Raw genomic sequence first — 57671 nt, forward strand, 5'->3', positions numbered from 1 at the left:
GGGAGCCGCCTAAGGCGGGACAGATGACTGGGGTGAAGTCGTAACAAGGTAGCCGTAGGAGAACCTGCGGCTGGATCACCTCCTTTCTAAGGAATAAAACGGAACCTGCACATTGTCGAAACTTTGTTTAGTTTTGAGGGGTTTACCCTCAGAGCTTGTACTTTGAAAACTAAATAATATCTAATTTCTTTATTTATTAAAAACAATAAACCGAGAACACCGCGTTATTTGAGTTTTATTAACGAAATAATCGCTAACTCAATTAATTGAGATAACCACGGAGTGGTTATCAAGGTTAAGTTATGAAGGGCGCATGGTGAATGCCTTGGTACTAGGAGCCGATGAAGGACGGGACAAACACCGATATGCTTCGGGGAGCGGTAAGTACGCTTTGATCCGGAGATTTCCGAATGGGGAAACCCAAGCACCTTAGTCGGTGCTTGCTTGACCAGTGAATCTATAGCTGGCAAGCGGTAGACGCAGTGAACTGAAACATCTCAGTAGCTGCAGGAAGAGAAAGAAAATTCGATTCCCTGAGTAGCGGCGAGCGAAAAGGGAGGAGCCCAAACCAGTGAGCTTGCTCACTGGGGTTGTAGGACTGAACATTTGAGTTACCAAAGTGCGACGTAGTCGAAACAGTTGGGAAACTGTGCCAGAGAAGGTGAGAGCCCCGTAGACGAAACGTCACACCCTCAGTTCAGGATCCTGAGTACGGCGGGACACGTGAAACCCCGTCGGAAGTAGCGAGGACCATCTCGCAAGGCTAAATACTACCTAGTGACCGATAGTGAACCAGTACCGTGAGGGAAAGGTGAAAAGCACCCCGGAAGGGGAGTGAAATAGTTCCTGAAACCATGTGCCTACAAGCTGTCGGAGCCCGTTAATGGGTGACGGCGTGCCTCTTGCAGAATGAACCGGCGAGTTATGATTGCATGCAAGGTTAAGGTGGAAAAACCGGAGCCGTAGCGAAAGCGAGTCTTAAATGGGCGTAAGAAGTATGTAGTTATAGACCCGAAACCAGGTGACCTACCCATGTCCAGGTTGAAGGTGCGGTAAAGCGCACTGGAGGACCGAACCCGTGTCAGTTGAAAATGGCTGGGATGAGGTGTGGGTAGCGGTGAAATTCCAAACGAACTTGGAGATAGCTGGTTCTCTCCGAAATCTCTTTAGGGGGAGCCTTGAGGTAAGAATCGTGGAGGTAGAGCTACTGTTTGGACAAGGGGCCCGTCATGGGTTACCAACTTCAGATAAACTCCGAATGCCATNGATTTATCCTCAGGAGTCAGACGATGAGTGATAAGATCCACCGTCGAAAGGGGAACAGCCCAGATCACCAGTTAAGGTCCCTAAATATATGCTAAGTGGAAAAGGATGTGGAGTTGCATAGACAACTAGGATGTTGGCTCAGAAGCAGCCACCATTTAAAGAGTGCGTAATAGCTCACTAGTCGAGTGATCCTGCGCCGAAAATGTACCGGGGCTAAGCATATTACCGAAACTGTGGATGTGCACTTCGTGCACGTGATAGGAGAGCGTTCTAAGGGCGGCGAAGTCAGACCGTGAGGACTGGTGGAGCGCTTAGAAGTGAGAATGCCGGTATGAGTAGCGAAAGACAGGTGAGAATCCTGTCCACCGAATGACTAAGGTTTCCTGGGGAAGGCTCGTCCTCCCAGGGTAAGTCGGGACCTAAGCTGAGGCCGAAAGGCGTAGGCGATGGATAACAGGTTGAGATTCCTGTACCAGTTAACTGCGTTTGAATGATGGAGGGACGCAGGAGGCTAAGCGATCCGCACGATTGGAAGAGTGCGGTCAAGCAGCGAGTCAGGAGTTGAGTCAAATGCTTAACTTCGGGTTGACAAGCTGTGATGAGGAGTGAACTTAAAGTAACGAAGTCGCTGATGTCACACTGCCGAGAAAAGCTTCTAGTGAGTAGTTAACTGCCCGTACCGCAAACCGACACAGGTAGTCGAGGAGAGAATCCTAAGGTGAGCGAGAGAACTCTCGTTAAGGAACTCGGCAAAATGACCCCGTAACTTCGGAAGAAGGGGTGCTGGCCGCAAGGCCAGCCGCAGTGAAAAGGCCCAGGCGACTGTTTATCAAAAACACAGGTTTCTGCAAAATCGTAAGATGAAGTATAGGGGCTGACGCCTGCCCGGTGCTGGAAGGTTAAAAGGATGGGTTAGCTTCGGCGAAGCTCAGAATTGAAGCCCCAGTAAACGGCGGCCGTAACTATAACGGTCCTAAGGTAGCGAAATTCCTTGTCGGGTAAGTTCCGACCCGCACGAAAGGCGTAACGATCTGGGCACTGTCTCAACGAGAGACTCGGTGAAATTGAAATCCCTGTGAAGATGCAGGGTACCCGCGACAGGACGGAAAGACCCCATGGAGCTTTACTGTAGCTTGATATTGAGTGTTTGTACTGCTTGTACAGGATAGGTAGGAGCCGTAGAAAGCGGAACGCTAGTTTCGCTGGAGGCGCTGGTGGGATACTACCCTTGCATTATGACCACTCTAACCCGCAGCACTAAGCGTGCTGGGAGACAGTGTCAGGTGGGCAGTTTGACTGGGGCGGTCGCCTCCCAAAAGGTAACGGAGGCGCCCAAAGGTTCGCTCAGAATGGTTGGAAATCATTCGCAGAGTGTAAAGGCACAAGCGAGCTTGACTGCGAGACAGACAGGTCGAGCAGGGACGAAAGTCGGGCTTAGTGATCCGGTGGTTCCGCATGGAAGGGCCATCGCTCAACGGATAAAAGCTACCCTGGGGATAACAGGCTTATCTCCCCCAAGAGTCCACATCGACGGGGAGGTTTGGCACCTCGATGTCGGCTCATCGCATCCTGGGGCTGTAGTCGGTCCCAAGGGTTGGGCTGTTCGCCCATTAAAGCGGTACGCGAGCTGGGTTCAGAACGTCGTGAGACAGTTCGGTCCCTATCCGTCGCGGGCGTAGGAAATTTGAGAGGACCTGTCCTTAGTACGAGAGGACCGGGATGGACATACCGCTGGTGTACCAGTTGTTCCGCCAGGAGCATCGCTGGGTAGCTATGTATGGACGAGATAAACGCTGAAAGCATCTAAGTGTGAAACTCGCCTCGAGATGAGATTTCCCATTCCAATATGGAAGTAAGACCCCACAGAGATGATGTGGTAGATAGGATGGAAGTGGAAGTGCAGTGATGCATGGAGCGGACCATTACTAATCGGTCGAGGACTTAACCAAGCAGAAGCGGTTAGGTTTGTTGGTGAGATTGGATATTGTTTAGTTTTGAGAGCACAAGCTCTCACCCGAAGAGGGTAGTGTGGTGATGATGGCTTGAAGGATACACCTGTTCCCATGCCGAACACAGTAGTTAAGCTTCAACACGCCGAAAGTAGTTGGGGGATCGCTCCCTGCGAGGATAGGACGTTGCCACGCAATGATAAAGGAGTGATGATCACGTCGATCATCACTCCTTTTTTGTACTTATATTATCAGCCCCTTGATAATAAGTTCCGTTGAACACTTTTGAGGTTGGATAGTTGCCTCGATTCACCTTATGGTAATTGATAGTCAGAATCAGGAATTGATAATAATGAGAGACGTAGTTTAAATCATTATCGAAAAATAGAAAGAGATGGAGTGTTTTAATTAAGTTGGAATTAAAACTATATTGTGACCAGTAGTGATCGTATTTAGACAGCCTAGCCAGTGTATGGACTAATTTTCATAAGTACTTGAAGACACATTACCGATGAGAGGCCCCTAGCTCCTATTTATGGCCTAATACGTATTTGATTAAACGTGCTGGGCAGGCTTATACGGAAGAGGGATAAATTTTTATGGTATCGTCATTCAAATGAATGGCGTAAACTAGAGGAAAAGGGGGCGGAGAAAATGGAAAAAGCCATAGCGTTTGATTACTCACCAGCTAAGGATAGTCTGCTGGGAATCACCTCAGTAGGGCGGTCAGATACAATGGCTGGGCACTGTTTTGGTCCTGCTGTCCGCCCGTACTACCTGATTCACTATATTCTGGCTGGTTCTGGAACCTTCCGAGTGAACGGAATCGACTATCACCTGCATTCGGGGCAGGGGTTCTTCATTGAGCCAAACTACCAAACCTATTATTTTGCTGACGAACTGACACCCTGGTCATATGTCTGGCTGGGGTTCGTTGGAGACTATGCGACCGCTTTGATTAAGCAGCTGGCGATCTCGGAGCAGTCCCCCATCTTTAATAATGATCATTATTATGAGCTAGCTGACTGCGTCAATCAGATTATCCAGCACCCGTTGACGAGCCCGGCCGCGGAATTAAGAGCCAATAGCAATCTTCTTCGCTTCTTGAGCCTGATTGCTGACTCAACGGTAGTCAGTGATTATCAGTCGGCACAACAGAACCCTTATGTCGACCGAGCGATTTCTTACCTAGCCCAGCATGTTGCAACGGCTTCGGCCGACCAATTGGCTCAGGTAGTGAATCTAGACCGAAGTTATCTCAGTACTCTTTTTAAGCGGGCTACTGACCTGACTCCGGGGCAGTACATTCGGAATTTTCGGATTACCAAGGCCCGACACCTTCTTGAATCTTCATCGTTACCGATTGAGGAAGTGGCACAACAGTGCGGTTATGATCATGCTAACTCCTTTACCAGGATCTTTAAGCGGATCTATGGAATAACGCCCCGGGAATACCGGAAGCAGGTACGAAACCAAAATTCAAAATAAGCGACTGATTACTGGTCAGTCGCTTATTTTTATATCACGGCGCGTTGCCCGCGGGACAATAGGGGTTCAGCCAGATGCGTACGGAACCATTGGGTGAGTGGCCCCATGAACAGGGCGGTAATGATCGTTCCCACACCGAGGGTGACGTTGAAAAGAAAACCGACCAGGACACAGAGACCGTCAGTGATCATCCGACAGTACTTGAAAGGTAGGAGCCGGTATTGGTAAGCGGCAATCAAGGCGATGGCGTCGTAAGCTGAGACCCCCAGATCGGCGGTGAAGTAGAGAGCCGCGGCCAGGCAGGTAAATACAATTGCCATTGCCATCAGACCACTGCGCACGATTAAACTTGGGTGGGGTAGCATGAGGTCGAGCAGGTGGTGCATTGCGTCTGCTGCCACTCCGGTGAAGAAGAGGTTGATCACGGTGGCTATTCCGATGTAGTGTTTCTTTAGGATGAAGACCATGAGGAGAAGGGCCCCTGTTAGGATCAGATAAAAGGTCGAGTAGGTCGAACTAAATATGTTGGCAATTCCGGTCACAAAGCAAGTGAAGGGATCAACGCCGAGGTTTGCCTTCTGCAGCATACCGACGCAGAAGCCGCAGAGTACCACGCCACAGAAGGCCATGATGATTCGTCTTAATTGATACATAGTTTCACCTTAATCTTTCTTTACCTCAAAGATGAACAGCCGGCTGTAGAAATCAGGGACATCACGAGTGGCTGCCGATTGTTCCGACTCGGCATCCGAGGTAACCAGGCCGATATTAGCTAGTTCACTACCAGTGTAAGTTCCGCAGTCGTGACCGCCTTCTTCGTGAACCCGGTATTTCTGGTCCGCCAGCAAGCCGGGGACCCGCTGGAGCCGGTATGGGGCGTTAACATCGTTGAGGACCTTGAAATAGCCCATTGCTGCCTGTTGCTGGTCGGGGCTCACTACCAACCAGGCAGTGATATTGCTAGTAAATGGACTCTTCAGCCGATAAAAGCGGCCAAATTGGAAGAGCACCCGATAGTGTTTCATCAGCTTGACCTGATTCTTGATCTGGGCCAACTCGTCCGGCCGTAGTTTAGTCAGGTCGAGCTCATAACCAAGGTCACCGAAGAAGGCTACGTCGCCGCGGGTCTTCAGTGGGGTGTAGCGGTTGACCTGTTCGTTAGGGCAAACAGAAACGTGAGCACCCATCGAGCTAATCGGGTAACAGTACGAAGTTCCCGCCTGGATCTTGAGCCGTTCGATAGCGTCAGAGTCGTCACTCGTCCAAGCTTGTGGCGCGTAATACAACATTCCGGCGTCAAAGCGTCCTCCGCCTGAGGCACAGGACTCAAAGAGGATCTTTGGAAACTCCTGAATCAGCTGCTCGTACAGGCGGTAGGCCCCGAGAATGTAGCGGTGGAAGATCTCTCCCTGTTGATCCGCAGGAAAGGCCGCCGAGAAACATTCAGTGATGTTACGGTTCATATCCCATTTAACGTAATCGACATGACCGTCGCGCAGGACTTTGGCGATCAGATTATAGACGTAATCAACGACTTCCGGCCGGGAGAAGTCGAGGACATATTGGTGTCGTCCCTGAGACGGGTGCCGATCGGGAGTCTGGATGATGTAGTCTGGGTGGTGACGATAGAGTTCACTGTCCCGGTTGGTCATCTCGGGTTCAAACCAGAGGCCAAACATCATCCCCAGCCGGTGGATTCGATCAGCCAAGCCGCTGATCCCGTTGGGGAGCCGGTCACGGTTAACCCACCAATCACCGAGTCCGGCTGTCTCGGTAGTCCGCTTGCCGAACCAGCCGTCATCAAGGACGAATAGTTCAATGCCAAGCTCATGGGCTTGCTTAGCTAGCTGGACTAGCTTACCTTCTGTAAAGTCGAAGTAGGTGGCCTCCCAGTTATTGATCAGGATCGGTCGCGGCCGATCTCGCCAGTAGCCGCGGGCTAGACGTCGCTGGTAGAGTCGGTGATAGGTCTGGCTAAGCTGGTTAAGGCCGTTGCTGGTGTAGACCATTACTGCCTCGGGGGTCTGAAATTTCTGGCCGGGCGCTAGTTTCCAGGAAAAGTGGAAGGGGTTGATTCCCATTTGAACGCGGGTAACTTGATAGGCGTCGACCTGGGCCTGAGCGAGGAAGTTCCCGCTGTAGACGAGGGAGAAACCATATGCCTCACCCTGAAATTCATCGGTATGAGGCCGCTTCAGAATCACAAACGGGTTCTGCATGTGGCTGGATGCGCCCCTGGTGCTACCGACAGATTGGATGCCGGGCCGCAGGTGGGTGCATTTCAGTTGCCGTTCCCGTCCCCAGGCACCGGAGAACTGTAACCAGTCGTAGTTATCATCGGGAAGGTCAAGATTCATGCTCATTGCGGTAGTTAGCTGGTAGTCCTGATCGCTGTGGTTGGCAAAACGGACACTGCGGGTGATCGCATCGTAGTCGGCAAAAATTGTGTAGGTGAGGGTCAGGTCGACGTTGATTACATCATCGTGAAGGATAATCTCCAGGGTGGTAGCCTCGTCGTTATTTTCGACATAGGTGGCGGGGAGGTCGGCTAGTTTAGGCTTTCCGGCGTAAATCCGGTGGGATCGGTAGCGGAAGTTGGTTACCGTGCTACCGTTGGGCTGCTTAACCTCGACGGCTGGCATTCGATAGTCTGTCGTTCCGTAAGCCGGGTACTCTTGCTTGACGTTGCCGAGAGAAAAGTCATAGTCATCATCGTAAACGTAGCTCATCACTGGCCGATAGCCGTTTTCGACCAGGTAGGAATGGTCGGCACGGTCGGGAACCCGCCGGCCAAAGTAGAGCTGACCGAGTTGGTCGTTGCGCAGAACCTTAATGATATAGCTGATCCGGTCGTTAAACAGGTGAAATTCCTGACTGTTTTGATGAAACTTGATTGGCATATCGATGACACTCCTTTTCCTTAATTCAGCTCGATTGTAGCGCTTTCATTTGTGAGCGAGAACAAGTGAATGTGGGAAGAAGTGCACATTTTGTGGGATTACAGAATTAGAAAAGTTGAGGAACAACGCTAATTTTCTTATTCTTAAATATGAAAATCCGAACCACGATTTTGGCTTTTTCAAAAATCATGGTTCGGATTTTTTCTTGTTTAGATAAGGCAGCCCGAGGGCCTAGATACAATCACTGATTAACTTTTAGTCGCTGGGCAACAATAACAACAAGAAAAAGCTTAAGGATCCCGGGAATAACAAATGGAGCTACGCCGATTGTTATTGCTTGCGAAAGTGTCAGGTGATTAGTGGGGATTAGCCATAAGGCACCGATGACGAGTTGGCTGCTTGCTCCTAAAAGGTTGGCTAGGCAGATCGTCACCGTGGTGCGTGTTGTTAGACCTAGAATACAACTTGTAATTAAGCCGTAAATAAGGAAACCAATTAAGTACCCACCGAGGGGACTCAGGAGGACTGGCAGGCCACCACTAAAGTTTGAAAAAACTGGTAGGCCAATGGTCCCAATTAAGAGGTAGGTGAGGATTGTTAAAAGACAATCCGATAACGGCAGTAGAGTTGCGATCATTCCAATGGCAAAGGTTTGCAGAGTCAGAGGAATGCCGGGAAGTGGGATCGTAACCTGTGAACAGATGATGAGGATTGCGAGCATCATTGCATTTAATGTTAACTGTTTGGTTTTCAATTAATTTGCTCCTCGGTAAGATTTAATATTAGTTTGTACAGTCGATTAATCGGGTTAAGCTGGGACTGGGAATTAACTTATTCAAGAGCTAAATTATCAGTCGTTTGTAGCCAAATAGCCTTACTCCGTTCGCTAGGCTTGAAAACTCTGATTACGACGCCAAACAAATCTATTAGGATTTTAACAATTAAACTCCATAAGGCTGAAAACTAATTATGGGATTTTTGATGGTTGAAAAGGGTCATGATCTTCTGTAGCGGAACGGCCTGGAGAAAGGTGGTTAAGAGGATTAGCAGAGAGCCGCTGACAGCCGCCAGAGTCATTCGGGTGCCAAGAAGAGTGACCGCCAGCAGAGTTGCCACGAGGGGCTCAAAGGCACTGAGGATTCCTGTGACTGATGGTGATATGTAACGGATGCTTTGCAGAAACATCGTGTAGGAAAACATCGTACCTCCGATGACGATGTAGCAGATCAGCCACCAGTCACCGCTGGCTAGGTGGGGCCAGGGGATAGTGAACAAGGATGGCGCGAGGATGATTCCGCTGACCAGCATGGCGAGTCCGCAGACGGCCAGGGAATCGTAGTGCTCCAGCAGTGGCCGGGGCAACAGTGTATAGAGGGCGGCTGCTCCGGCGCACCAAAGTCCCCAGAAAAGGGCCACTGGAGTCAATGTTAATGTGTTGAGGTGACCGCCCGTTACCAGGTAGAAAGTCCCAATCAGGGCGATTATGATTGAGACACAGTCAATCCGCCGGGGCCACTGACGCTGGGCAATGGCTAGCCAAATGATGATAATTACCGGCTGGAGGTACTGGATTACCGTTGCCGTGGGGGCGTTGCTAAACTTGACAGCTAAAAAGTAGGTCAGCTGCGAGTTCATCATTCCCAGGATGGCAAAGGCCAGCAGGTAGCCCAGGTTGCGCCGTCGGTGGATTAGGGCCCGGACTTGGTGGGGTGCTCGCGCGATCGAGATAGCGGTTAAGAGAATTCCCGCTGTTAGCAGGCGGACTGTGACCAGCCAGGTGGTCGAAATATTGGTAGTGGAAAAGAGGTATTGGGCGGCGGCGCCGGAGCCGCCCCAGAGTGAGGCACCGCCGGCCGCCAGTAGTACGCCCTTGGTTTGTTGGTTCATGTGGTTACTCCTCCCTAATTGATTAATCTAAGTTAACACAGATTGGGGGTGGCGACTAGCCAGTTGACGGATTTGCCTAGTAAAATTTCCAGGAAACGTTTAAGATTATTAGTGATGTTAACCAAGGATAATGAGGAGGAAAGGGCAATGAAAACAGTCAAGATTGGCAACAGTAACTGGCGGGCCTCAAACGTAGCGCTCGGCATCATGAGGATGGGGACGCTGCCGGTAGCCAAGGCGGTGGTGGCCTTGCAGACGGCCCATGATGTCGGTATAAATTTCATTGACTCGGCGGACATCTATGGCAATGATCCGCAGTTAGGTCGGGGATCCTCAGAGATTCACTTTGGCCAGGCCTTCAAGCAAAGCGGGCTTTGTCGTGATGACTTCTATATCCAGTCAAAGGGCGGCTTGTACGCTAATGCGGATAACAAGATTACTCGCTACGACTCCTCCAAGCACCAGTTGATTAGTGCTGTGGACGGGATTCTCAACCGGATGGGGATCGACTACCTGGACTCGTTCTTGATCCACCGGCCTGATCCATTGATGGAGCTTGATGAAATTGCGGCAGCTTTCGACGAGCTTCAGATGGCCGGTAAGGTGCGGCACTTTGGGGTTTCTAACTTCAATCCCCAGCAGATTGCCATGCTTCAGGCGGCACTGAACCAGAAACTGCTGGTCGATCAGGTCCAGTTCGGCCTGGCCCACACTGAGATGATCGATTTCGGTCTCCACACCAACATGACAGATGACCGAGCAATTAACCGCGATGGCGGACTGATCGAGTATACCCGGCGCGTTCAGATGACAATTCAGACCTGGTCACCATTTCAGTACGGTACTTTTGCGGGAACTTTCATCAACAGTGATAAGTTCCCGGCGTTAAATGATGAACTGGACAAGCTGGCTGCCAAGTACGGTGTCAGCAAGAACGCAATTGCGGTGGCCTGGATTCTTCGCCATCCGGCTCACATGCAGGTCCTCTTAGGGACGATGAATCCTGATCACATTAGGGATAGCGCGGCTGGGAGCGATGTGACTCTCACCCGGCAGGAGTGGTATGACCTCTACCTGGCCGCCGGGAATGATCTGCCATAATGGCCCGGGACTATGCGGCCTTCTATCGCCGCCTGAGCGCTCCCTTCCGGCACCATCCGCGGTGGACAGCAGCCCTGTGCCTTGCCAACCGTGGAATTGAGGTCATTATGTACGGCGCCTACCTGATTATGGGTGCCAGTTTAGCCTGGTGGGGACTTACCACAGGCTGGCCCGGTGCCTGGTCACGTCTCCTCCGATTGGTACTAATTCCGGGAAGTGGATTTGTCCTGCTCTCCTTTGTTCGCCAGCATCTGAACGCGCCACGACCCTATGAACAGTGGCCAATCGACCCGTTGATTGCTCGGGAGAAGACTGGTGACTCCTTTCCGAGCCGTCACGTTTTCTCGGCGACGGTAATTGCGGTGGCTGCCTTATGGATCAACTGGTACTGGGGCCTGGTGCTTCTGGCACTGGCGGCCCTGCTGGCGGTTATTCGGGTGATCGGCGGTGTTCACTACCCCCGCGACGTGATGGTGGGCGCCCTCTGTGGCCTGGTGATAGGCAGCCTATTGTTTTGGTAAGATGCGGGTCTGGGAATGACCAGGCCCTTTCGCTTTGAGAAAGGGGAATCAACCGTGGAGATATTAAAAAACGCTATTCTCAACGGCCTGTATGACCAGCACTACCGGGGCCACGAGTTGTTGGCGCCGGCACTGTTGGACAACCAATTTGGTGACCAGCTTTGGCTGAGTCTGCGGCGGGAACTGCTGATCTGTCGGGGCTTTACCTGGGCAGTGGCCTTCATTACCCCGAATATGCTGGTGCCCTTTAAGGTTGTGATGGCTGACCTGGCCGCTAAGGGGGTGGCTGGGACGATCATCACCGGCGACTACCTGGGTTTCAATTCACCAACCGTTTTTGCTGAATTGCTGAAAATTCCCAATTTGACTGTTAGGATCGCCCAGTCGGCCGGCTTTCATGCCAAGGGCTACCTTTTTGACCATGATGGTTACCAGACGGCCTACATCGGTAGTGCCAATTTCACCCGGTCAGCTCTGTTAAAAAATACGGAGTGGGTATTACGGGTGAGTTCGGCGACTGATGCAGCCCTAACGGCCCAGGTTGAACGGCAGCTCACGGTGTTAAATCAGACTAGTCAGCTGCTTGATGATCACTGGTTAGCCGACTACCAAGCTAGGTGGGTACCACCGGTTCATCCTGCAGCCAAACGCGTTCAGTCATCGCTAATTACCCCAAACGCCATGCAAACAGCGGCGTTACGTGAGCTCCATGCCCTGGTAGCAGCTGGTGAACACCGTGGCCTGGTGGTTTCGGCTACGGGAACGGGAAAGACTTACTTGGGAGCTTTTGCAGTCAAAGACTTCCGGCCCCGGCGCTTTCTCTACGTGGTCCATCGAGAACAGATTGCCCGCAAGTCGCTGACCAGCTTCCAGCGGGTGATTGGTGGCCCGGCTAGCGACTATGGGATGCTGACCGGTGGCCGGCATGATTGGAATGCCAAGTACCTGTTTGCGACCGTTCAGACCCTGAGTCAGCCTGAGGTCATAAAGCGTTTGGGTCCCGTCGCTTTTGACTACATCCTGATTGACGAGGCCCATCGAGTGGCAGCGCCGAGCTATCAGCGGGTGCTGGACCATTTTCAGCCGCAATTTTGGCTAGGGATGACGGCCACCCCAGATCGGCCAGATAATCAAGATGTTTATGCGGCCTTTGACTATCACTTGGCCTACGAGATTCGCTTACAGGACGCTTTGGAGGCGGGAATGTTAGCACCTTTTCACTATGTTGGTGTTCAAGACTACGTTACGCCTGCCGGTGAGTTAATTGATGACACGGCTAGTCTTCATCGCTTGGTTGCCAGCGAACGGGTTCGCTATGTTCTCGACCAATTAGATTATTATGGTTATTGTGGCCAGCAGCCGCGGGGCCTAGTCTTCTGTTCCCGTCAGGAGGAGGCTCACGAGCTGGCTGCCAAATTTAGTGCTGCTGGCCATCCCGCCGTGGCGCTGACCAACACGGATAGTCCGACCCGTCGGCGAACTGCAGTTGACCGACTGGAGGCAGGAAAACTGGAGTATATCATTACGGTGGACCTCTTCAACGAAGGAATCGATATTCCGTCGCTGAATCAAATCGTGATGCTGCGCAACACCCAATCAGCGATCGTCTTCCTCCAGCAGCTCGGTCGGGGGTTGCGGAAGTATCCGGGCAAGGATTATGTCACTGTCCTGGACTTCATTGGTAACTATAAGAACAACTACTTGATCCCGCTGGCCCTCAACCACGACACCAGCCGCGATGTTGACAGTGCCCAAGCAGAAACCCGCCTGCCGGGAATCATCGGCGTGTCAACGATTAACTTCAACCGGGTCGCTACCGCCCAGATTTTAACATCATTGGCTCAGACAAAGTTGGATTCGATGCGGGCCCTCCGCCAATCCTACCAGGAATTGAAGAACAAGATTGGTCGGGTTCCCTACCTTTATGACTTTTACCGCTACGGGTCAACAGCGCCCCAAGTTTTCGCCAACAACCCACGATTAGCCCATTATGGTAGCTTTCTAGTTAAAATGGGTGAAGCGGTGACGTTAAGTTCCTACGATAATAGGGTCCTGTCCTTTGTCACTAAAGAGCTGCTTAATGGGAAGCGTCCTCACGAGCTCCTCCTCTTGGACGAACTGCTCAACTACGGTACGTGCTCGCTTACTCACCTGCGGGAACGCTGGCGGGCGGTTGGGGCCTACGATACTCCGGCGGTCCGTCAATCAGTAGCTGATATTTTAACCCTCAGCTTTTTTGATGTGAAGGCGGGGAAGGAGACCAAGAAAGCCCGCTACGGTGGGCGACCACTGCTTGTGACGACCCCGGATGGCTATCAGTGGAATGCGCAGCTCGCTGATGACCTAGGTAGCAATCCGGAGTTTTACCGCCTAATGACGGATGCGGTCACGACTGGGCTGACCCTTAGCCATAACTATGACCCGGGGCAGATGTTCACGCCTGGCCACCGTTACGATCGCCGTGACGTTTGCCGCCTGTTGAACTGGCCCTTGGACGTTAGCGCGCCCATGTATGGCTACCGGGTAGCGGATGGTGAGTGTCCAATCTTTATCACCTACCACAAGAAGGATACGGACCAGCGCAACGCGGTTTACAACAATGAACTTCGTGATGGCCAGTCCCTACGATGGTATACTCGAAGTCCCCGCCATTTGGACTCACCTGAGGTTCAACAACTCCTGGCCGGGGTGGGCACGGACCAGCCCGCAGTAACACTGCGCCTCTTTGTGAAGCGCAGCGATGCGGCTGGTAAGCAGTTCTATTATCTTGGCACCGCCAAAATTGCCCCAGGTTCGGTACGTGAGGAGTTGCTCGGTCCAAAGGAAAAGGCGGCGGTGGGGATGGACCTTGTATTGGACCGGCCGCTGACGCCGCGAATGTACGAGCTGTTATTTGACTAACTAGAGATTCTCGTGAGCAAGAAATGAGGTGACTCACGGGAATTTTTCATTTTAAACTTGCTTTTATACCTTACCGCTTATATACTTAGTTACATGAGTAATTAACCAAGTAACTAAAGAGAGGTGATCCTGTGCAATTCGATTTTGATGATTCCGCACCGTTGTATCAGCAATTAGCAGCTCAGATCGAGGAAATGATCTTTACCGGTGGGTTTGACGAAGAAACCCAGGTACCATCGACGACCCAACTGTCCCAACAGCTCCATATCAACCCGGCCACAGTTCTTAAGGGGATGAATATGCTGGTTGACGAGGGACTTTTGGAGAAGCGACGGGGGCTGGGGATGTTTGTTCGTCCCGGGGCTCGACAGAAGATCATGGAACGCCGCAAGGATAATTTCTACAATGACTATGTCAAGAAGCTCCTGGTGGAGGCCGCCAAGCTTGGTATCACCAAGGAGCACCTGATTGAACTGATCGAACGGGGGGAACAAGATGGAACAATTAAGCATTAGTCACATTTCAAAGAAATTTGGCCGTCAGCTGGTCTTGGATGATGTTTCGTTTACTCTAGCGCCAGCCAAGATTTATGGCCTGCTTGGGCGTAATGGGGCCGGAAAGTCGACCTTGTTGAACATTATTACCAACCGGATTTTCCCAACGGCTGGGACAGTCAAGTTGGGGACCGAGGACGCCAATAACAACGATGACGTCCTCGGGCGAATGTTCTTGATGAGTGAGGCCAACCTCTACCCTAAACGGACCAGTATTCGGCGGACCTTTGACCTGGCCAACGAGGCTTACGGACAGTTCAACTATCAGACCGCGGCCCGGCAGCTGCGGGAGTTTGGCCTCAATGACCAGCAGCATATTAACGACCTATCGACTGGGCAGCAAACAATTGCCAAGCTGGTGCTGGCCCTTAACGTCGACGCGGACTATATCCTGATGGATGAACCAGTCCTCGGCCTCGATGCTACCCACCGGGATATCTTTTATAAGGAACTGCTAAAGTCCTACCAGGCTAAGCCACGGACCTTCGTTCTATCAACTCACTTGATTTCGGAGATCGCACAGCTGGTGGAGCACGTGATTATTATCGACCAGCACAAGGTGATTGCCGATGACCAGGTTCAGCACCTGCTTGATCGGGCCTACACCGTCAGCGGGCCAGCTAAACTGGTCGATGAGTACACGGCTGGCCTACGGGTCTTAGCCAGTGAGGATCTGGGTAATATTCGGACGGCCTACCTTCTGGACGATCTTGACGACCAGCGGACTATTCCTGATCAGGTTAAACTCGGTCATTACGACCTGCAACACCTGTTCATCTACTTAACGAACGGAGGCGAACGCAACGATGATTAATACGAAACAGAAAATGGTTGCTAGCAACGTCTTTCATCGCCTAGGCTTGGCGGCCTTGATCATGGTGGCATGGATTGTTGGCTTTGAGTTGGTAACCTACCTGATCGGCCTGGCTTTCAGCCATAATTTAACCTCCTTTTTGGTTAGCCTGCAGGGAATCCCGGAGACACTGGTGGCTTTCCTGCCGGTCATTCTCGTGGCCTACTTCCTGGTTACCCCCTATAGTGACTTCAAGTGGGCGATTCAAAATGGCATCTCCCGCTCAACTCTTTGGCAGGGGCGGCTGATTGCTCTCCTGCTCAGTTCAACGCTGGTCTATCTTGTGGACGAGCTTCTGACGATGGCATATCGGCCACTCGGCGATTGGCAAGAGATTCTGATTAACTTTGGTGGTCTTCTGACGATGGTTTTCACATGCCAAGCGATTGGGAACGGCTTCAGTCTCTTGAATCGGAAATGGAAGGTAATCGTTGGTATTGGCCTGCCGGTAGTAGCAGTCATCCTGCTGATGATGCTGGTGAGCGGGTTAAGCAACCTAAGTACGGGGATGCTGCCGACCTACCAGCATGACCATTTTGTTGGTCCGTTGGCCTGGGTCTTCAATTTGACATTATCCCCAGCCACCCCATGGATAGTCTGGGCAATCTACCTGGCTATTATCATTTATCTGACCAAGTTGTTCAACGACCACCTGCAACTGCGGCGGGACTAATAAACGCTATGCGTACAGTACACAAATGGGCTCCGAAGCTCGGTAAAACCGAACTCTGGAGCCCTATTTGTGTTTTACAGACGGGGGCGCAGTCATAAATGACCTCAGTCACGTTCCCGTGCGTGTATTAACGATGTTGTCGACTGTTCCTTTGCTATGCGATCTTTTTCTCGTCCTTGTTATTATTGGCCAGTTCTTCCTTGGTTTTAACGTCGTTGATGTGAAGCTCGAACTTGACCAGCTTCAGCCCAGTCATCTGTTCTAGGGCCGTAGCAACTTCCTGGCAGGCGGCCTTGAAGATCTCGGGGGCGGACTTGCCATACTCGATAGTGGCATCCATCTTAACGGCGGCTTGCTTTTCTCCGGCGTCAACCTTGATCCCCTTAGTAACGTTGGTGCCGGACGTCACCTTGTCAGCAAATTCGCTGAACATATTGCCGTCGAGGGAAACAATCCCGGGAACCCGACTAACAGTAATTCCGGCGATCTTCTCAATTACCTGGTCATCAAAAGTTAGTTGTTGGTCAACAGCGTTTTTAGTTGTTGGTTGGTTAGTTTGATTAGTGGTTGTCATAGTGTAATTCCTCCTATAAATGGTTAGTTACTGATCTTTTCGAGCATCTTACTCGTAAATTTGTTGAGAGAATATCCCATGATGTCGAGAACATAGCCAATGGTACCGAGAATTAGGGTAGTCAATAGGATTGCCAGCATGGGGAGAAATCCCCAGGCGACCCAGCTGACACTGATGATCAGACCGATTACCACGAATATTATTGTGAGTTTCATTGCGCACCTCCTAGACGATCGCGACGTATTGCTTGTGACTGTATGGCTTTAAGTTAACCTTTAATTTGCGCAGATCAATGTCGAACTGCTGCTTCAAGTTTTGGGCAATCGTGTGTTGAATGTTGCGTCGCAGGAGCTGGGGATTGGAACGCTGGGAAAGCATCCCACCCACAGTGACGTCTGCCTGCTGACTGTTACGGTGCATTTTAACCTTGACGTCAGTGTTGTAGAGGTCGTAATCGGCCAGGGCGAGGCAAAGATTCTTCTCTACGGCGGTCTGGTCAACCCGCATCTGGTAGGGACCATCGTGGACAATGGTCATCTTCTTGGTTGTGGTTGGCCGGAAGACTGCGATCCCGATCGTCACCAGGGCGATCAGGAGCAAGTAACTGGCAATCACGACCATGGTGACCTGTCCCGGGTTGGTCGCTAGCCAGCCAAGGACAACTTGCGCCCAGGCTTGATCTTGAAAGTACCAGAGAAGGATTCCTCCACCAGCAACTAGCGCCTGAATTAGGAAGGCCCAGAATGCCCACCATTTTTTCCATGCTGCCATCCGCATCACTCCTTTCGTTTGAACTACTGTTACTGCTTTTGCTATGTTTCAACTATAACAGGTTTCTAACTAAATTATGTGATTTTCAAAGCTTCTAAATGCATTCTTAATTATGACATGACGTAATTTGAATAACTACATGGATATAGAAACGCAAAAGGACACTTTTAGCTGATTGGCCTATTATCTACGGGACTGGGTAAATGAAAACGCCCACGACGAATCGTGAGCGTTGGACAGTAACTAATATGTTGCAATTTTGACCTTGTATCTACCGAGCCTTTAGTGCCCACAAGATCGAGACGGTGTCGATAACCTCTTGGAGCATGGCACCGACAAATGCCGGGATAATTCCGGTGGTAGCAACCAGCATCAAGAAGGTACAGATGGCAATTCCAATCAGGACCGCCTGCTTGGCGATCTTGATGGTGTCTTTGGAAATGGCAACGGCCTTGGCAACCTTATAGAGATCGTCTTTTAGGATTACCACCTCTGCTGATTCACTGGCGGCTGATGACCCATGAGCCCCCATGGCGATTCCAACATCGGCTGTCGCAAGTGATGGTGCATCATTTACTCCGTCACCAACCATGAAGACCGGATGGAGGTTGGCCGGGATGTTCTTGAGGGCTGTAATTTTATCCTGAGGCAGGAGATCGGCCGCGATGTTGGTAATGCCAACCTGATTGGCAACCTGGTCGGCAATGGCGCGCTGGTCACCAGTCAGCATCACCAGATTGGTGACGCCGAGTTTACGCAGGGTGGTCATCATCCGTGCGGCTTCCGGCCGAATATGATCGGTGAACGTGATGGCCCCATAGTAGTTGCCATCGATGCTGACGTAGATTGCGGTGGTCTTTAGCGGAAGTTGATCACTCTGGGGCGCAACGTATTTTAACTTGCCAACCTTGATCTGATGCCCAGCAATGGTAGCAGCGATTCCTTTTCCGGTGGATTCAACCAGATTGGTAACGGCAAGGAGCTTAACCGCATGCTGGCTGGTGTAGGCCAGTAGGGACCGAGCAAGGATGTGGGATGACCCTTGTTCGGCACTGGCGGCAAACTGGAGGAGGCGGTTCCGATCAGCATCGTTGCTGGGAAGTACATCATCTACTGATAGCTGGCCGCTAGTGATTGTCCCGGTTTTGTCAAAAGCACCGGTCTTGGCAGCAGCCAGCTTTTCCAGAACACTCCCGGTTTTGACGACGACCCCATTCCGTGATGCTCGACTCATCCCCGATACCATTGCCACCGGGGCAGCTAGAATCAAGGGACACGGCGAGGCAACAACCAGGACCTCCGCAAACCGTCGCGGATCCTTAGAGATCCACCAGGCGGCCAGTGAGATTAAAACGGCGATAATGGTGAAGGGGACTGCATACCGGTCAGCCAGCCGGACAAAGTGGGCCGGGGTATTTTCGGCCTCTTTGACCAGCTTAACCAGCTGTTGATACTGACTGTCCTTAGCCAGTTTGATAACAGCGATGGTGACGGCACTGTCACCGTTGACTGATCCGGACATTACCTCGTCACCGACTCCCTTGTCAACCGGTTTGGATTCCCCAGTCAGTGAGGACTCGTTAAACAGGCCGGATCCCTTGATGATCTTGCCATCGACGGGAACCAGCTCGCCGGGTTTGACCAGGACGTCCTGACCGATCTGGACATCATCGACCTTGACATCCGTGCTACCATCGTCAGTGATAACGTGGGCCACCTGGGGTGAGTTATCAAGTAAGGACTTAAGTTCCGTGTTGGCTTTTTTGGCGGCGTAGTCTTCCAGAGCATCACCCCCAGTCAGCATAACCAGGATGACCATTGCGGCCCAGTACTCACTGACGGCCAGGGTGGCAACTACAGCCAAGATCGCTAGCAAGTCAACCCCGTACTTGCCGGAACGCAGGGTTTTGATCATACCGATGAACATGTTTAGTGCTACGGCAGCTCCAACCACGCTGACCAGGGCCTGGGCGAACAGCGGTTCGTGAAAGACATATTGGAGGAGGAGGGCCACGGCCGCAATCACGAGGATTAAGATTAGTTTCTGCTTACTTATTTGATAAACGGTTCATAATAAACCATCCTCCTATAATAAAGATTATTAACTTCATTATAGGTGATTTATGATTTTATAACAAGTGTTACTAAAAAAGATTATGAAAAAACCGCCTGGCGGCAAAATGGTTGTCACCGGGCGGCGGATTCGTTAAGGTAAAGGTGAGTAAATAGAAAGGGTGAGATCTGATGAAGATTATTGTGATTTCAGGCAGCGCCCACGCCAACGGGGCATCGACCTACCTGGCTGACCGTTTTATTGCCGGGGCTATCGCGGCTGGCCATCAGGTCGACCGCTACAACGTGGTTGACCACCAAACTAACTTCGTCATGGTGGCGGAAAATGAGGATCCAATTCCCCAGGATGATGATGGTGCCCAGCTCTTGAATAAGGTTGTCGCCGCCGACCTGGTGGTGTTGGTGACCCCGGTCTACTACTACGCGATGAGTTCACTGCTCAAGACCGTCATTGACCGTTTCTATGAAGTTAACGCGGAACTGAAGCAGACCGCCAAGCAGGTCATGATGTTCGCGACAGCCTATGACCCAGATGAGCACGTTTTCGACTCGATGAAGATCAACTACGGCCAGTTGGTTGACTATCTTGGCTGGCATGATGCTGGGACCATGGCGCCCTGGCCCATCCCCAGATTGATCAATACGGCCAGCGGGCTTATGACTTAGGAGCCCAGCTGAAAGGTTAGCGTCGGTTATTGAAATAAAAGGCCAGGACAATCAACAGTGCGATGACGATGATTGCCAGACGGGGGTCAGTCTTGAATAACTCATGCATGGCGTGGATTTGGCCGATACCAAGGGGCAGATTGAACATATTAACAACTCCTTTTTCATCAATTATGCCGGTGGCGATGTTGCAGGGCAAGCAAAAAGGTTCTTTTATGTTTGGATAAAATAGTTGGCTTTAACGGTCAATTCCGGGATAATGGTCTTGAGGAAGGGTTATCCTCGCGATGCTAGTTGCTGCACAACGAAATGGAGGAACGCTAATGATTAAAATTTATGCTTACAGTATTCGTAAGGATGAGGAACCATACCTGAAGGAGTGGGCAGCTGCCCATCCGGAAGTTACTGTTGACTATACCAGTGATCTGCTGACGCCGCAGACCGCTAAGCAGGCAGCAGGCGCTGATGGGGTGGTGGTCTACCAACAGCTGGACTACACGCCAGAAACCCTGCGCGCCTTAGCCGATGAGGGGATCACCAAGATGTCCTTGCGGAATGTTGGTGTCGACAATATTGACATGGCCACCGCTAAGGAGTTGGGGTTTGAGATTACCAACGTTCCAGTTTACTCGCCGAATGCAATTGCCGAGCATGCCGCTATCCAGACGGCTCGGATCTTACGGCAGACCAAGGTTTTGGACCGTAAGATTGAGAGCGGGGACCTGCGCTGGGCACCAACGATCGGACGTGAGGTCCGTGACCAAACGGTAGGGGTAATTGGAACCGGACACATCGGCCAGGTCTACATGCAGATTGTGGAAGGATTCGGGGCCAAGGTGATTGCCTACGATGTCTTCCATGATCCGAAGCTTGAGGCGGCTGGCTACTATGTTGATTCCCTGGACGACATCTACGCCCAGGCGGACGTGGTTTCCCTTCACGTGCCAGCACTGAAGAACACCATCAAGATGATCAACGACGAGACACTTACCAAGATGAAGGACAACGCCGTTCTGGTTAACGTTTCCCGAGGCGCCCTGGTGGACACAGACGCGGTGGTCCGTGCCCTGGACAGTGGAAAGCTCTTTGGCTTCGTGATGGATACCTACGAAGACGAGGTTGGGATCTTCAACGCCGACTGGCGAGGGAAGAAATTCCCAGATGCCCGGCTTAAGGACCTGATCGATCGGCCAAATGTCCTGGTTACGCCGCACACCGCTTTTTATACTACCCATGCGGTGCGCAACATGGTGGTGAAGGCCTTGGATAACAACCTAGCCTTGGTTAAAGGGGAGACGCCGGCAACTCCAGTCAAGGTTGATTAATAAATAATTAACAAACGGGTTTCAGCACGGCTGGGACCCTTTTTAAATTGAGAAAGGATGATTAATTAGATGACAGACAAGGATAAGGAGAAACTTCGTCAGCGTCTGACGCCGACCCAATATGCAGTTACTCAGGATGCTGCTACGGAGCGTCCATTTACCGGTCGCTATGACCGTTTCGACCAGCCGGGAATCTACGTCGATGTGGTCAGCGGTGAGCCGCTGTTCTCATCGCTAGACAAGTATGATGCTGGTTGCGGCTGGCCGTCTTTCACTAAGCCAATCGCCAAGCGGGTTGTCAGAGAGAAACGCGATCAGTCATTTGGCATGGAGCGCACCGAGGTCCGCAGCAGGCAGGCCGACTCCCATCTGGGGCACGTCTTCACGGATGGTCCGGTTGACCGGGGCGGACTACGCTACTGCATTAACTCTGCTGCCCTCCAGTTCATTCCAGTCGACGAGCTAGAACAGGCTGGCTATGGGGAGTATCGTCAGCTCTTTCAATAGAAAGTCAAAACGGCCACAGTAATGATCTTGAAAATCATCACTGTGGCCGTTTTAGTTATAAATGAATAATTGCTTAATTTAATTTAGATTATTGTTGGGGTTTACCACCTACAAACATCCCGGCAGCAGAAGCTATAATAATTCCAACAAAACTTACAACAGCAATCATGTTACTTAAAGCTGACATCATGGTAAACACCCTTCCTTTTCTAAATGCTTTGTTATCTCTCAACACCTTTATTATAGCAATTCTCGGCCATCGTGCTGATAATAATTGGCTAATTTTTTAATAAGCAAAACGGCGACAGAACTTATCGAATGCTTAGGAATGGTTAATGATTTATCATAATGTTCTCTGCGGGGACAAGTAGCTAATTTTAACCCATTTTCGAATAGTGAACGATCCCAAAAATTATCTGGGGCAATTTTCACTTTTTCATAAACAATTTGCGCTTTTTATAAAAGATTATCAACTAATAACAAAAAGGCCGATTTCTCATCAGCCTTTGGGGAGTTTATTAAATTCTAATTGAAGAAGTCACGGGCAATCTGCTTGTAGGCTTTGATTGCCGCCAGGTAACTGGGGATCGTGGTGCATTCATCGGTCTGGTGGGCCATATTCCAGGAGTCACAGCCGAGGACGACCACGGGAAGGTCTGGCCGATTGAGTGTGAAGACGCTGGCGTCGGTAGCACCGTTAATTGTCTTGAGCTCCACGTCATTCGGGTAGTTACGCTGGGCAGCGTGGAGAGCCAACTGAACGAAGTCATTGTCCGGCTCGGTCAGAATTGGTCCGAAGCTTTGGGTGATCTCCATTTCTAACTGGAATGGAGTTTGGTGATTGAGCTGGTCTATCAGATCGGTCAGGCGGGCCGTGACGGCCTGGTTATTAAAAACAGCAGTTGGCCGAATATTGCCGAAAAGCTGAGCCTGGTCAGGGATTGTGTTGGCCTGCTTGCCACCCTCAATAATGGTGATACTATGCTGAACCTTGCCTAGATACTGGTCATCAGCCACATCAGTAAAGAGAGCTCGCTCCTGCTCAATGAAGTGGAGCAGGCCGTCGATGGCGTTGATTCCCTGGTCAGGATGGGAACTGTGAACGGACTTACCGATGCTGGTAATTCGGTAGGTGATGCTGCCAGAGTGGGCGAATACAACGTTGCCGCCGGTCGGTTCCCCGACCACCAGGGCCGTCAATTTATCGGCTGCGCCCTGCTTCTCTAAGCGCCAAGCCCCAGGGGTCCCTAGTTCCTCACCTGCTGTGGCAATGAACTTGAGGGTCCCGGCCGGCAGATCCCCGGCCTCCTTTAACTCGATCAAGGCAATCACCTGAGCAGCCAGGCCGCTCTTCATGTCGGCAGCCCCCCGGCCGTAGATGTGGCCACTGACAACTTCACCGGCGAAAGGATCGTGTTGCCAGCGGCTCGCGTCTGGCACTGCTACCGTATCCATATGACCGGTAAAGCCAAGGATACGGGGGTCGGTACCTTCACCGATCTGGGCGATCAAGTTAGCGCGGCGGTCGCCAAAGGCATCGATGGTGACGTCAATACCGTGGGCTGAAAACAGCTTTTCCAAGTAATCTGCCACTGCAATCTCGTTGCCGTTGACAGAATGGATTCTAATCAGCTCTTGCAGGATGCGGACTTGTTCGTTGGTTTCCATAGTAATGCCTCCTTTATTGGGGGGTGAGTTAGAATGGATTAGCGAGTCTGGTGATCAAGCTTCTTGGCGATGAGGTCACCAACTACTTGAATAATCAGGACAAGCAGCAATACGAGCAGGGTAGCAACCAGGGTTACATCGTTGTTGAAGCGGTTGTACCCGTAAGAAATGGCGGTGTTCCCCAGGCCACCAGCACCGATAGCGCCGGCCATGGCAGTCAGGCCTACCAGGCTGATCAAGGTCACTGTGGAGACCCTGGTTAGTTCAGACCGGGCCTCGCGTAGGTAAACATCCACGATGATGTCCCAGTTGGTTGCGCCGATGGCCTCAGCCGCTTCGACCTTACCGTGATCAACACTTTCTAGGGCGACCTGAACCTGCCGGGCGTAGAAGCCGAACACACCGATGGTCAGTGGGACCAGGGCTGCAGTCGTTCCAATCTGGGTCCCAACCAGCAGCTGGGTGAATGGAGCGATGAAGGCCAACAGGATGATAAACGGGATGGCCCGGAAGATTGATACAATTTTATCACAGACGTTAAACCAAAATCTATTCTCAAGAATACCACCGGGTTCGGTGATTACCAGGGCGACCCCGAAGAGGAGACCGAGGATGCCACCAAATATTGCTGGCCAGAAGGTCATGTAGATGGTCTGAATGATTGAGGTTCCCCAACCGTTGTCACCACCCCAGCCGAGCTGAATTACGTTTGGTAAAAGATTACTCATTCCAAATCCTCCTATCATTAATCTTAGTTACGGTTACGTTGCTTTGCTTAAGGAAGTCGACAGCCTGGTCACGTTGGGCCTGGTCGCCCTTGACGATGATGAACAGGGTACCGACCGGCTGCCCACTGAGGACCTCGACGTTCCCATAGAGGATACTGGCCTCGACATTGAGACGTTTGTAGAGCTCAACGATGATTGACTGGGTCACGTTGTTGCCGTTGTAGACCAGCTGGAAGAGTTCTTCGTTATCGTTGAGGTGGTCAAGGTTGAAGGACTTAAGGGTATCGATAGCAGCCAGGGAGCCACCAACAAACTGCCGGGTCAATTCTTCCTTCGGTCGCAGGAAGACGTCCTGGAGAGCGCCTTTTTCGATGACTTTACCGTGTTCCATCACGGCGATCTTGTTGGCTACCCGTTTGACGGCGTCCATTTCGTGAGTGATTAAGACAACGGTCAGGCCGATTTTCTGATTGAGACTCTTCAAGAGGTCGAGAATTTGGTTGGTGTTCTGGGGATCCAGGGCCGAGGTGGCCTCGTCGGAGATCAGAATCTGCGGGTCGTTGGCTAGCGCCCGGGCGATTGAAACCCGTTGCTGTTCACCGCCGGAGAGCTGAACGGGGTAGAATTCGGCCTTATCCTTCAAGCCGACCAGGTCGAGCAGCTCCAAGGCCTTCTTCTCCTGAGCATCGCTGTCGAGGTTACTGTGCTTAAGGGCAAAGAGAACATTTTCAATCACCGAGGTTTCGTTGAGCAGGTTGAAGTGTTGGAAGATCATACCGATCTTACGACGCTTATTCTGTAATTCCTTATTAGAAACCTGCTGATGGTGGTCACTGAAGAAGGTGTCGCCAGCGACGATCACCGTCCCATCCGTTGGCTTTTGCAGGAGGTTAATCGTTCGTACTAATGTTGACTTTCCAGCCCCGGAGTAACCGACGATTCCGTAAATATCGCCGGGTTGAATTTCGAGGGAGACGTCTTGAACGGCGCGAACCACCTTTTTACCCTGCTTAAAGGTTACATTAATATTTTGTAGGTTAATGATTGGGTCTGCCATACAAAGTCCTCCTATTACTTATTGAAGTTCAGGTCCCAGGCTGGTAATTCAGCGGTGCCATAGTGCTTCTTGATGAATTGCTTCGTCTTTTCGGTCTGGTATGCTTTGACCACGTCTTGGTAGGTCTTCTTGTCCTTGTTGCTCTTCTTGGCAGCAATGATGTTGACCCACTGTTCGGAATCCTTGTTGATTGGTTCAACAAAAATAGCGGATTTGTAGTTGATTCCAGCGGCTTGGGCATAGTTGGTGTTGACCACCGCAGCGTCGACGTCTTTCAGGGAACGAGCGGTTTGTTCAGCGGCTAATTCCTTGAATTGGATGTGCTTAGGGTTCTTGGCAACAGAATTAGCACTAGCCAGGGTTGTTCCCTTCTTGAGGGTGATCAATCCGGCGTTCTTCAGGGCGAAGAGGGCCCGTGATTCGTTGGTGGCGTCGTTCGGTACGGCAACCGTGGCGTTGTCGGGCAGGTCCTTCAAGTTCTTGTACTTGTTGGAGTAGACTCGAATAGGGGTGATGTAGGTATCACCGACGGACACGATGTCAGTGTGGTGTGCCTTGTTCCAGCTTTTTAAGAAAAGCTTGTGCTGGAAGGCGTTTAGGTCAATGTCACCATTCTGCAGGGCCTTATTTGGCTGATTGTAGTCAGTGAAGTCCTTGGTCTTAACTGTGACGTGGTACTTATCCTTGGCGGTCTTGGCAACAGATTGCCATAGCTTGGCCTCGTTCTTGTCCCCGGACATGATCCCGACGGTTACCGTCCGTTGGCTCTCCTGACGGGGCCGAACAAAGCTGAAGTAGCCGGCAATGATAACCAGGATGGCGACAACCACCCAGATGATTGTTCTTTTCTTCTTTCGATTCCGCATAGTAATAACTCCCTTTCGTAATATCTTGCTGCATTAATTAATCAAGGTCGGTACTGGAAATGAAAAAAGCACCCGTCCCTTAAACTAAAGGACGAGTGCTTCGTGTTACCACCTTTATTCGCTGGACCGTCACCGACCCAGCCTCAGTAGGTTACTCTAACCTCAGTTAGAATTACCTAGCACGAATAACGTGTGCTAACCCGTTACTGGCTAATCACGATCGCCAGTACCATTCCAAGCCCATCTTCGGCAACGACACCTGCTCCTTCACACCAGCCAGAAGCTCTCTTGAAGGTTTAGTTGCTTACTCTGCTTTTCGATATGTTTAACTTTGATTAATTGATTATGGCTTTATTATAATAACTTTCTCATTGTTGTCAACACTTTTTATAACGAAAATCAATTTGAAAAGATGTCTACTATAAATACGATTGCTCTGAAAAATACTGCTCATTACTAGAGAGTGTGGACCATGACGGTGGGATAGTCGAAAGTTTATAGTGGGACTGGCGTTTAATGTTAAACCGTGCTATATTAAAATTCAATGAGATTGATTAGACGAAAGGGGTCTTAATAATGGCACGAAAAGTTGCAGTAATCGGAATGGGGCATGTCGGGTCAACCGTTGCCCACTACATCGTCGCTAATGGTTTTGCGGACGACCTGGTACTGATCGACACGAATGAGGCAAAGGCCAAGGCGGATGCCTTAGACTTCAAGGATGCGATGGCTAATCTACCGTTCCATACCAACATTGTTGTCAACGACTATGCGGCCCTCGCAGATACCGACGTGATCGTTTCCGCGGTCGGCAACATTAAGCTTCAGGATAATCCAAACGCGGATCGGTTTGCGGAGCTGCCGTTTACTCGAGATGCCGTTGCTGATGTTGCCCAAAAAATCAAGGATAGCGGCTTTAATGGTAAGATCGTAGTGATCACCAATCCAGTTGACGTGATTACCTCTCTCTACCAGAAGATCACCGGCCTGCCGAAGGGGCACGTCATTGGAACCGGGACCCTGCTGGACTCCGCCCGGATGAAGCGGGCGGTGGCCGATCGCTTACACGTTGATCCACGTTCCGTGGCTGGTTACAACCTCGGTGAACACGGAAACTCCCAGTTTACGGCCTGGTCGACGGTTAAGGTTCTTGACCAGCCGATCACCAAGCTAGCTAAGGAGAAAGGCCTTGATCTAGATGAACTGGACAAGGAGGCCAAGATGGGTGGCTGGACAGTTTTCCAGGGTAAAAAATACACCAGTTACGGGGTTGCCACCGCAGCAGTTCGCCTGGTCAACGTTATTCTTTCCAACGCCTTGACTGAACTGCCTGTTTCCAACTACCGAGCTGAATATGGCGTGTACCTGTCATACCCAGCGGTAGTTGGCCGCGATGGGATCGTTGCCCAGTCCCAGTTGGACTTGACAGAGGAAGAACTCAAGAAGCTCCAGACTTCAGCTGATTTTATCAAGGAAAAGTATGCGGAGAGCCTGGCTGCTACGAAAAAGTAGCCAAACAAGCTAAAAGGTGCTAAAGTAGTGATAAATATACTTAAGGGACTATGACGATTGTCGTAGTCCCTTTTCGTCTGAGAAAGGAAATAAGTAACAATGACCAAAGAAGTAAAAAGGATCATTGCCACCGTTATCTTTTGCGAGTTCCTAATCTGCTTGGGGATGAGCTTGATCTTCCCGGTAATGCCCTTTATCAAGAACGAATATGGTTTCTCGGCTTTCGACATGGGGGTAATGTCTTCTTTATTTGCCTTCGTCCAGTTCGTGGCCTCGCCGGTGGTCGGTCGGATCTCCGATAAGATCGGGCGGAAGCCAATGCTGGTGTGGGGCCTGTTGATCTTCTCTCTCGCCGAGTTTCTATTTGCAATTGCCCAGCACCTTTGGGCATTTGATATCTCTCGGGCGATCGACGGCCTATCGGCGGCAATGTTTGTGCCGACCTCGATGGCCTTGGCTGCCGATTTGACGACTGCCCGTCAGCGGGCAAAGGTAATCGGTTGGCTCTCGGCGGCTTTCAGTGGTGGTCTGATCCTGGGTCCTGGTCTGGGCGGTATCCTAGCTAATGTCAGTTATAAGTTTCCCTTCTGGGTTGCGGGTGCTCTGGGCCTGGTTAGTACCGTGGTGGCCTGGAGCCTCCTGCCCCGTGACAACGATGAACGTTTCCAGAGCACGACCAAGCATCCAGAAAACCAGTTGCTGGGGAGTACCTGGACCCAGCTGCGCCAACTGATGACCCCAGCCCTCATCACCCTGTTTGCAATGATCTTCGTGGCCGCTTTCGGCCTAGCGGGCTTTGAAAGTATCTACAGTCTCTACGTCAATGAGGTGCACCACTTCGACCTGGCAACGATCGCCCTGGTCCTGACACTGAATGGAATCATTTCCCTGATTCTCCAGGTTTTCTTCTTCGAGGGCCTGGTTCACTGGATGGGGGAGGTTCGATTGATTCGGTACAGCTTCTTCCTTAGTGTTGTGGGGACGGTTTTCGTGATCTATGACCATTCTCATTGGCAGCTGGTGGTGGCAACGCTGATTGTCTTTGAGGCCTTTGATATGCTGCGACCGGCGATTACTACCCTGCTGACTAAGATGAGCAGGAGCAACCAGGGACTGCTGAACGGGATCAATATGTCCCTGACCAGTGTTGGCAACATCATTGGTCCACTGATTTCGGGGGCTCTGCTGGACATGAACTACCAGTATCCGTACTGGGTGGTCATTGTCTTTCTGGCGGCCGCTTTTGTGATCACCTTTGGTATGAACCGCCTAGTGGTGCGAGATTGAAAAGGAGACTCGATAAAACTTGATAAGTAACCTGATTCTATTGATTACAGTTGGCCTGCTGGTAGGCATTTTTGTCATCTCTCTCGGTGGAGGTGGGGGTGCTATCTACCTGGGTGTCCTGACGGCTCTCTTCAGCCTGCCGCCCGCTACTGCTGCGGCCACTTCGATTGTGACCGCTCTGCCAGCGCTAGTTCTTGGCTCGTGGGCCTATTACCGACGGGGAATGATTGATTTCCACCTCGGCAACCGGATGCTGGTAGCGGCGATTCCCAGTATCTTCGTTGGTTTCTGGCTGTCACCCTGGCTGCCTGAGCAAACCTATAAGCTGGTGATCGGCCTGATCCTCGTTGCTCTGGGAATTCAGCTGATCTACAAGGTTTACCACCAGCCGGTTAGAAAGCAGGTAGCCTCCAAATGGGGGAGCGTAGCCTACGGGATTCTCGGTGGCCTGATGGTCGGTATCGCGGGGCTTAGTGGCGGCGGACCGATCACCGCTGGCCTGCTTTTATTGAATGTCAGAATGGCCAATGCTTCGGCTACTTCGGCTTATGTCTTGGTAGGGATGTCGGTTGTCGGTGCCATCTTACATCTGACTGGCGGGAGTGTTGACTGGGCAGCCGCTGGCGGATTGGTTGCAGGCTCGCTGGTTGGTGCGCTTTTGGCCCCACCAGTGATTCTTTGGCTGACCAGAAAGTCCCAACGAACTCTGATCATTAAACTGGTCCTCGGGATTATGCTGATTTTGATGGGGATTAAGACGACTATTTAGCGACAATAATAAAGGCGTCGTTAGTGAACAATCACTAGCGGCGCCATTTCTTTACATTACGTTATCTTGGCCGTACTTGCACATCGCCAGTAGCGGGCAGTGTTCGCACTTGGGGTTGCGGGCTGTACACTGGTAACGGCCCCAGAAAATCATGCTGTGGTGGGCATCCAGCCACTGGTCCTCCGGAACGGCTGCCATCAGCCGGTGTTCGATCTGGAGGAGGGTAGCCTTGGGTTCGACCATGGCTAACCGACGGGCCACCCTGCTGACGTGGGTATCAACGGCGAAGGCTGGGATCTTAAAGCACTCGGCCAGGACCACGTCGGCCACTTTGCGGCCCACTCCCGGCAGACTCATCAACTCTTTGCGGGTGTGGGGAACCGTCCCGCCAAAGTTATCAACAATGGCTCTGGAGCAGTTGACCAGGTACTTGGCTTTATTGCGATAAAGACCAAGGCGCTTAATGTAGGGTTCAACATCCTCTGGTTCTACTGCGGCCAAGTCGTTGGGACCCGGAAAACGCTGAAAAAGGGCAGGAGTAGTGAAGTTGACGGACTTATCGGTGGCCTGGGCGCTGAGAATGGTGGCGAGGAGGAAGTGGAAAGTGGTGTCGGCCTTCAAGGTGGTACTAGCGTTAGGAAAACTCTGACGCATGACCTGGATAGCCTGGCGGATTTCTTGGTCGGTGAGCATGAGAAGACTTCTTTCTATGAATATTCTTAGTTAAATTGTCGAGGGTTAGCCGATGTAAGTCAAGTTCTAGTAAAATGTGTATTAAAATATTTTCATTTTACGTGCTGGCGCTAGCTGACTAATCGCTAATATTCAAAATGGGGTTAACTAATAAATGAAAGCGATTACGCTTGACTATCGAATATTAGACTATTTAAAATTAATTAAATAAACATTTGACCTTAAGGAACGGAATTGGTAGAATAAATTAAAGTTTTTCTTATGATTCTAATAAAATTCTAATGAAGGAGGAAGAGTTATGAGTTTTTGGAAAACGATCACGCGGAAAGAAGATCCGCATGTTTACGAAAGCAAAGACGGCCATCTGGTCCGATCACTGCGGGTGCGGGATTTTCTAGCATTGGGTGTCGGAACCATTGTGTCGACCTCAATTTTCACTCTTCCCGGTGAAGTTGCTGCGATGCATACTGGTCCGGCGGTGGCCATCTCATTCCTGGTGGCGGCTATAGTAGCTGGGCTGGTTGCCTTTGCGTATGCCGAAATGGCGGCGGCGATGCCGTTTGCCGGGTCTGCATATTCCTGGATCAACGTTGTCTTTGGTGAATTTTTTGGTTGGATTGCCGGATGGGCACTGCTAGCCGAATATTTTATCGCCCTAGCCTTCGTTGGTTCTGGATTATCGGCCAACTTTCGGGCGCTGATTGCCCCCATGGGGTTGAAATTACCAGCTTCACTGTCAAATGCTTTCGGAACCGACGGCGGGGTTGTCGACCTGATCTCCGTTGTCGTTATTGCCTTGGTGGCCCTGTTGATTTCGTTTGGGGTTTCCCGGGCAGCCCGGGTAGAAAACATCCTGGTTGTCTTGAAGGTCTTCGCGGTCCTACTCTTCATTGTAGTTGGCTTATTTGCTATTAAGGCTACCAACTACGTTCCGTTTGTCCCAAAGTACCATGAAACTGCCAACGGTCCGTTTGGGGGCTGGCAAGGAATCTATGCTGGTGTCTCCATGATCTTCCTTTCCTACATCGGCTTTGACTCGATCGCGGCTAACTCGGCCGAAGCGGTTAACCCTCAGAAGACGATGCCACGAGGGATCCTTGGTTCTCTGGCTATCGCCGTGGTCCTATTCGTTGCTGTCAGTTTGGTCCTGGTCGGTATGCTGCCATACCAAAAGTACGCCAATAGTGCTGAGCCAGTCGGCCTGGCATTGCGGGCTGCCGGTCACGGTGGAGTGGCCGTGGTTGTCCAAACTATTGCTGTTGTTGGGATGTTTACTGCCCTAATCGGGATGAGCATGGCTGGTTCCCGGCTGATTTATTCCTTTGGGCGTGACGGTATGTTGCCAAAGTGGCTCGGTGGCCTTGATAAGAGCAACCGGCCTAATCGAGCATTATGGACGCTGACGATCGGTGGAATCCTGATCGGCGCCTTCTTCCCGTTCGCTTTTCTTTCCCAGCTGATTTCTGCCGGGACCCTGATCGCTTTCATGTTCGTTTCTCTGGGAATTTACGCTCTGCGGAAGCGGGAGGGGAAGGATATCGCCAACCCAGCCTTCAAGATGCCGCTTTATCCAGTGCTGCCAGCACTAGGATTCCTGGCCTCCCTGTTTGTCTTCCTTGGTTTAGACTACCAGGCTAAGCTATATGCGGGGATTTGGTTCATTCTTGGTCTGGTCATCTACTTTGCCTATGGAGTCCGACATTCCTACTTGAATAAGAAGGGAGCGGATGACCATGAGTGAAGAGAGTAATCGTCAGATTTTGGAAAAGGAGCAGGCGGCCTTTGCGACGGCGGCCCGTATTAAGTACTATGACATTGTGATTGACCATGGGCACGGGGCCATTATCACTGATGTTGAGGGCAACGACTACATTGACCTCTTGGCCAGTGCAAGCTCGACTAACACTGGGCACGCCCATCCTAGGATCGTTAAGGCCATTCAGGAGCAGGCTGCTAAGATCATCCAGTACACGCCGGCATACTTTGCCAATTCACAAGCAGCGCGGCTCGCACCACGCTTGGCGGCTCTGGCACCGATGAGCGGTCCGGTTGAGGTAGCCTGGGGGAACTCTGGCTCAGATGCTAACGATGCCATCATTAAATTTGCCCGGGCTTACACCGGTCGACCTTACATGGTTTCCTTCACAGGAGCCTATCACGGGTCGACCTATGGTTCCATGACCCTTTCTTCCGTTACCCTGAACATGAGTCGGAAGATGGGGCCGCTTCTTCCTGGGGTGGTCAAGGTACCATTCCCATCACCATGGGACCGCCTTCCGGATGAAAGTGAGGACCAGTTTGTAAATCGGATGTTTGCGGCCTTCAAGCAGCCATTTGAGACCTACCTGCCGGCCGAGGAGACTGCGGCAATTTTAATCGAGCCAATTCAAGGTGACGGGGGAATCATCAAGACTCCGCCAGCCTTTATGCAGAAGGTTTATGATTTTGCCAAGGAACATGGGATTCTCTTTACTATCGACGAGGTCAACCAGGGAATGGGGCGGACTGGCAAATGGTGGTCCATTCAGAACTTCCCAGGGATTGAGCCTGACTTGATGTCCGTTGGTAAGTCCCTGGCTTCGGGGATGCCGCTGAGCGCAATCGTCGGCCGTAAGGATATTATGGAATCCTTGGGGTCTGCTGCTAATGTCTACACCACGGCGGGGAACCCGGTTACGACCGCGGCGGCTAACGCTACCCTGGACGTGATCAAGGACGAACACCTGCTGGAACGCTCGACCCGATTGGGTAAGAAAGCGACGGACTTCTTTAGCCAGGAGAAGGCTAAGTACGACTTTATCGGCGACGTTCGGATGTATGGCTTGGATGGCGGAATTGATATCGTCAACCCAGCCACAGGTGAGGGGGATGTAGTTGCCACCACTAAGCTGATGTACCGGATATTTGAACTTGGGGCGATTATCATTAGTTTGCGGGGAAGCATCCTGCGTTTCCAACCACCGTTAGTAATCAGCGATGACCAGCTCGATCAGGCCTTTGGGATGATTGACCAGGCCTTCAGTGAATTGGCGGCTGGCAAGCTCGCTTTGCCAAGCAACGCTGAGGAACTTGGCTGGTAACAATTGAAACCCAGTAAGATACGGGTAGCTAGTATTAGCAAGCCTGTTAAAATGACTCTTAACGTTCGAGTGTTCGAATGTTGGGAGTCGTTTTTACTTAGGCTAATTTGCCTTTTGTCCAGTGCTTCAGTTATACTTTAAACGCCGCCTTAGCTCAGATAGGTAGAAGCACATCCATGGTAAGGGTGACACGGCAGTTCGAGCCTGCCAGGCGGCTTATGGGATTGAAGAAAATATTTAACTGGAGTGTATGATCATAAGCAGTGGGTTCTTATAAGAAAGGAACCTGGTAATGACTACAACTCTATACGAGGAACGTTGGTCACGTTGATAGGCAAGAAACCTTGTCAGCACGATTACTACTGCGGGCTGGCATCTTCACTTTATCAGTGATAACCGCTTGAAAGCCGGGGCTGTCGGAAGAACACATTTGATACCAAAGCCTGTGCGGGAATTCCCCAGTCTGAGGTGAGCACAGAATAAATTATTGTATATAAAAAAGGAGAGGCGTTGTGCTTCTCCCTTTTTATTATGGCCGCTGGCCGAGACCCCCTTCTAGGGTGATCGTCTCCCCAGTCATATATTTGAAATCCGGTGAGGCTAGCTGAACGCAGACCCGGCCGATCTCTTTTTCGGCATTGCCAAAATGACCCATTGGCGGGACATGAACGTTGGCCTTGAAAGCGTCCGGGAAGGCTTCTTTGAACTGTTCCAGCTTAGCCGTCCAGGCAAGCGGGCAGACAATGTTGACGTTGACATTGTCCTTGGCCCATTCTGTGGCAGCCACTCGGCTCATCCCCCGAATGCCTTCCTTAGCGGCGGCATAGGCACATTGGCCGTAGTTGCCGAAGAGACCGGCGCCGGACGCAAAGTTGATCACGCTGCCCTGAGTCTTCTTGAGGTAAGGATAGCAGGCTTTCATGTAGTAGAAAGCGGCATACAGTCCAGAATAGATGGCAAGGTCAAACTGGTCGCTGGTGTGATCAGCCAGGGTCACCCCGGAAGCCGAAGCCTGGGCGTTATTAATCAAGACATCTAACCGGCCGAATTCCTTGATTGCCTGGTCAACAACATTTTGGACGACTGCTTCGTTATCCGCGTGGACGTTGATATCGGCAACCACAGGTAGGACCTGGATCCCGTACTCCTTCTCCAACGCATCCTTGGCGGCGGTTAGTTTAGCCTTGTTTCGGCCAGTGATGACCAGATTGGCCCCTTCTTTGGCGTAGGCGGTCGCAATCCCGTAGCCGATTGATCCGCTCTGACCATTGCTGAGGACGACCCGGCCAGCCCCAGTGATCAAGGCTACCTTATTTTTTAGGAAACTCATCTATTCTACCTCCATATAAAATTATTTGTACCATTATTTTAACATTGGCAAAACAGCTGAATAATTAAACCTTTGTTAACTTTTTCGGTGCCGGCGGGCCACCGCCTGCCGAATCTTCGGGTACTTGACTAACAGAGTGATGCCATAGGCAAAACTGGTGGCAACGGTCAGTACCCAGACAAACCATTCGTTACTGAAGCTGAAGAAGGCAATTGATGAGAGATCCTTCAATATTTCTTTAACCAGCTCCTGGACGACCGCATTACCGTTGATGCTGGCCTGGTCGGTAAACTCAATGGCAATGTCGATGACAAAGACGATAATCCAGCCGAACAAGTAGGGCCAGTTCCGCTTGACTTTAATGATTGGCCGGCCATAGCGGTCTTGTTCGTGGGTGTCGGTAACAGTTACTTTTGTGGCCTGGAAAAGTCCAATGAGGATGCCGACGACTAGGAGGATGGCGGTTAGGATCAGCTTATGATTGAAGTTCTCTTCAGCCAGGGAACAGATCATCATGACTAGTGCATAGCTGGGGATGATGACCAGACTCTTCCGAGTAACAGCCTCGGCTTCGAAGGTTCCGCGGATAAACGAATAGATTAATAAGACGAATAGGATAATCGGCCACATGGCGGTACGCTCCTTAGATTTTGATTAGACTCAGTTTTTAAACACCATCTGCTGACGGAGAGCATTGTAGATTGATGGCCGGGCACCGAGCAGCATGCTGACGTAATAGGCAATGAAAGTCAGCATCATCATTGGGAAGATCTGCTGGATTGATCCCACCATTTCGGTGACCAGCAGGATCGCGGAGAACGGCGCCCCCTCGGCGGCTCCAAAGAAGGCAGCCATGCTGATGGCGATAATATTTAAATAGCAACTGGCCGGGATAATACCGGCGTGGATCATGGTAATGCCGGCAATTGCCCCCAGAACGCTGCCAAGGACGAAAATTGGCATGAAGATTCCCCCGGGAACTGTTGATCCGTAAGCAAGCATGGTGCCGCAGAACCGCAGGACAAAGAAAAATATCATCATCCCCAGCAGCGGTGCCCAATTGGCATGAAGGCTCGTGTCAGCCACGTACATGATGAAGTTGTGGCTTCCCCCAAGAATGTGGGGATTCCACAGGCCGACCGGGATGACCAGAAGGAGAGGCAGGATGCTGTGGTAGTAGTCAGGCAACAGCGGGAACTTCCGGTACCAGTATTTGAGGCTAAAGATGAAGTACTGGAAGAGAAAGGCAAATCCACCGAGGATCAGCCCGAGTACGATCAGCCAGGGGTAGACCCGTACTGGCAGTTCCAACTTGATCGGCAAATAGAGGCAGGGTGTGGTACCGAAGAAGAGAAAGGTGACCGCATCGGCCGCAATCGCTGCAATGAAGGCAGTCACCCAGATCTTATTCTTAAAATGATGGGTGATCTCTTCTAATAGGAAGACCGTCCCGGCCAGTGGAGCACTGAAGGCAGCGGATAAGCCGGCAGCCACGCCACACTGAAGCAGCAGGTACTCGTCCTCCTTGTTTAGCTTGAAGACCTTTTCTGATAAACCCTGCCCGATGCAGGCGCCAATTTGGATACACGGCCCTTCACGACCGAGAAAGAGACCTGGGCAAATGGTCAGTAGGCCGCTGACAAACTTGCGCCAAAGGACAGTCCACCACTTCATCCTATGCTGCCCGAGCAGGATCGCCTCGATCTGGGGGACCCCGGAGCCAACCAAATCGGTGAGGTCTACCTTAATCAACTGGCCAATCAGCCATGAAACAAGGATAGTGCCTAGAATATAGGGGATCAGCCAGACTGGGTGCTGGTTGAGAAAGGGATAAACGACAGTCAGCAGGTGAAGAGTCTGATCGATGATCCAACGGAAGATGCTGACCACGAGCCCGGTGACCAGTCCGACCGTGATCCCGGCCCAGATGTACTTAAGAAATGGGGCTGAGAATGGTTTGGCAAGGATATCCTTAGCCCGATGATAGTGCGTGTGTGAATTATTCAATGAGACCATCCTTCCTTAGTCTAAAGCTGTAATCCCATTATAGTTCACTCAACACGACTATAAACGGCTATGTTAAAATGATAGTTAGATTATTTAAGGAGGTATTTTATGGAGTTTATTGCGACCTTAGCGGGTCTGCTGTTGGCGACTCAGGTGGTGGCCCACCTTTGCCGGCGGGTAGAGATCCCTGAGGTGATCGGCCAGATCCTGGTGGGGATCATTGTTGGCCCGGCCATCCTTAACTGGGTGCACCTCGATGGGATGATGAATGAGTTCCAAGAGATTGGGGTCATCATCTTGATGTTTATCGCAGGACTGGAAAGCGACCTTTCCCTACTTAAGAAGTATCTGCGCCCGGCTGTGATTGTCGCGGTTATCGGGGTCATCGTACCGTTAATTGTGATGGGCGGCGCCAGCTACCTGTTTGGGTTCACAAAGATGGAGTCGCTCTTCATCGGGGTGATCTTTTCCGCTACCTCGGTCAGCATTTCAGTGGCGGTCCTGCGGGAGTTCAAACGTCTTGATAGCCGGGAGGGCGCCACGATCCTGGGGGCTGCGGTCGCCGATGACATCATCGGGGTAATCATGCTGAGTATCATGATCAGTATGATCAATGGTAGTCAGGGCGGCCATACCAACCTACCACTGGGAATTGCTCTCCTGCTCCAGATCCTCTTCTTCGGTGGCACCTACTTAGTTGTCCGCTGGCTGGCACCATACTTGATGCACCTCAGCGAACGTCTGTTAACTGTGGCGGCCCCGTCGGTAATGGCAATGATCATCTGCCTGGGAATGGCAGCCCTGGCCGATTACGTCGGTCTCAGTGGAGCGGTTGGCTCCTTCTTTGCCGGTATTGCCGTGGCCAACACCCACCGCAAAAAAACAATTGACCGGAGCTTCATTCCGATTGGTTACGCCCTGTTTATCCCGCTCTTCTTCGTCAGTGTCGGTCTCAATATGCGCTTTGACAACATCCAACGTTCATTTATCTTCGTGATTGTCATGACGATCTTGGCCTGCCTGACTAAGCTGATTGGCTGTGGGGCGGGGGCTAAGATGTCCGGCTTTAGTCTGCCGAGCTCTTACGTTGTCGGTAGTGGGATGGTGGCTCGAGGTGAGATGGCCCTGATCACCGCCCAGATCGGTTACGAGGCACACCTAATGTCGTCAATGTATTATTCGGACGTGATTACCGTAATCATATTGGCTACGGTTCTGGCCCCATTCATGCTTAAGCACGCCCTGAAATCTGCCCATGAGGAATAATTAACAAAAGACTGTGCGGAATTGGCCAGTCTTTTTTTGTGCCATAGTTCCCCAGGGCGTTGCTGACGACGGCAAGGGGATGAGGTGTTACAATATTGTATTGCAAATAACGAGAAAAGAGGCTAAGTATGGGAGAACGAGAAGAGAAACGACAAGAGCAACGCCGTGTTGACCGGGTGATTGCCGAAATCAAACGACAGATCACCGAAACGAGCATCGCCGCTGAGGCTGCCCATAAGGAGACCCGGGCGGTTGAGCGTAACTACAGCGAGAACGCCTCGATCAACCGTTATGAGGTCGATGATATCGCCGAATCGCGATCAATGCTGGAACAGCAGCGACAACTGGTCTCCCGGGCCGCCGAGAGTGAGATAATCTTAAAGCACCAGCTGGCAACACTGAAGGGCTTGCAGGAATCACCATACTTTGGTCGAATCGATATTCTAGATCCCGGTGAAGACAAGTCGGAGTCGCTCTATATTGGAACCGCCTCGTTGATGAACGATGATAAAACCGATTTCTTGGTTTACGACTGGCGGGCACCGATTGCGGGTGTCTACTATAACGGGACTCTTGGCCAGGTCAGCTACGAGACGCCGGCCGGTACTCAGCACACTGAGTTAGTTAAGAAGCGGCAGTTTACTATTAAAGACGGTCAGATCACCAACATGTTCGATACCAACGAGACAGTCGGTGACGAGCTCCTTCAAGCGGCTTTGGGTGAACAGAACGATCAGTATATGCACAATATCGTGGCGACGATCCAACAGGAACAAAACGACATCATTCGTGACACTCATAGTGACCTTCTTTTGGTTCAGGGGGTTGCGGGGTCCGGGAAGACCTCAGCAATTCTCCAGCGAATTGCCTACCTTCTTTATCATAGCCGGGCCGTCTTGAATGCCGATCAAATTGTCCTCTTTAGCCCCAACAACCTCTTTAGCCATTACATTTCTGAGGTCCTGCCAAGCCTTGGTGAGCGTAATATGCGTCAAGTGACACTGGAGGGATTTGTGCGCCGGCGCTTTGCAGGGCTCCAGGTTGAAAATCTATTTGAGCGCTACGAAAAGCGTCAGGCTCATCCCAATACCGATCAGACAATTGCCAACTTCATGGAGGGGACAGCGGTGATGGACCAGGTTCACCAATATGTGACTGATCTGACAGATGCGGACCTCCAGTTTGCCGACCTGCGTTTTAATGGTCGGGTCTTCTTCAGCGCTGATCATATTCGAGCGGTTTACGAAACACTACCGAAGGCCATGCACCCCGCTGACCGGATGGTTCAGTTAAAGAATAAATTAATTCGGGAACTCCAGCACCGGGTACGGATCGAGGCTAAGCAGGACTGGGTGGCCAAGGAGCTGGACGATCTTACCACTCAGCAGCTTTACCGCCTGTATGGCAAGAAAACGGTAGACGACTTTGCCGATGAGGATGCTCAGTACGCCTATTTGTCCCGCCGGTGGGCCAAACGACGCTTGCGGATCATTGCGGATGCCATCTACAACAATTACTTTCTCGACTTCTATAACCAATATGAGCACTTTCTCCGTCAGGTAAAGCTGCCGGATTCGATCAGTACCCGGGATTGGGCGAAGATGATCCTGAACTATCAAGATGAAATTGAGTTTCATCGTCTGGAACTGATGCACGCTGCTCCATTGATGTACCTGCGTGACCTGATCACTGGTAGTGGGCAGAACCGGTCTTTCCAGTACGTCTTCATTGATGAGATGCAGGATTATTCCCTGGCGATGATGGTCTACCTGCGCCATGCCTTCCCCCAAGCCCGGTTTACTGTTCTTGGCGACAGTGAGCAGGCGCTCTTTAAGCCCCTTCAATTACCTGAGACGATGCTCAAAGAGCTTAGTGGTGTTCTTAATGCCAAGCACCCGAACCTGATTGCCCTGCGACGGAGCTACCGGTCAACCAAGGAGATTACCGATTTTGCCAAGGCCCTCCTGCCAGATGGTGATCAGATTATTTCATTTACCCGCCATGGAGCCACACCGCGCCTGCTGGTCCGCTACTCGGCGGCCAGTACCCGGCAGGCGATGGTTGAGGAAGTGGCTAAGCTTCATCAGAATAATGAAACGGTGGCGATCCTAACCAAGAACAGTGAACAGGCCCAGGCAGTCTACCATATTCTTCACCGGCAGAAGATGCCTGACCTTCACCTGCTCAGTGAGAAGGATAGTGCTTTGCCGACCGGGGTCCTTGTCTTGCCGATCTACCTGGCTAAGGGGTTAGAATTTGATGCTGTTCTGGCCTATGACGTTTCGGCGGCCAACCTGAAGAATACTGATGAAGTCGGAATGATTTACACAATGGCTTCCCGGGCGATGCACCAGCTGACCCTGCTCAGCAATGGTCCCGTCAGTCCAGCCCTGAACGCCAAAGCCTGTCAGCAGCTAGTAATCGAACACGAAATTGTCAAATAAAGTATCTGAAAGTGCTTTCAACGGTGAATGAGATATGATAATCTAATGATAGTGATTTGAAAAGGAGAGGTTCGTTATGGTTAAAGACGAATACACATTGGTTTTAGTAAAGCCTGATGGTGTCAAGACCCGGCATATTGGTGAAATTATCACGCGGATTGAGCGTAAGGGCTACAAAATTGAGGCTTTGAAGATGATTCAGCCAACCGAGGAGTTACTGCGCCAACACTACGCTGACAAGGTCGACAAGCCATTCTTCCCTGACCTGCTCGAATACATGACTGAGGGGCCAATTGTTGGGATCGTGGTTTCCGGAACCAACGTCATCAAGGCTATCCATAACATGGCCGGGGCTACCAACCCGGTTGAGGCCGAATGGGGGACCATTCGTGGTGATTATGGCCGTGAATGGCCAGATGGCAACCTGCGGAACATTGTCCACACGTCCGATGAACCAGCCAGCGCTACCAAGGAAATCAAGATCTGGTTCCCAGAGTTTAATTTTACCCAGCCAGACTGATTCTGGTGAGTGGTTAGCGCCAAACCATGTAGAATAATTGTTTTCATCAAGGCGCTTTATGGCGCCTTTTTATTTACAAGGGGGACTTAGAAAATGAGTATTCATGTTAATGACGAACAACAGCTTTTTCATCTGCAGACGGCCACAACCAGCTATATCTTTAAGATCCTGGAAAATGGCGCTGCTGGCCAGCTCTACTACGGGCCACGGATTCCGGTCAAAAATGGCTATACCAATCTGGCCAGCCGGGAAGAACATGACTGTACCAATACCTTGACAGTTGAACAGAGCGACTTCCAGTTAGAGCTGATTAAGCAGGAGTACGCCGGCCTGGGCAAAGGGGACTACCGTTACCCGGCTTACCAGATCACCTACCAGAATGGATCGCGGACCTCGGAGTTTGTCTACCAGGGTTATGAGATTACAGATGGCAAGGCACGATTAGCTGACTTACCATCCAGTTTCGATGACCAAGGTGATGATGCGCAAACTCTGACCGTTAAGTTTAAGGATGAGCTGGCCAATGTGCTACTGGATCTGCACTACACAGTCTTTGAAAAGGAAGATGTGATTGTTCGCAGTGCCACCTACACCAACCATGGGGAGCCGATTACCCTTAACCGGGCTTTGAGCACGCAGCTGGATCTACCGGATAGCGACTATGACCTGTTGCAGTTTTCCGGGTCTTGGGCGCGAGAACGGCACCTTATTCGGACTCACCTGCGTTCCGGTGTGCAGAGTATTAGTAGTCTTCGGGATGCTTCCAGCCATCAGCAGAATCCGTTCTTCATCCTTGCCCGGCCCCACACCGACAATAATCAGGGAACGGCAATCGGTTTTAACCTGATCTATTCGGGCAACTTCCTCGATTCCGTCGAAGTTGATCAGTTTGATACTACCCGGGTTCTGGTTGGAATCAACCCGGATGAGTTTGCTTGGCACCTGGATGACGGTGGACGTTTCCAGACACCAGAAGCTGTGATGTCTTATACTACTGCTGGGCTGAACCAACTGAGTCAGCAGATGGGAGCCTTTTATCGGGACCACCTGGTTAATCCGCGTTTTGCCCATGAGGAGCGGCCAATCCTAATCAACAACTGGGAAGCTACCTTTATGGACTTTACTGAGCAGAAACTAATGCCAATCGTCGACAAGGCCCATGAGCTTGGCATTGAGATGTTTGTGCTTGATGATGGCTGGTTTGGCCACCGGGACGACGATAAGTCTAGCCTAGGGGACTGGTTCGTCGACGAGAAGAAGTTCGCCGATGGAATCGACGGATTCGCGAACGCAGTTCATGCCAAGGGAATGAAGTTTGGCCTCTGGTTTGAGCCCGAGATGATCTCTATCGATAGTAAACTCTACGAGGCTCATCCTGACTGGATGATTGCTACTCCTGGTCGGCAGAGTACCCCGGCTCGAAACCAGTTTGTTCTTGATATGAGCCGACCTGAGGTGGTGGACTACCTGGTCGATCATATCAGTGCAATTATCCGGAAGACCAAACTGGACTACATCAAGTGGGACATGAACCGGAACATCACCGAGATGTACGGGAAGCAACTGCCAGCTGACCGTCAGCTGGAGTTTGCCCACCGCTATATTCTCGGCGTCTACCAGCTGTACGCCCGGCTGACCAAGGCTTTCCCGGACGTTCTGTTTGAATCCTGTGCCTCTGGTGGTGGCCGTTTCGATCTCGGGATGATGTATTATGCTCCACAGGCTTGGTGTAGTGACGATACTGATGCTATCGAGCGGATCAAGATCCAGGATGGGACCTCGTACGGTTATACTCAGTCGATGTGGGGTGCCCATGTCTCGGCCGTGCCAAATGACCAGGTCGGTCGGCTGACCTCGCTTAGTACCCGGGCTTCAGTAGCCTATTTCGGGGATTTTGGCTATGAGCTGGATATCACTAAGCTGCCGGAAGACCAGCTAGCGACTATTAAGAAGCAGGTGGCCTTTTACAAGCAATATCGGCATCTCTTCCAGTTTGGCAAGTTCTACCGGCTGGAAAACCCAGATACTAACAATGCCAACGTTTACGGCTGGCAGGTTGTCAATGATGACCAGAGTGAGGCCATCGCTGCCCGTTTCCAGATTCTCAACGGTGCCAACCCAGCATACATTCGGTTCTACTTCGCCGGTCTCGACCCCGAGAAGACTTATACGGTTAATGGTAGTCAGGAGAAATTCTCCGGTGCCGAACTGATGCACGTCGGTTACTTTGTTCCGCGGATCATGGACCGAACCAAGCCGGAGAAGGATCCGTCCGACTTTAGCAGTCGTCTATTTGTAGTGAAGGAAGTTTAGTTGAATAGTGAAAGGCCCGATCTGGTTTTACGCCAGATTGGGCCTTTTTTATCCATAAAAATCATGCCTGAATTGCAGAGCAGATCAGAATCTTGTCCGCAGAGGTTAGCTTTTTGACTGGTTTGGCCTTTTGACTAGAGAGGTGGATAAAGTATAGGCTGCCTGAGCTGTTTGTCTTAAGACCTACGTGATAGATATTTGCCTCGTGATCCGCAATGATGTTTTTATACAGTAGTTCTAAGGTTTGACGGTTCTTTGCCTTACTTTTAGTATCCCCGGTAGCAATGACGACTTTAGCTTCGGGATGGTGAGCAATAAATTGGCTGATGAAAGCGATGCTCTTGACAATTGGATTATCAGTATCGTCGTTGATGTGGCCTTGGGCCTGTTCAAGCTCAGCGATCGTATAGGTACTCATCGGGAAGAGGTCGAGGACGTAGATGTGGCCGAGTTGTTTTCCGTCATCTATTAGCTGCCGGGCAATTTTTACTGCCCTGTACCAGAAAGCATTGGAACTGCTGTGCGGTCCTTCTTTGTAGAGAGGTTGGCCAGTTTGCTGGAACTTCTTTTTCCGTTCATTGCATGTTTTTTGGCGGTCAAAGGTTTTGCCTTTAGGATTGATGCCGATGAAGATTACGTCCTCGCCATCCGATCGGTATTTCTCTTTAAGGCTATTTGTAACCTCTAGTTTGCTGTAGGCATAGTCTGGATCGAAGGCCTCATATGCCCAGACAATGCCAATCTTATTACTCTTATCGAACAGGTAGGGAAGTCTGTTTTTCGTAGCGGCCTGTTCAACCTTGCGTAAAACTTTAAGATAGTCGTTAGTATTCATGGTTGATCCTCCTATTAATGAGTATGTGTTAATTATACCAAGAAAAATATATATGTAAATATCAAAAATACCTTGAAAAGATAAAATTGCGATATATAATAGAAATATCGAGAAAAGGAGTGATCAATATGTTGTTTTTCGAAAAACCACACTGCAAATATTGTGGTTATGAGTTGACGAGTTTGGAGGAGTCTTTAACGGTGCTTTCGTTCCATTGTCCCAAGTGTAATCACCTGCTTACGAGTGATGATATCAGATACTATTAATAGTCAAGGCCGTCGGTGGTTATAGAGCCACCGGCGGCCTTTTATCATTGTTATATGAGTTGTTTAAACAGGACCCATGAAGGCCTGTTCGGGAATCAGGGCGCACCACATCGTTTCCCAGTAGGGTTAGGTGGGCGCCAAGTGTTCATTCTGGTTGCCTACTTGTAACGGCGAACGATGTCGTCACGGATGATCCGGCTACCATACTGGGCACGAAGGTTGGCAAGCCGGCGTCTTGAGAAGGCATGACAGAGAACAGGAATATCCCACTTTTTCTGGAAACTCATCAAAACCTGCTGATAATCGTCGTCACTATATTGGTCAAATGGAAGATGACAGACGATTGCGGTAGTAATCCCGGTACCAACCCGCTTCTGAGCCTCGACGGTGATCACGTAGTTGCGGCTGAGGGTGACAATCGATGTCCAGAGGTTTAGCCGACCAGACGAGTGTTGCTGAAAATCAGCGATAACCTGGTTGCCCTGCTTGATCGCCATCCTGATTTCGTTATCACTTGCCATGCGGCTCCTCCTCTCTTGAAACGTCGCGGATGCTGCGGAGGGGGATGAGGAGGCCATCTACAAAGCAAGCTACCTGCTGGGCCCAGTTGATCCGGGATAGGGTGCCTCGGTAATGGTCGTAGTAGCCGCTCTCCCCGTTGAAGTAGGTGAGCTCCAGCGTCACTGTCTCGTCCATCGGCAGCCCACGAAAGAAGGCAAAGATCGCTTGGACCTCCTTCCCGGTCGGGTAACGTTTATTGGCGTAACGCTGGGCTGCCTTGTCGAGCAGTTCCCGGTATCCAGTGAGGGCCGCAAAGGGGGCAAACTGTCCGGCCCGGTCCTGTTTGGTCATTGGCAGGTGGGCCCGGGAGATGTGGCGGGGTACGTCCATGATGTCATTGTAGCGGCTGGTGTCGTTAAATTGGGCTTGCTCAGCCTGCCACTGTTGCTTGTTTGTCATGCCTGGTGACCTCCAATTTCTTTATTGCGTTTCTTAGCCACGGCTCCGTCCTTGAGGTCCGCGGCCCGGATGATGGCGTTTTTACCAAAGTCTTTCTGCATCTTCAAGATCAGTTTCTGTAGTTTGTAGTCCTGGTCGCGCCGGGCTTGTTGCTTGGCGGCCGTCTGCACCGCCTGCTCGGGGTCGGCAAAGAGGTCGAGCTGCTCAGCGTAGGTCCGCTCCTGGGCCTGGTGGCGGCTAACTAGGTGGTTGGCGGTGACGGTAACACGGCGGATGGTGAGCTGGTGATGAAAGGACTGGTCATAAGCAACGAGGAACCGGTCGATTAGCTCACTGGGCGAGGCGGTCGGCACCTTGAAGCTAATCTTGGCGTGATCAGGATGGGGGGACGTCCCGACCGTAGAAGTCCTTGCTGATGGTCCCATGATAGTCGTGGCTTGCCTGCAGGTTCTGGGCATCGTAGTTAGCGGTCACGGAAAATTCGTCGGCCACCAGATCACGTTTAACCATCTGCAAGCAGAGCATGTTGGCCATCTCCTGGACGACAATCCGCCCCTCCGCAAAGGTGTAGGGTCGGGGGAGAACGATACTAGAGTAGAGACCGTGGTCGGTGGAATGGTAGTGCTTAATATCATCGATGGTTGCCGATTCGTATCCCCAGGCGTGATCGATCAGCAGCTCGGCATTCTTGCCAAATTCTTGATAAAGGGTCTCTTCGTTTTGCGGGTCGGAGAGGGTGCCTAAAGAGCAGCGGGCGATATCTCCCATTGTATGCAGGCCGAGTTTGGCTAAGCGCTTGGCATAACCACGACCGACCCGCCAGAAGTCAGTAATCGGTTGGTGGGCCCAGAGATAGTGCCGGTATTTTTGCTCGTCCATTGTGGCGATCCGCACTCCATCTTCGTCGGCCGGGATCCGTTTGGCTACGATATCCATGGCTACCTTAGCGAGATAGAGGTTGTCCCCGATTCCTGCGGTTGCTGTGATCATGGTCTCGGCCTGGATCACTTGAATGATTTCCTTGGCGAGGTCATGAGCGGTCGTATGGTGGCTGTTCAGGTAGTCGGTGATATCCATCATGACCTCGTCGATGGAGTAGGGATGAATCTTGGCTGGCGGCAGGTAGCGAAGATAAATCTCATAGACCTTAGCACTGCGTTGGAGGTAAAAGGCCATCCGGGGTGGGACCACCTTATACTCAATCTTGAGACTGGGTGAATGAAGGAGCTCATCCCGATAGATAGATCCCCAAGGAGCCAGCCGGTGATCACTCGTTGCCTGGGCTCGCTGACGGTTGAGTTCGGCAACTCGCTGTTCGACCTCAAACAATCGTGGTCGGCCAGGGAGGCCAAACTTTTTAAGGGCCGGTGAGACCGCTAGGCAGATTGTCTTGTTGGTTCGGCTGGCATCGGCCACCACCAGGTTAGTGTTCAGGGGATCGTAGCCTAGGTCGGCGCACTCCGCTGAGGCGTAGAATGATTTGAGGTCAATTGCCAGGTAGGTTGCCATTATCATCGTCCTTTCCGTGAAATTCTGTTTCTATTATACTGAATAGCTTTGCTCCGAACAAGTGTTTGTGTGATCTGCTTGCCTTTTGTGATGAAACTCGCTAAAATATAGTCATTGAGTAGCACGAGTTGCAGCGAGGGACGGTAGGTGAAAAGGTCTCCAGGGTGCGAACTGGATTTCAATGAGAATCAATCACGAGTGGCAATTTTTTTGCAATTTAGGTGGCACCGCGCGCAAGCGTCCTATTAGTTAATGGCTAATAGGACGCTTTTTAATGTAAGGAGGAAATAATGATGACGGAAAAGAAACATGTAATTTTGACTGGTGACCGGCCAACGGGCAAGCTCCATATTGGACACTATGTTGGCTCCCTCAAGAACCGGGTGGCCCTGCAGAACACCGGTAAGTATGATACCTACATCATGATTGCCGACCAGCAGGCTCTGACTGATAACGCCCGCGATCCAGAGAAGATCCGGCATAGTCTGCACCAGGTGGCCTTGGACTACCTGGCCGTTGGCATTGACCCCAAAAAGTCGACGATCCTGGTTCAGTCCCAGATTCCAGCCCTGAGCGAACTGACGATGCACTACCTGAACCTGGTCACGGTTTCCCGCCTGAAGCGGAACCCGACCGTCAAGACAGAGATCAAACAAAAGAAGTTTGGTGAGAGTGTCCCGGCCGGTTTCTTTATCTATCCGGTCAGTCAGGCCGCTGACATCACTGCCTTCAAGGCCGACACCGTGCCGGTTGGTGACGACCAAGAGCCAATGCTGGAGCAGACCCGGGAGATTGTCCGGACCTTCAACCGGATCTACCAGCAGGATATCCTGGTAGAACCAGAGGGTGTTTTCCCGCCAAAGGGAGAGGGGCGGATCCCAGGCCTCGACGGCAATGCCAAGATGAGTAAGTCCCTGGGCAACTGTATTTACCTGTCCGACGATGCCGACACGATTCAGAAGAAGGTTATGTCCATGTATACTGACCCAACTCACATCAAGGTCAGCGACCCTGGCCACGTCGAGGGCAACACGGTATTCACCTACCTTGATATCTTTGACCCGGATAAGGAACACGTTGCCAAATTAAAGGAACAGTACCAAGCCGGTGGCCTCGGTGACGTTAAGATCAAGCGACACCTCAATGAAGTTCTCCAGGCTGTTTTGGAACCAATCCGTAAGCGACGCGAAGAATACGCGGCCAACCTGGATTATGTTGACCAAATTCTGACGGAAGGCTCTGCCAAGGCTAACCGGGTGGCTAACCAGACTTTAAAAGAGGTTCGGGATGCTATCGGTATTAACTACTTTGACTAATCATAAGTAAAAATTATGAAGGGACTATCCCGACATTTATTTGTCAGGATGGTCCTTTTAATTATGAAGAAAATTTTCTCTGCCGGGCAGTTATTAGTGTTTCACGACGCGGAACATGGTAACATAAAGAGGATGTTTTCTTAAGAAAAAATAAAACGGAAAAGCGGAGGTGAAAATAGTGGAAAACCTCGCGATTGTTGACCTCGGCTCTAACTCGGCCCGGATGGCGATCACTGAAATCGCCCCAGATGGCCGTTTTCGCGAAATTAAGCGGGTCAAGGAGAATACCCGTCTATCAGAGGGGATGGGCCGCGAAAAGATGCTGCAGGAAGACGCCATGAAGCGGACAATTACCGCCCTGAAGCGTTTTAAGCAGATCTATGAGTCTATGCCCCATACCCAAGTACGGGCGATCACGACGGCAGCGATGCGTCAGGCCCGTAATCGGCAGGAGTTTCTCGATCGGGTACAAAAGGAGGTCGGAATTCGTCTCCAGGTACTCTCGGGTAAGAAAGAGGCCTATTACGACTACCTGGGCGTGATTCGGACGATGAAGCTAAACCACTGTTTGATTCTGGATGTCGGTGGTGCGAGCTGTGAACTGGTCTTGGTGCAACAGCGACGGGCGCGAGACTTGATCTCAATTCCAGTCGGCGCTGTGACCTTGTCTGAACAGTTCCACCTCAATGGCTACGTACGCTCGGCAGACCTCTTCCGGGCCCAGGTGGCGATGAATGAACGCTTGACTAAGATTCCATGGCTGCGGTACGCGACCCGGGTGCCGATTGTCCTCCTCGGTGGTGCCAATCGGACCCTGGCGCGGATGACCTGGTCCTATCACCATCGGCACCGACGTCAGCGGTCAATCCACGGCTACCAGCTCTCGTCCCGGGTGGTTTTTGCTACCTATCGGGAACTGTTGAACCGTAATCTGGCCCAGCGCAAGCGAATGCCCGGCCTTGAACCGGAACGGGCGGATATTATTGTTGGGGGGATGCTGCCCCTAGTCAGCCTGCTTCAGCGCAATAGTGATGGTCGAGTGATTTTCTCGGAGAGTGGTGTCCGAGAGGGGATCATTACGGAATACGTTAACCAAAGGAAGTGACCACAATGAGTGATTGGCAACACGGCTTTTATAAGACCGATCCTCAGACACGGCGTGAACGACTGGCCCGAGGTCTCCACCTTCCCCAGTCGGTGACTGCCCTGCTGGCCCGGGGAGCAACCGAGCTGGGTAACGAGCTGGTAGAAAACTACCTGACGGACTACAGCCTGCCGGAGGGAGTGGGGCTGAACCTCACCGTTAATGACCAGGAGTATGTTGTCCCGATGGTTGTTGAGGAACCTTCCGTCATTGCGGCTGCTAGTAATGGTGCCAAGCGGGTCCAAGTTTCTGGTGGTTTTACCGCGCCTCGGCAGCACCGTGAACTGATTGGTCAGGTTGTCTTGACTGACGTTGTGGATGTTTCGACTACAGTAGCTAAACTGAATGCTCAGCGTGCCCACCTTCTGGCTGTCGCTAACGAAGCCCACCCGTCGATGCAGCGGCGGGGTGGCGGTGCCCAGTCGATGACAGTGCGAACGCCCGGCGACTTTATCAGCATTGACTTGGGGATCAACGTCTGTCAGGCGATGGGAGCCAATAGCGTCAATACGATGGCTGAGGCAGTAGGGCGTGACCTGACTGCTCAGGGGTACCACGTTTTGGTAGCGATCCTCAGCAACCTGGCGACCAACAGCCTGCAGACGGCTACTTGTGACGTCGATTTTGTCCGATTGGCCACTAAGCAGCTGCCTGGAAAGCAAGTGGCTCAGCGAATTGCCCAGCTTAGCGCCCTCGCCCAGGTCGATCCCTATCGCGCCGCTACTCATAACAAGGGAATCATGAATGGAATCGATGCCGTCATGATCGCCAGCGGCAACGACTGGCGGGCCATCGAAAGCGGTGCCCATGCTTACGCCGCCCGTGACGGCCACTACCGGGGACTCAGCACTTGGACCATTCGCGATGAACGCCTCCATGGTGAGCTGACCCTTCCGTTGCCGGTTGGAGTGGTCGGTGGATCGATCGGGCTGAATCCCCTGACCAAGGTCAATTACCAGATTAGTAAGATTCAAACAGCCGAAGAACTAGCGGCAGTGACGGCTAGCATCGGCTTGGCTCAGAACCTAGCCGCACTACGAGCCCTGGCGACGACCGGAATTCAAGCGGGGCACATGAAGCTGCAGTACCGATCGTTAGCGGTGAGCGTCGGCGCTACCCCGGCGGAGGTTCCGTTAGTCGTGGCTCAATTGGCTCAACAGGCCCATGTTGACCAGAAAACGGCCCGTCAGGTGCTAGCCAAGATTAGAAAGGACAAATAATGAGCGAAGAAGAAATTAAATTAAACGCGACCAATCAAGCTCTTTTGGACGAGGTCAATGCCCTCTATCCGGAAGGAACGGTTTTTGTGCAGTTTCATGGCAAGAAGTCCGGCTACGTCCGGCATGACCAGGCGACCCAGAAGACGCTGCCTGGCGGTCTCTTTATCATTGTGACCGACTTGACGGCACCTAATTACACCGCCTCTCATGAATTGCTGCACCTGCTGATGCTGCTCAAGGGTTTCCCTCAGATCTTTTTCCAGCTGTCGCTTGGTGACAAGGAACTTGATGAGCAGATGATGATCATGTCCACGGACCTCTACAACGTTGCTATTCACCGGGTAGTGGTTGCCGAGCAACGCAAGCACGGTCTGATCGATGACCAGATCGAAGAGGAATACTGGAAGGGAATCGAACACACCCTGACCAAGGAGGGCGGTAAGGACGATGACGAGCGGACTTTGCGCCTGTTGACGGTCCTGGATGCCCTGGTATTTTATGGTGACCACTTTGCCAAGTTTGCTGATCGCTTTGAAGAATACTATCCGGTAGCCCTGACGGCAGCCCAGAAGATCTACGACCAGATCACAGCTAAGCCGATTAAATCACCATTCGATATGCGGCGGACGATCATCAAGATCTATTCGATGTTTGACGAACAGATGCAGGCGTGGGGACTGCCAGCCTTGCACAATAATGAATACACGACCGTCTCTCCGGTGCTGAGCGAACGTCAGCTCCGCCTCGAGATGCGGCAGGTCTTTGAGATTTTCCATTCCGACATGAAGGAGCGGGGGACAACCAAACGGGCCTATGTGGGTTTGCGGCGTAGTGATCGGCAGAACTCCTTTACCCTGGCGGCTCCGACCGGTAACAGTCCCGAGTACTTCAAGCGGGTCTACGATATGCCAGTTAAGAAGTTTCTGGAAGAACACAGCGTGCCATACATTGTAAGGAAGTGAGCTCATGGATGCGCAGATTCAGCAAATGTTTGATAATGCCAAGCAAATCGTTTTCCTGACGGGGGCCGGGGTATCGACCGCCTCGGGGATTCCTGACTTCCGATCATCTAATGGGCTCTACACCCAGGACAAGAATGCGGAATACTACCTGAGTCATCGTTACTTCAGTAGTGATCCGGCGGGGTTCTATGAGTTTTGCAAGAAGAACCTCTACTTCCCGGATGCCAAGCCAAATGTGATTCACCAAAAGCAGGCGGCCTTGACTAACCAAGACCGGGCAACGGTAATTACTCAAAACATCGATAACCTCTATGAAGAAGCGGGGACAACCCACCTGATTGATTTTCATGGCAACCTCTACCATGTTTACTGTGAGAAGTGCGGTGAAACGGTACCGGTGGCTGACTACTTGAAGAGCCGGCTTCACGCTAAGGATGGCGGTGCCCTGCGCCCTGACATTGTCCTCTATGATGAGGGGATCAAGCAGGATGACATCATGAATTCGATTCGGGCAATGCAGGCAGCTGACCTAGTAGTCATCGTCGGTACCTCGATGAAGGTTTATCCCTTCGCTGGTTTGCTTGAGTACCGGAACCAGGATGCCCAGGTGCTGGCAATCAACCAGCAGGTGCTACACCTGCCATGCGAGTTTACGATGGTTCAGACCGACGCAACGAAGTTCTTCGACGAGCTCCAGGTTTAATGATGAATATGAAAAAACGCGGATCAGATAATCCGCGTTTTGTTATTGGCCTGATTTTTCTTCAACCGTCTAGCTGCAGCTGGACGGTTATTTTAGTTGTGGGCGTTGAATACCTTCTGGGCGCCCGGCAGCTTGAAGGTGTTTTCGTAGAGGTACTTGTTGGTCAGTTTCTCCAAGTAGCCATCGTCATGAAGCTTCTTGAGTTCCTTGTTCATTGCCTGAGTCAGCTTCTTATTGGCTGGGCTTTTGTGAAGGAGGAAGTAGGAGCTCTCTAGGCCGATTGACTTGGAGGCAGTCAGGTTCTTGCCGGCCGCGGTTGTCTGAACGGACTTGTAGGCAGCGTACGGGTAGACAGCGACATCGTACTTTCCTGAGGCAACCTGTTTAAGGGCATCTCCAGTTGTTTGGTCACCGATTCCCTTGAGGTTGAGCTTGTTGTTAGGGTGCTGCTGGTTGTAGTTCTCAAGCAGGCTGTAGCGAGCGTCACTGGTTGAGACCGGAACCACTGTCAGCTTCTTCTTAGCTACCTCAGCTAGGGAGTTGGCTTTCTTGCCGTTCTTACGTTCCACCAGGCGAAGATCATCGAGACCATTTGCCCTGGTGTGGTAGTAGTTGTTGAAACGCTGCTTGCTGTACCAGAAGTTAGACATGGCAACGTCATATTTGCCAGATTGGAGACCGGCGAAGACTGCATTTTGGGATGTGAAGGTGGTCTTGAATTTGTACTGCGGCAAATCATGGTCAATCTTCTTGATCAGGGCACCGTAGTAACCACTGGCCCCGTGGTCGGTGTTGATGATGTAGGGTGAGTTGCCGTTTGGGGCGGCAACGGTAACGGTTCTGGCAGCAGAAGCGGAAGTGGTGGCAGTAGAAAGGCCGAGAATGGTCAAGCCAGCAAGGGCGGCCCGGCTAAAGAAATGGGATAATTGCATAATTTAAGACTCCTTTATTTGATAATTTTAGTTGAGAACATAACGACGACGAAGCTGGCTTTCGATCAATTGGAAGATCTTGGCAAAAATCCAGCAGATAATGATGTAGATAATTAGGGCATCGGTGTAAGTTTCCAGGTACTTAAAGCCGATCGAGGAAACGATATTGGCCTGCCCCATGATCTCCACCAGCCCAATATTGTAAATCAGGGCGGTATCCTTGATCAGATCAAGAAAGATGTTGGTAAAATTGGGGATTAGGTTGGTAATTAGCTGTGGAATCACGATCTGGGTCATGGTCTTAAATGGTGTCATTCCGACCGCGATCCCTGCCTCATACTGGCGGTGGTCCACCGAATGGTAGGCCGATCGGATACTCTCTGAGAGGGTAGCCATTGCGTTCAGTCCATAAGCGGAGAAGACGATGACAATGGCAGGAAGGCCATCAGGATTGGTGTTCCAACCCCAGCTACGCATCAGAACCAAAAGCTGTGGCAAACCGTAGTAGACCACGTAGAGTTGGACCAGGATCGGGGTTCCCCGGATGAAGGAGACCAGGACGGTCAGAATCTGGGCGAGGACGGGGATCTTCTTCTCGCGGGCAATAGCGACCAGAATTGCTAAGATCAGCCCGCCCAGGGTGGCTACCACTGCGACTAAGAGGGTGAGCGGAGCAGCGGCCAGAATCTGGCCGAACGACTCACGGGCAAAGTTTAGATCAAACAAGTTGCGTTCCTCCTTTCAGTTAGGCACGGATAGCGGCGAAGCGGTTTTTGATTAAGTAGAAGAAACCTTCGATGATCAAGACGATAACCCAGTAGGTGAGGGCCAGCAGGATGAAGATCCGTAGCTGATGGATCCCCGCCGTCTGGTTAGATAGGTTAGAAGCCTCGTTATATAAGTCGTATAGACCGAGCACGTAGACCAGCGAGGTGGCCTTGACCAAGCCGATAACCAGGTTCTCGATGTTTGGCAGGGCGATCATTGCGGCCTGGGGGATCAGGATTTGCCAGAAGGTGGTTCGATCTGGCAGGCCGATTGATCGGGCGGCTTCCAGTTGACTGGGATCCACGGACAGGTAAGCACTGCGAAAGGCCTCGGCTAGGTAAGCACTCCAGCCCAGCGAAAGACCGAGGACACCAAAGGTTAGCTTTGTCCAGCCATCGATGTTGATACCGATACCTTTTAAGAGGACTGGCAACCCGTAATAGGCCAGAAGCAGCATCAATAGGGGCGGGGTCCCCCGGATCAGACCAAGGTAGATGTTGGCTACACCTCGGGCAGCTTGGTTTTGTCGAAGGCCTAGCCAGGCGAGGAGAATTCCCAGGATAGTTGCGAACATAAATGAGAGGATCAGCAAGTAAAGAGTGTTGGGTAATCCGCGGAGGATGATATCGATAATCTTAGCGTTATTCATTAGACCTCGCCTCCTTAGTTGGCGTTACTGAGGGCGGTAAGGAATTGGGCTGTCCGTTTGTTCTGTGGGTGGTCGAACAATTCCTGCGGGGCTCCCTCTTCAATGATCTTTCCTTCATCGAAGAAGACGATTCGGTCAGCAACCTGGCGGGCAAAGCCAAGCTGGTGGGTGACAATGATCATTGTCTGGCCTGCCTCTGCCAGCTTGCGCATGTCGCCGAGGACAGAACCAACCAGCTCGGGATCAAGGGCGGAGGTTGGCTCATCGAAAAGGATGATTTCCGGGTTTAGAACCGTTGCCCGAGCGATACCGATCCGCTGCTGCTGACCACCGGATAACTGGGCGGGATAAAGCTGGAACTGCTGGCTGAGCCCCAGGCTGGCCAGTTCCTGTTCGGCAATGGCGTTCGCCTGATTCTTAGTCATTCCCTGGGCATATATCAGCCCCTCGGTAATGTTTTGCAAGGCTGTTTTGTTCTTGAAAAGACTGTAGTTTTGAAAGACCATTGCGGAATGGCGTCGGACCCACTGAACCTCTTTTTTAGCCGGTTTGTCCAGGTTAATCTGGTGACCAGCAAAGTCCATCTGTCCACGGTCGGCGTGTTCCAGGAAGTTGAGATTGCGCAGGAAGGTTGTCTTTCCAGAACCAGACGGACCGATCATGACGACGATCTCACCCTTGTCGATTTGGAAGTCGATCCCCTTGAGGATTTTCCGACCATTGAATGATTTATGCAAGTCGTTAACAGTTAGTAGCAAGATGATGCCTCCTCTAGTTGTGTGCTGCCTCGATGGCCCAGCGTAGGTGGTCGTAGTTGATATCACGCGGTACCGTGCAATCAGCGCCGAGCAGGACACCCTTTTTACCGGCTTCAGCGATTAGGGAATGGACCTTCTCTTGGATCTGCTGCTTTGTTCCGCTGTACAGGATCCCCTTGGTGCTGTTGTCAAAGCCGCCCATCACTGGTCGGTCGCCGAAGAGCTTCTTGCCCGCAGCCAGGGTATAGCCATCGGTCTCAGTGGCCCAATTGATTACCTGCAAGGGATAATTAACGAACCAATCCAGGTGGTTGTCGGCGCCGTCAAAACCACAGATGTGCAGGATGTTGAGCGGGGAGACGGCATTGATAGCATTCTGGACGTCGATGTCGACCGGCTCCATCACCTCCGTGAAGAACCTTGGCGTCTGGGTACGCTCATCCTGAATTTCCTGGGTGCTGTAGTAGATCCCGTCAATGTTGGAACCAGCCATCAGGGCTCGGGCAACTTTCTTCTGGTCGTCACTGATCACCTTCAAAACGTGGAGGATCAGTTGAGGATCCTGCTCATACATATCGGCAAAACGTTTGTCCGCTAGCAGGAGAGGCTCCTGATAGTGTTCAATCAGCGCCCACTTCAAGAGGAAGAGCGGGGAGAACATGGTAACGAAGGTTGGCCGGTCACCAGCAATTCGCTTTTGTTGTTTAGCTAGGGCCACCTGTCCAGTCAGCCAGGGGTCATTATCTGCAATTGGCCGCAGGTTGTGGAGGTCGACCAAGTTCTTGGGGTCCTTGACCCCGGGAAACGGGTAAGGAAAATAACCGTCGAGCATTGTCTTGGCGAAGTCGACGTCCACGGCCTGGTAATAGTTGCGGTGGCCGGTCAGGTTGGTATCTAGAACACTGGAATCCGTGGCCGCGTTGGTGAACTCGTTATCGGCGAAGTGGCGCCAGAACGACGCTGGAACCTGATCGACGTTCTCGTTGTGCAGGGCTTTTAGAACAGTTTCACGATGCAAAGTCATAAATAATCACTCTTTCTTTGGATACAAAAACGCCACCGATCACGTGACATGATCGGTGGCGTCTGCCTATTTTATGCGGGATTTTCTGTGAGGAAAGTAAAAAAGTCAACCTCAAAGAAAACGGCCAGCTGAACTCATGTCAGTTTGTCCGAATGTACTTGAAGGTTGACAACAAATAGCAGACATAACAGTAATCATTAACATGGGCTCAGCTCCTTTCAAACTTGATGCTTGTATTCTAAGCTAATGTGTCGACGTTTGTCAACAAATTTTTACTAATCTTTTGTTAGCAAAACAAAAAAGCCCCACCAGATGCGGAGCCTTGGACGTTACGTTAATTATTCGAAGAAGACGACCTTGCCATCCACCTTGAATGGTAATGCCACTGAACCCTTTGGGTGGCCATCCTTCTTAAAGTGACGTGTTACGTTACGAATTACATTAGTGTTTAGTAGCATTGTGATCGCTCCCTTCCTTGTTATTCAATTGTAAAATATCATGTTTTTTTGGACATTTACAGTTAAAAATCCCAGTCTAAGAAAGTCTCTCATCTTTGTCCAGACCAAACCTGTATAATTTGCGTACGCCAACCATGATACTTGTATAAATGGTACTAAATAGGCCCTGAGAAGTGCTCAAATGATGAATATAAATTTATTTTCCTGTGAATAAGAATTTAATAAGCAAAACGCTGTGACTTTTCTTCTTTTTGATTGCAATGTCAGCGGGTGGCCTTTAGGATAGAAACGAAGATGGAGGGATTACCATGAAAATAACCATTGGCCTGACGACCTGGACCGAGCACCCGGCCCTGATCAAAAACGAACAGCGACCAGTAACCCTGAATGAGTATGCTCAGCACCTGCCGGTCGTGGAGGTGGATACCTTCTTTTACGCGCTCCCACAGGTGACTACCATTCAGAACTGGCTGGCCCAGGTGCCAGAGTCGTTTCAGTTCATCGTAAAGGCCCACCGGGGGATGACCCTTCATGAACGTGGTCAGGAGAAGGGGGAACTCGAACAGCTTTTCAACCGTTACAAGCAGACAGTGGCGCCACTGGTAGCGGCTGGTCAGC

Annotated in this window: 50 protein-coding genes, 1 tRNA gene, 3 rRNA genes, 1 pseudogene and 1 other annotated feature (1 of these 56 running past the window's edge); of the genes and pseudogenes, 29 read left to right on the plus strand and 26 right to left on the minus strand. The window is 51.3% G+C overall.

The window, feature by feature from the left end; genetic code table 11:
• The 4 genes from CK797_RS06460 to CK797_RS06475 form a co-directional block, all read left to right on the plus strand.
• Nucleotides 1-86 (plus strand): 16S ribosomal RNA (locus tag CK797_RS06460); the annotation flags it as partial.
• 207 nt (nucleotides 87-293) lie between these two features.
• Nucleotides 294-3215 (plus strand): 23S ribosomal RNA (locus tag CK797_RS06465).
• Between the two features lie 78 nt (nucleotides 3216-3293).
• A 5S ribosomal RNA gene (gene rrf, locus CK797_RS06470) occupies nucleotides 3294-3410 on the plus strand.
• A 459-nt stretch (nucleotides 3411-3869) separates the two neighbouring features.
• Entirely contained in the window at nucleotides 3870-4703 is an 834-nt protein-coding gene (locus CK797_RS06475; RefSeq protein WP_104688944.1) for an AraC family transcriptional regulator, read from the plus strand.
• A 29-nt stretch (nucleotides 4704-4732) separates the two neighbouring features.
• Here the strand turns inward: CK797_RS06475 and CK797_RS06480 are convergent, their stop codons facing one another.
• From CK797_RS06480 to CK797_RS06495, 4 genes are all read right to left on the minus strand, one after another.
• On the minus strand, nucleotides 4733-5356 hold the full coding sequence (locus tag CK797_RS06480; protein WP_104688945.1) for a YczE/YyaS/YitT family protein: 624 nt from the start codon (nucleotides 5354-5356) through the stop codon (nucleotides 4733-4735).
• 9 nt (nucleotides 5357-5365) lie between these two features.
• The gene (locus CK797_RS06485; RefSeq protein ID WP_104688946.1) at nucleotides 5366-7603 is read right to left on the minus strand and encodes an alpha-galactosidase; all 2238 of its coding nucleotides are present in this window, start codon (nucleotides 7601-7603) and stop codon (nucleotides 5366-5368) included.
• 241 nt (nucleotides 7604-7844) lie between these two features.
• The gene (locus CK797_RS06490) at nucleotides 7845-8357 is read right to left on the minus strand and encodes a biotin transporter BioY (RefSeq protein ID WP_225365036.1); all 513 of its coding nucleotides are present in this window, start codon (nucleotides 8355-8357) and stop codon (nucleotides 7845-7847) included.
• Nucleotides 8358-8566: 209 nt separating this feature from the next.
• Nucleotides 8567-9490, minus strand: coding sequence for a DMT family transporter (locus CK797_RS06495; RefSeq protein ID WP_104688947.1), 924 nt, complete (start codon nucleotides 9488-9490; stop codon nucleotides 8567-8569).
• Between the two features lie 147 nt (nucleotides 9491-9637).
• Here CK797_RS06495 and CK797_RS06500 point away from each other — a divergent pair, with 147 nt between their 5' ends.
• The 6 genes from CK797_RS06500 to CK797_RS06525 all read left to right on the plus strand — a co-directional run bounded on the left by CK797_RS06500 (nucleotide 9638) and on the right by CK797_RS06525 (nucleotide 16093).
• A complete protein-coding gene (locus CK797_RS06500) occupies nucleotides 9638-10591 on the plus strand; it encodes an aldo/keto reductase (protein ID WP_104688948.1) in 954 nt (317 codons plus the stop codon).
• Complete coding sequence (locus tag CK797_RS06505; protein ID WP_104688949.1) at nucleotides 10591-11112, plus strand: phosphatase PAP2 family protein; 522 nt, start codon at nucleotides 10591-10593, stop codon at nucleotides 11110-11112. Before CK797_RS06500 ends, CK797_RS06505 begins: the two co-directional genes overlap by 1 nt.
• Before the next feature lie 15 nt (nucleotides 11113-11127).
• Nucleotides 11128-14013, plus strand: a complete 2886-nt coding sequence (locus CK797_RS06510; RefSeq protein ID WP_104688950.1) for a DUF3427 domain-containing protein — start codon at nucleotides 11128-11130, stop codon at nucleotides 14011-14013.
• Nucleotides 14014-14144: 131 nt separating this feature from the next.
• Nucleotides 14145-14528 (plus strand): GntR family transcriptional regulator, encoded by a 384-nt coding sequence (locus CK797_RS06515; RefSeq protein ID WP_104688951.1) that lies wholly within the window; start codon nucleotides 14145-14147, stop codon nucleotides 14526-14528.
• Nucleotides 14509-15381 (plus strand): ABC transporter ATP-binding protein, encoded by an 873-nt coding sequence (locus CK797_RS06520; RefSeq protein ID WP_104688952.1) that lies wholly within the window; start codon nucleotides 14509-14511, stop codon nucleotides 15379-15381. Before CK797_RS06515 ends, CK797_RS06520 begins: the two co-directional genes overlap by 20 nt.
• Nucleotides 15374-16093 carry a hypothetical protein gene (locus tag CK797_RS06525; RefSeq protein ID WP_104688953.1) on the plus strand — a complete coding sequence of 240 codons (720 nt, stop codon included), beginning with the start codon at nucleotides 15374-15376 and terminating at the stop codon, nucleotides 16091-16093. The genes CK797_RS06520 and CK797_RS06525 overlap by 8 nt, the downstream gene beginning before the upstream one ends.
• A gap of 154 nt (nucleotides 16094-16247) precedes the next feature.
• On the opposite strand, the gene CK797_RS06530 is transcribed toward CK797_RS06525, so the two are convergent.
• The 4 genes from CK797_RS06530 to CK797_RS06545 form a co-directional block, all read right to left on the minus strand.
• Nucleotides 16248-16667 carry an Asp23/Gls24 family envelope stress response protein gene (locus CK797_RS06530; protein ID WP_104688954.1) on the minus strand — a complete coding sequence of 140 codons (420 nt, stop codon included), beginning with the start codon at nucleotides 16665-16667 and terminating at the stop codon, nucleotides 16248-16250.
• Between the two features lie 23 nt (nucleotides 16668-16690).
• On the minus strand, nucleotides 16691-16882 hold the full coding sequence (locus CK797_RS06535) for a hypothetical protein (protein ID WP_104688955.1): 192 nt from the start codon (nucleotides 16880-16882) through the stop codon (nucleotides 16691-16693).
• Between the two features lie 10 nt (nucleotides 16883-16892).
• Complete coding sequence (gene amaP, locus CK797_RS06540; protein ID WP_104688956.1) at nucleotides 16893-17438, minus strand: alkaline shock response membrane anchor protein AmaP; 546 nt, start codon at nucleotides 17436-17438, stop codon at nucleotides 16893-16895.
• Between the two features lie 271 nt (nucleotides 17439-17709).
• Nucleotides 17710-19494, minus strand: a complete 1785-nt coding sequence (locus CK797_RS06545) for a heavy metal translocating P-type ATPase (protein WP_104688957.1) — start codon at nucleotides 19492-19494, stop codon at nucleotides 17710-17712.
• Between the two features lie 188 nt (nucleotides 19495-19682).
• Here CK797_RS06545 and CK797_RS06550 point away from each other — a divergent pair, with 188 nt between their 5' ends.
• Nucleotides 19683-20177, plus strand: a complete 495-nt coding sequence (locus CK797_RS06550; RefSeq protein ID WP_104688958.1) for a flavodoxin family protein — start codon at nucleotides 19683-19685, stop codon at nucleotides 20175-20177.
• A 16-nt stretch (nucleotides 20178-20193) separates the two neighbouring features.
• Here the strand turns inward: CK797_RS06550 and CK797_RS09210 are convergent, their stop codons facing one another.
• Nucleotides 20194-20325, minus strand: a complete 132-nt coding sequence (locus tag CK797_RS09210; RefSeq protein WP_263851303.1) for a hypothetical protein — start codon at nucleotides 20323-20325, stop codon at nucleotides 20194-20196.
• 175 nt (nucleotides 20326-20500) lie between these two features.
• Between CK797_RS09210 and CK797_RS06555 the strand changes: the two genes are divergently transcribed.
• Nucleotides 20501-21502 (plus strand): D-2-hydroxyacid dehydrogenase, encoded by a 1002-nt coding sequence (locus CK797_RS06555; RefSeq protein WP_104688959.1) that lies wholly within the window; start codon nucleotides 20501-20503, stop codon nucleotides 21500-21502.
• 69 nt (nucleotides 21503-21571) lie between these two features.
• The gene (msrB, locus tag CK797_RS06560; RefSeq protein ID WP_104688960.1) at nucleotides 21572-22009 is read left to right on the plus strand and encodes a peptide-methionine (R)-S-oxide reductase MsrB; all 438 of its coding nucleotides are present in this window, start codon (nucleotides 21572-21574) and stop codon (nucleotides 22007-22009) included.
• A 525-nt stretch (nucleotides 22010-22534) separates the two neighbouring features.
• Here the strand turns inward: msrB and CK797_RS06565 are convergent.
• Genes CK797_RS06565 through CK797_RS06580 form a run of 4 tightly spaced genes read right to left on the minus strand, consistent with a single transcriptional unit; the run spans nucleotide 22535 to nucleotide 26328 of the window.
• Nucleotides 22535-23677: an ArgE/DapE family deacylase gene (locus CK797_RS06565; protein WP_104688961.1), complete on the minus strand. Its 1143-nt coding sequence runs from the start codon at nucleotides 23675-23677 to the stop codon at nucleotides 22535-22537.
• Nucleotides 23678-23715: 38 nt separating this feature from the next.
• Complete coding sequence (locus tag CK797_RS06570) at nucleotides 23716-24423, minus strand: methionine ABC transporter permease (protein WP_412458026.1); 708 nt, start codon at nucleotides 24421-24423, stop codon at nucleotides 23716-23718.
• Nucleotides 24398-25462, minus strand: coding sequence for a methionine ABC transporter ATP-binding protein (locus tag CK797_RS06575; protein WP_104688963.1), 1065 nt, complete (start codon nucleotides 25460-25462; stop codon nucleotides 24398-24400). The genes CK797_RS06570 and CK797_RS06575 overlap by 26 nt, the downstream gene beginning before the upstream one ends.
• A 14-nt stretch (nucleotides 25463-25476) precedes the next feature.
• On the minus strand, nucleotides 25477-26328 hold the full coding sequence (locus CK797_RS06580; RefSeq protein WP_104688964.1) for a MetQ/NlpA family ABC transporter substrate-binding protein: 852 nt from the start codon (nucleotides 26326-26328) through the stop codon (nucleotides 25477-25479).
• A gap of 84 nt (nucleotides 26329-26412) precedes the next feature.
• Nucleotides 26413-26657, minus strand: a binding site (T-box leader).
• A gap of 247 nt (nucleotides 26658-26904) precedes the next feature.
• Here CK797_RS06580 and CK797_RS06585 point away from each other — a divergent pair.
• The 3 genes from CK797_RS06585 (at nucleotide 26905) to CK797_RS06595 (ending at nucleotide 29896) form a co-directional block, all read left to right on the plus strand.
• Nucleotides 26905-27840 carry an L-lactate dehydrogenase gene (locus CK797_RS06585; RefSeq protein ID WP_104688965.1) on the plus strand — a complete coding sequence of 312 codons (936 nt, stop codon included), beginning with the start codon at nucleotides 26905-26907 and terminating at the stop codon, nucleotides 27838-27840.
• 99 nt (nucleotides 27841-27939) lie between these two features.
• Nucleotides 27940-29127: an MFS transporter gene (locus CK797_RS06590; RefSeq protein WP_104688966.1), complete on the plus strand. Its 1188-nt coding sequence runs from the start codon at nucleotides 27940-27942 to the stop codon at nucleotides 29125-29127.
• 19 nt (nucleotides 29128-29146) lie between these two features.
• Nucleotides 29147-29896 carry a sulfite exporter TauE/SafE family protein gene (locus CK797_RS06595; protein ID WP_225365037.1) on the plus strand — a complete coding sequence of 250 codons (750 nt, stop codon included), beginning with the start codon at nucleotides 29147-29149 and terminating at the stop codon, nucleotides 29894-29896.
• A gap of 51 nt (nucleotides 29897-29947) precedes the next feature.
• Here CK797_RS06595 and nth read toward each other — a convergent pair whose 3' ends face one another.
• On the minus strand, nucleotides 29948-30589 hold the full coding sequence (gene nth / locus CK797_RS06600) for an endonuclease III (protein WP_104688967.1): 642 nt from the start codon (nucleotides 30587-30589) through the stop codon (nucleotides 29948-29950).
• A gap of 298 nt (nucleotides 30590-30887) precedes the next feature.
• Here nth and CK797_RS06605 point away from each other — a divergent pair, with 298 nt between their 5' ends.
• The 3 genes from CK797_RS06605 to CK797_RS06615 all read left to right on the plus strand — a co-directional run bounded on the left by CK797_RS06605 (nucleotide 30888) and on the right by CK797_RS06615 (nucleotide 33886).
• Nucleotides 30888-32330, plus strand: a complete 1443-nt coding sequence (locus CK797_RS06605; RefSeq protein ID WP_104688968.1) for an APC family permease — start codon at nucleotides 30888-30890, stop codon at nucleotides 32328-32330.
• The gene (locus tag CK797_RS06610; protein ID WP_104689041.1) at nucleotides 32323-33669 is read left to right on the plus strand and encodes an aspartate aminotransferase family protein; all 1347 of its coding nucleotides are present in this window, start codon (nucleotides 32323-32325) and stop codon (nucleotides 33667-33669) included. The genes CK797_RS06605 and CK797_RS06610 overlap by 8 nt, the downstream gene beginning before the upstream one ends.
• 143 nt (nucleotides 33670-33812) lie before the next feature.
• Nucleotides 33813-33886: transfer RNA gene (locus CK797_RS06615), tRNA-Thr, on the plus strand.
• Between the two features lie 312 nt (nucleotides 33887-34198).
• Here the strand turns inward: CK797_RS06615 and CK797_RS06620 are convergent.
• The 3 genes from CK797_RS06620 to CK797_RS06630 all read right to left on the minus strand — a co-directional run bounded on the left by CK797_RS06620 (nucleotide 34199) and on the right by CK797_RS06630 (nucleotide 37006).
• On the minus strand, nucleotides 34199-34999 hold the full coding sequence (locus CK797_RS06620) for an SDR family NAD(P)-dependent oxidoreductase (protein ID WP_104688969.1): 801 nt from the start codon (nucleotides 34997-34999) through the stop codon (nucleotides 34199-34201).
• Between the two features lie 75 nt (nucleotides 35000-35074).
• Entirely contained in the window at nucleotides 35075-35629 is a 555-nt protein-coding gene (locus CK797_RS06625) for a hydrophobic protein (protein ID WP_104688970.1), read from the minus strand.
• Between the two features lie 30 nt (nucleotides 35630-35659).
• Nucleotides 35660-37006: a ClC family H(+)/Cl(-) exchange transporter gene (locus CK797_RS06630; RefSeq protein ID WP_412458027.1), complete on the minus strand. Its 1347-nt coding sequence runs from the start codon at nucleotides 37004-37006 to the stop codon at nucleotides 35660-35662.
• Nucleotides 37007-37114: 108 nt separating this feature from the next.
• Here CK797_RS06630 and CK797_RS06635 point away from each other — a divergent pair, with 108 nt between their 5' ends.
• The 4 genes from CK797_RS06635 (at nucleotide 37115) to CK797_RS06650 (ending at nucleotide 43549) form a co-directional block, all read left to right on the plus strand.
• On the plus strand, nucleotides 37115-38272 hold the full coding sequence (locus CK797_RS06635) for a cation:proton antiporter (protein ID WP_104688972.1): 1158 nt from the start codon (nucleotides 37115-37117) through the stop codon (nucleotides 38270-38272).
• 128 nt (nucleotides 38273-38400) lie between these two features.
• Nucleotides 38401-40716 carry an RNA polymerase recycling motor HelD gene (helD, locus tag CK797_RS06640; RefSeq protein WP_104688973.1) on the plus strand — a complete coding sequence of 772 codons (2316 nt, stop codon included), beginning with the start codon at nucleotides 38401-38403 and terminating at the stop codon, nucleotides 40714-40716.
• A 76-nt stretch (nucleotides 40717-40792) separates the two neighbouring features.
• The gene (gene ndk, locus CK797_RS06645) at nucleotides 40793-41236 is read left to right on the plus strand and encodes a nucleoside-diphosphate kinase (protein ID WP_104688974.1); all 444 of its coding nucleotides are present in this window, start codon (nucleotides 40793-40795) and stop codon (nucleotides 41234-41236) included.
• 93 nt (nucleotides 41237-41329) lie between these two features.
• Nucleotides 41330-43549, plus strand: a complete 2220-nt coding sequence (locus tag CK797_RS06650) for an alpha-galactosidase (protein WP_104688975.1) — start codon at nucleotides 41330-41332, stop codon at nucleotides 43547-43549.
• 61 nt (nucleotides 43550-43610) lie between these two features.
• Here the strand turns inward: CK797_RS06650 and CK797_RS06655 are convergent, their stop codons facing one another.
• From CK797_RS06655 to CK797_RS06670, 4 genes and pseudogenes are all read right to left on the minus strand, one after another.
• Nucleotides 43611-44384, minus strand: a complete 774-nt coding sequence (locus tag CK797_RS06655) for a hypothetical protein (protein ID WP_104688976.1) — start codon at nucleotides 44382-44384, stop codon at nucleotides 43611-43613.
• Between the two features lie 424 nt (nucleotides 44385-44808).
• Nucleotides 44809-45171: a transposase gene (locus CK797_RS06660; RefSeq protein WP_104688977.1), complete on the minus strand. Its 363-nt coding sequence runs from the start codon at nucleotides 45169-45171 to the stop codon at nucleotides 44809-44811.
• A complete protein-coding gene (locus CK797_RS06665; RefSeq protein WP_104688978.1) occupies nucleotides 45161-45610 on the minus strand; it encodes a hypothetical protein in 450 nt (149 codons plus the stop codon). The genes CK797_RS06660 and CK797_RS06665 overlap by 11 nt, the downstream gene beginning before the upstream one ends.
• A pseudogene (locus tag CK797_RS06670) lies at nucleotides 45607-47125 on the minus strand (LytTR family transcriptional regulator). The gene CK797_RS06665 and the pseudogene CK797_RS06670 overlap by 4 nt, the downstream one beginning before the upstream one ends.
• A 287-nt stretch (nucleotides 47126-47412) precedes the next feature.
• On the opposite strand from CK797_RS06670, the gene trpS reads away from it, so the two are divergent.
• The 5 genes from trpS (at nucleotide 47413) to CK797_RS06695 (ending at nucleotide 52464) form a co-directional block, all read left to right on the plus strand.
• Nucleotides 47413-48435, plus strand: coding sequence for a tryptophan--tRNA ligase (gene trpS / locus CK797_RS06675; protein WP_104688979.1), 1023 nt, complete (start codon nucleotides 47413-47415; stop codon nucleotides 48433-48435).
• Nucleotides 48436-48613: 178 nt separating this feature from the next.
• Nucleotides 48614-49540, plus strand: a complete 927-nt coding sequence (locus CK797_RS06680; RefSeq protein ID WP_181049540.1) for a Ppx/GppA family phosphatase — start codon at nucleotides 48614-48616, stop codon at nucleotides 49538-49540.
• A 5-nt stretch (nucleotides 49541-49545) separates the two neighbouring features.
• A complete protein-coding gene (locus CK797_RS06685; RefSeq protein ID WP_104688980.1) occupies nucleotides 49546-50799 on the plus strand; it encodes a hydroxymethylglutaryl-CoA reductase, degradative in 1254 nt (417 codons plus the stop codon).
• The gene (locus tag CK797_RS06690) at nucleotides 50799-51761 is read left to right on the plus strand and encodes an IpaB/EvcA family protein (RefSeq protein WP_104688981.1); all 963 of its coding nucleotides are present in this window, start codon (nucleotides 50799-50801) and stop codon (nucleotides 51759-51761) included. The genes CK797_RS06685 and CK797_RS06690 overlap by 1 nt, the downstream gene beginning before the upstream one ends.
• Nucleotides 51762-51765: 4 nt before the next feature.
• Nucleotides 51766-52464 carry an NAD-dependent protein deacylase gene (locus CK797_RS06695; RefSeq protein WP_104688982.1) on the plus strand — a complete coding sequence of 233 codons (699 nt, stop codon included), beginning with the start codon at nucleotides 51766-51768 and terminating at the stop codon, nucleotides 52462-52464.
• A 92-nt stretch (nucleotides 52465-52556) separates the two neighbouring features.
• Here CK797_RS06695 and CK797_RS06700 read toward each other — a convergent pair whose 3' ends face one another.
• From CK797_RS06700 to CK797_RS06720, 5 genes are read right to left on the minus strand one after another with little or no spacing between them, the layout of a single operon-like run.
• Nucleotides 52557-53396, minus strand: coding sequence for a transporter substrate-binding domain-containing protein (locus tag CK797_RS06700; protein ID WP_104688983.1), 840 nt, complete (start codon nucleotides 53394-53396; stop codon nucleotides 52557-52559).
• Nucleotides 53397-53423: 27 nt separating this feature from the next.
• The gene (locus CK797_RS06705; protein ID WP_104688984.1) at nucleotides 53424-54122 is read right to left on the minus strand and encodes an amino acid ABC transporter permease; all 699 of its coding nucleotides are present in this window, start codon (nucleotides 54120-54122) and stop codon (nucleotides 53424-53426) included.
• 19 nt (nucleotides 54123-54141) lie between these two features.
• Nucleotides 54142-54813, minus strand: a complete 672-nt coding sequence (locus CK797_RS06710; RefSeq protein WP_104688985.1) for an amino acid ABC transporter permease — start codon at nucleotides 54811-54813, stop codon at nucleotides 54142-54144.
• Nucleotides 54814-54827: 14 nt separating this feature from the next.
• Nucleotides 54828-55571: an amino acid ABC transporter ATP-binding protein gene (locus tag CK797_RS06715; protein WP_104688986.1), complete on the minus strand. Its 744-nt coding sequence runs from the start codon at nucleotides 55569-55571 to the stop codon at nucleotides 54828-54830.
• A gap of 13 nt (nucleotides 55572-55584) precedes the next feature.
• Nucleotides 55585-56595, minus strand: a complete 1011-nt coding sequence (locus tag CK797_RS06720) for a uroporphyrinogen decarboxylase family protein (RefSeq protein ID WP_104688987.1) — start codon at nucleotides 56593-56595, stop codon at nucleotides 55585-55587.
• A 766-nt stretch (nucleotides 56596-57361) separates the two neighbouring features.
• On the opposite strand from CK797_RS06720, the gene CK797_RS06725 reads away from it, so the two are divergent.
• A protein-coding gene (locus tag CK797_RS06725; protein WP_104688988.1) for a DUF72 domain-containing protein crosses the window boundary here: on the plus strand, nucleotides 57362-57671 show its beginning. Its footprint extends 539 nt past the window's final position; only the first 310 of its 849 coding nucleotides appear in the window; it begins with the start codon at nucleotides 57362-57364; its stop codon lies off the right edge, out of view.

The sequence above is a fragment of the Limosilactobacillus pontis genome (genome assembly GCF_002940945.1).
GTDB classification, from domain to species: Bacteria; Bacillota; Bacilli; order Lactobacillales; family Lactobacillaceae; genus Limosilactobacillus; species Limosilactobacillus pontis_A.

Coding starts and splice junctions, on each gene's coding strand:
- CK797_RS06690 (WP_104688981.1), top strand. CDS start 50,799: ATGAGCGAAGAAGAAATTAAATTAAACGCGACCAATCAAGCTCTTTTG.
- helD (WP_104688973.1), top strand. CDS start 38,401: ATGGGAGAACGAGAAGAGAAACGACAAGAGCAACGCCGTGTTGACCGG.
- CK797_RS06480 (WP_104688945.1), bottom strand. CDS start 5,356: ATGTATCAATTAAGACGAATCATCATGGCCTTCTGTGGCGTGGTACTC.
- CK797_RS06710 (WP_104688985.1), bottom strand. CDS start 54,813: ATGAATAACGCTAAGATTATCGATATCATCCTCCGCGGATTACCCAAC.
- CK797_RS06530 (WP_104688954.1), bottom strand. CDS start 16,667: ATGACAACCACTAATCAAACTAACCAACCAACAACTAAAAACGCTGTT.
- CK797_RS06575 (WP_104688963.1), bottom strand. CDS start 25,462: ATGGCAGACCCAATCATTAACCTACAAAATATTAATGTAACCTTTAAG.
- CK797_RS06635 (WP_104688972.1), top strand. CDS start 37,115: ATGGAGTTTATTGCGACCTTAGCGGGTCTGCTGTTGGCGACTCAGGTG.
- CK797_RS06495 (WP_104688947.1), bottom strand. CDS start 9,490: ATGAACCAACAAACCAAGGGCGTACTACTGGCGGCCGGCGGTGCCTCA.
- CK797_RS06570 (WP_412458026.1), bottom strand. CDS start 24,423: ATGATAGGAGGATTTGGAATGAGTAATCTTTTACCAAACGTAATTCAG.
- msrB (WP_104688960.1), top strand. CDS start 21,572: ATGACAGACAAGGATAAGGAGAAACTTCGTCAGCGTCTGACGCCGACC.
- CK797_RS06605 (WP_104688968.1), top strand. CDS start 30,888: ATGAGTTTTTGGAAAACGATCACGCGGAAAGAAGATCCGCATGTTTAC.
- CK797_RS06695 (WP_104688982.1), top strand. CDS start 51,766: ATGGATGCGCAGATTCAGCAAATGTTTGATAATGCCAAGCAAATCGTT.
- CK797_RS06550 (WP_104688958.1), top strand. CDS start 19,683: ATGAAGATTATTGTGATTTCAGGCAGCGCCCACGCCAACGGGGCATCG.
- CK797_RS09210 (WP_263851303.1), bottom strand. CDS start 20,325: ATGTTCAATCTGCCCCTTGGTATCGGCCAAATCCACGCCATGCATGAG.
- CK797_RS06655 (WP_104688976.1), bottom strand. CDS start 44,384: ATGAATACTAACGACTATCTTAAAGTTTTACGCAAGGTTGAACAGGCC.
- CK797_RS06510 (WP_104688950.1), top strand. CDS start 11,128: ATGACCAGGCCCTTTCGCTTTGAGAAAGGGGAATCAACCGTGGAGATA.
- CK797_RS06555 (WP_104688959.1), top strand. CDS start 20,501: ATGATTAAAATTTATGCTTACAGTATTCGTAAGGATGAGGAACCATAC.
- CK797_RS06500 (WP_104688948.1), top strand. CDS start 9,638: ATGAAAACAGTCAAGATTGGCAACAGTAACTGGCGGGCCTCAAACGTA.
- CK797_RS06535 (WP_104688955.1), bottom strand. CDS start 16,882: ATGAAACTCACAATAATATTCGTGGTAATCGGTCTGATCATCAGTGTC.
- CK797_RS06580 (WP_104688964.1), bottom strand. CDS start 26,328: ATGCGGAATCGAAAGAAGAAAAGAACAATCATCTGGGTGGTTGTCGCC.
- CK797_RS06720 (WP_104688987.1), bottom strand. CDS start 56,595: ATGACTTTGCATCGTGAAACTGTTCTAAAAGCCCTGCACAACGAGAAC.
- CK797_RS06475 (WP_104688944.1), top strand. CDS start 3,870: ATGGAAAAAGCCATAGCGTTTGATTACTCACCAGCTAAGGATAGTCTG.
- CK797_RS06520 (WP_104688952.1), top strand. CDS start 14,509: ATGGAACAATTAAGCATTAGTCACATTTCAAAGAAATTTGGCCGTCAG.
- amaP (WP_104688956.1), bottom strand. CDS start 17,438: ATGGCAGCATGGAAAAAATGGTGGGCATTCTGGGCCTTCCTAATTCAG.
- CK797_RS06525 (WP_104688953.1), top strand. CDS start 15,374: ATGATTAATACGAAACAGAAAATGGTTGCTAGCAACGTCTTTCATCGC.
- CK797_RS06505 (WP_104688949.1), top strand. CDS start 10,591: ATGGCCCGGGACTATGCGGCCTTCTATCGCCGCCTGAGCGCTCCCTTC.
- CK797_RS06665 (WP_104688978.1), bottom strand. CDS start 45,610: ATGACAAACAAGCAACAGTGGCAGGCTGAGCAAGCCCAATTTAACGAC.
- CK797_RS06585 (WP_104688965.1), top strand. CDS start 26,905: ATGGCACGAAAAGTTGCAGTAATCGGAATGGGGCATGTCGGGTCAACC.
- CK797_RS06660 (WP_104688977.1), bottom strand. CDS start 45,171: ATGGCAAGTGATAACGAAATCAGGATGGCGATCAAGCAGGGCAACCAG.
- CK797_RS06685 (WP_104688980.1), top strand. CDS start 49,546: ATGAGTGATTGGCAACACGGCTTTTATAAGACCGATCCTCAGACACGG.
- CK797_RS06700 (WP_104688983.1), bottom strand. CDS start 53,396: ATGCAATTATCCCATTTCTTTAGCCGGGCCGCCCTTGCTGGCTTGACC.
- CK797_RS06650 (WP_104688975.1), top strand. CDS start 41,330: ATGAGTATTCATGTTAATGACGAACAACAGCTTTTTCATCTGCAGACG.
- CK797_RS06620 (WP_104688969.1), bottom strand. CDS start 34,999: ATGAGTTTCCTAAAAAATAAGGTAGCCTTGATCACTGGGGCTGGCCGG.
- trpS (WP_104688979.1), top strand. CDS start 47,413: ATGACGGAAAAGAAACATGTAATTTTGACTGGTGACCGGCCAACGGGC.
- CK797_RS06485 (WP_104688946.1), bottom strand. CDS start 7,603: ATGCCAATCAAGTTTCATCAAAACAGTCAGGAATTTCACCTGTTTAAC.
- CK797_RS06625 (WP_104688970.1), bottom strand. CDS start 35,629: ATGTGGCCGATTATCCTATTCGTCTTATTAATCTATTCGTTTATCCGC.
- CK797_RS06565 (WP_104688961.1), bottom strand. CDS start 23,677: ATGGAAACCAACGAACAAGTCCGCATCCTGCAAGAGCTGATTAGAATC.
- nth (WP_104688967.1), bottom strand. CDS start 30,589: ATGCTCACCGACCAAGAAATCCGCCAGGCTATCCAGGTCATGCGTCAG.
- CK797_RS06590 (WP_104688966.1), top strand. CDS start 27,940: ATGACCAAAGAAGTAAAAAGGATCATTGCCACCGTTATCTTTTGCGAG.
- ndk (WP_104688974.1), top strand. CDS start 40,793: ATGGTTAAAGACGAATACACATTGGTTTTAGTAAAGCCTGATGGTGTC.
- CK797_RS06610 (WP_104689041.1), top strand. CDS start 32,323: ATGAGTGAAGAGAGTAATCGTCAGATTTTGGAAAAGGAGCAGGCGGCC.